This is a genomic window from Pseudonocardia sp. TRM90224, assembly GCF_021245725.1.
Taxonomy (GTDB): Bacteria; Actinomycetota; Actinomycetes; order Mycobacteriales; family Pseudonocardiaceae; genus Pseudonocardia.
In genome coordinates this window covers 56,518-112,809 of record NZ_JAJGSX010000003.1, presented here as the reverse complement: position 1 = coordinate 112,809, position 56,292 = coordinate 56,518, and the positions used below count along the sequence as shown (strand labels likewise).

The window sequence follows — 56,292 nt, the reverse complement described above, 5'->3', positions numbered from 1 at the left end:
CCGAGCGAGTACACGTCGCCGGCCGGCCCTGCCTCACCGCCGCTCGCCTGCTCGGGCGCGATGTAGTGGGCGGTGCCCATCACCATGCCGGAGCGGGTGACGGGCACGGCGTCGGCGGCCTTGGCGATGCCGAAGTCGGTGAGCTTCACAACACCGTCGGTGCGGATCAGGATGTTGCCCGGCTTGACGTCGCGGTGCACGAAACCGCGCTCGTGCGCTGCCTGCAGCGCCCACGCGGCGTCCTCGACGATCCGCATCGTCTCGTCGGTGTCGATCGGCCCGCGGGAGATCAATGTCGAGAGCGGGTCGCCGCGGACCAGCTCCATCACCAGGTAGGCGGTGGCTCGGCCGGACGATCCCTCGTCCTCGCCGTAGTCGTGCACGGCCGCGATCCCGGGGTTGTCCAGCGACGCGACGGTGCGCGCCTCGATGCGGAAGCGGTGCAGGAACTCGGGGTCGTCCGAGAGCTCAGGGCGCAGCACCTTTACCGCGACGCTGCGGCCGAGACGGGTGTCGACGGCCTCCCACACCTCGCCCATCCCGCCGACGGCGATTCGTCGGTCGAGCTGGTAGCGATCGGCTATCGACTGGCCGGCAGCGAGGACGTTCATGTCAGCGGTCCGCCTTACCGAGGCCTGCAGCGATCACGGCTCGCCCGATCGGAGCGGCCACCGCACCGCCGGTCGCCGCGAGGTCGGAGCGGTCGCCGCCGGACTCGACGACGACCGCCACCGCGATCTGTGGGTTGTCCGCCGGTGCGAAGGCCACGTACCAGACGTGCGGCGGCGTGGCCTTCGGGTTGGCGCCGTGCTCCGCCGTACCGGTCTTCGCGGCGATCTGCACATCGCTGAGCTTGCCGGCACCGCGGTACGAGTTCTCGTTGTTGACCATCAGCTCGGTCATCGTGCGCGCAACACCGGCGTCGATGGCCCGGCCGACGCGGTCCGGGTTCGTCGTCTCGACGGTCTCCAGCTCCTGGCTCTGGATCGACTTGATCAGGTACGGCTTCATGACGGTCCCACCGTTGGCGATCGCCGCGACGATCATCGCGTTCTGCAGCGGGGTGAGCGCGACATCGCGCTGCCCGATGCTGGACTGCTGCAGCGCCGTGGTGTCCTCGATGTCGCCGATCGTCGAGGTCGCGACGTTCATCGGGATCGAGAGGTCGGTCGTCCCGATGCCGAACGCCGCCGCCTGGTCGCGGATCGCCTGCTCGCCGAGCTCGGCGGCGAGCTGGGCGAACGCCGTGTTGCAGGAGCGCTGCAGCGCATCGCGCAGCGACGCGGTGGCGCTGGTCCCGCACGAGTTGCCGTTGTAGTTCTCCAGGTCGGTGCGGCCGTTGGCGAGTTTCAGGTTCGCGATGGCGGTGAGCTGGCTGTCAGGGGTGTACTTCCCGCTGCTGAGGGCCGCCGCGACATCGATCAGCTTGAACGTGGAGCCGGGCGGGTAGATCTCCGAGATCGCCCGGTTGGTCAGCACCGACGGCTCTTCGGCGTTGACCTGCGCGAAGGCCTCGTTCTCCTCCGCGGCGCTGTGGGTGGCCAGCGGATTCGGGTCGTACGACGGCGTCGACGCCATCGCGAGGATCTCCCCGGTCTGCGGCCTCAGCGCGACGACGGCACCGGTGTAGTTGCGGCTCGACAGCTGGTCGTACGCCGCTTTCTGCATGTCGGGGTCGATCGTCAGCACGACGTTGCCGCCGCTGGGGTCGCGGCCCGTGATGAGGTCGGAGAGCCTGCGCCCGAACAGCCGGTCGTCGCTGCCGTTGAGGATCTCGTCGGCGGCCCGCTCGATCCCGGTCGCGCCGTGGTTCACCGAGTAGTAGCCGGTGACCGGCGCGAACACCGGCCCGTCGGGGTAGTTGCGCTGGTAGCGCAGCCGCCCGCCGGTCTCCGTGCTCGCGGCGAGCATCTGGCCGGCCGCGCTGATCTGGCCGCGCTTGCGCGCGTACTCCGCGAGCAGCACACGCTTGTTGCGCGGGTCGTTGCGGTAGTCGCTCGCCTTGACGACCTGCACGTACGTCAGGTTGGCCAGGAGCAACAGGATCATCGCCATCACGGCGATCGCCACGCGGCGGACCGGGGTGTTCACTTCGGTCGCTCCACGAGCTCGGTGCCGGCCTCGGCGATCGGCACCTGCGCGACCGGCCGGCGCGGCAGCGGCGCCCTCGCCGCGTTCGACACCCGCAGGAGCATCGCGACCAGCGCGTAGTTCGCGACGAGCGACGAGCCGCCGTACGACAGGAACGGCAGCGTCAGCCCGGTGAGCGGGATCAGCTTCGACGCGCCGCCGATGACGATGAACACCTGCAGGGCCAGCGTGAACGCGAAGCCCGTCGCCAGCAGCTTGCCGAAGCTGTCGCGCACGGCGAGCGCGCTGCGCAGGCCGCGGGTGATCAGCACCAGGTAGACGATGAGGACGGCCGCGAGGCCGATCAGGCCGAGCTCCTCGCCGAGCGAGGACAGCATGAAGTCGCTCTCGGCGAACGGCACGAGGTCGGGCCGCCCCGCGCCGAGGCCGGTGCCGCCCACCCCGCCGGTGCCGAGCCCGAAGAGCGCCTGCCCGATCTGGAAGCCGGTGCGCTCGAAGTCGGCGAACGGGTCGATCCAGCCCTGCACCCTGACCCGGACGTGGCTGAACAGCTGGTAGGCGATCACGCAGCCGCCGATGAAGAACGTCAGGCCGATGACCATCCACGAGATGCGCTCGGTGGCGACGTAGAGCAGCACCAGCACGATGCCGAAGAACAGCAGCGACGTGCCGAGGTCGCGCTCGAGCACGAGCACCCCGACCGAGAGCCCCCACGCGACGAGCAGCGGGGCGAGGTCGCGGGCACGCGGCAGCTCCATGCCGAGGAACCGGCGGCCCGCCGTCGTGAACAGCTCACGCTTCTGCACCAGGAACGCGGCGAAGAACACGATCAGCAGGATCTTCGCGAACTCGCCGGGCTGGATGCCGACCGGACCGACCCTGATCCACAGCTTCGCGCCGTTGACCTCGGAGATCGCCGACGGCAGCAACCCCGGCAGAGCGAGCAGGATGATGCCCGCGAAACCCGCGGTGTAGCCGTAGCGGGCGAGCGTGCGGTGATCCTTGACGAGCGCGAGCACGCCGATGAACAGCGCGAGCCCGACCGTCGTCCAGATGATCTGACGGCCGATCAGCTCGACGGCCGGATCCGCACCGCGCACCGCCGCCTTGTCGGCGTTGGCGAGGTCGAGCCGATGGATCATCACGAGACCGAGGCCGTTGAGCAGCGCGACGCACGGCAGGATCAGCGGATCCGCATAGGGCGCGAACCGCCGCACCGCGAAGTGCGCCGCGGTGAAGATCGCGAGGAACGCAGCGCCGACGAACAGCAGCTGCGTGGTCAGCTCCTGCTTCTGGTTGGCCTCGACGAGCGCGAGCGCGCCCGTCACCAGCACCGCGGCGAACGCCAATAGCACCAGCTCGATGCCGCGGCCGGTCGGCAACGGTGCAGGCGTCGCCTGCGCTGGGTTCGGCGGAAGGCCGGTGCTGGGCGCCGCCATCAGCTCTCCGGCCGGCAGTCCAAGCCTGGCCTCTGCGCCGGGGGCTGGAGCGTTGTGACGTTGGGATCGGCGGTCGGCGCGGCCGCCCCGCCGGGAACGGCGGGGTCGTTCGACGGCGGTGTGGCCGTCGCACCAGCGGTCGGCGGGGTGCTCGTCGCGGGCGGGGTCGTCGCGGGCGGCGCCGGAGGCAGGCAGGGCTCGAGCCGCATCGCCCGCAACCGGACGACGAGGCCGTGCGCGCCGCGCAGCCCGTCCGAGGCGATGATCCCCTCGCGGACCGAGCTCTGCTCGGTCTCCGGGAGGTCGTTCAGCCGGATGTCGGTGCGCTCCTGGACCTCGTGCAACGACAGCCCGAGCAGCTCGCCCCGCACGCCCTTGAAGATCGCGACCTGCTCGCCGTCGGCCCCGACGTAGTACTGCTGCATGACCCAGATCCTGGCGAGCGCACCTGCCCCGACGACCACCGCGAGCACCGCGATGACGACCAGCGCGACACGCAGCGGCCTGCGCTTGCGCACCGGCGCCGGCGCGCTGGCGACCACCCGCTGCGGAGCGGTGCGCGTCATGGTCGTGGCGGACGCGCGCGCCGCCGCCGAATCCGGCGGCGTGTCCTCGCTGCCGTCACCGACCGCGCCGCCGACGATCGGGGCGTCCTCACCGAAGTCGATGTCGACGACATCGGCCACGATGCAGGTGATGTTGTCGGGCCCACCGCCGCGCAGTGCCAGCTCGATCATGCGGTCGGCGCACTCACGCGGGTCGCGGTAGGCCGCGAGCGTGTCGGCGAGCGTTTCGTCGCTCACCACGCCGGACAGACCGTCGGAGCACAGCAGGTAGCGGTCGCCCGCCCTGGCTTCGCGGATCGTCAGCGAAGGGTCGACGTCCTGGCCGGTGATGGCGCGCAGCAGCAGCGAACGCTGCGGATGCGTGTGCGCCTCCTCCTCCGTGATCCGCCCCTCGTCGATCAACGACTGGACGAACGTGTCGTCCTTCGTGATCTGGCTGAACATGCCCTCACGCAGCTGGTAGGCGCGCGAATCCCCGATGTGCACCAGCCCGAGCCGGGACCCCGCGAACAGGATCGCGGTCAGCGTCGTGCCCATGCCCTCGAGATCGGGCGCCTCCGCGACGTGCCGGGTGATCGCGGCGTTGCCCTCGATCGTCGCGTCGCGGAGCTCGGCGAGCAGGTCGTCACCGGGATCGTCCTCATCCAGCGGGGCCAACGCCGAGATCACGAGCGAGGACGCCACCTCACCGGCGGCGTGCCCGCCCATACCGTCGGCCAGCGCCAGCAGTCGAGGACCGGCATACACCGCGTCCTGGTTGTTCTGCCGGACGAGCCCGCGGTCGCTGCGGGCGGAGTAGCGCAGGACCAGCGTCATCGTGCGACTCCGCGATTTCGATCGGGGGCAAAGCGGTCGACCCGACCAGGCGCTCGCGCCGGGCCCGGAAGCCCGACGCACTGACGGCGCCTCATGATCGGAGCTCGATCACCGTCTTGCCGATGCGGACAGGAACCCCCAGGGGTACCCGGGTGGGTCCGGTGACCTTAGCCCGATCAAGGTACGTGCCGTTGGTCGACCCGAGATCCTCGACGTACCACTCCTCGCCCTGCAGCGAGATCCGCGCATGCCGGGTCGATGCGTAGTCGTCGTCGAGCACCAACGTCGAGTCGTCGGCCCGGCCGATCAAGATCGGCCTGGCGTCGAGCGAAACACGCGTGCCCGCCAGAGCGCCCTGCGTCACGAGCAGCTGGCGGGCCGTGCGTCCCCTACTGGTGCGCGGAGCGGTCCGACCACCGGGAACGAGCGCCCGCAACCCGGACGCCGCATACAGATCGGAGCGCACCACCCGCAGAGCGACCAGCACGAACAACCAGAGCAAGGCCAGGAAGCCCGCCCTGGTCAGCTGTAGTACCAACTCCGGCACTCGCGGCGAACCCCGTTCTCTCCTCGACGTCCGGTCGACTACTGGGTGCGGAAGATCAGACTCGAGTGACCGACCCTGATGACGTCGCCGTCGTTCAGCTGCCAGGTCTGCACCGGGTTGCCGTTGACCGTGGTCCCGTTGGTGGAACCCAAGTCCGACAGTGTGGCGGACTGCCCGTCCCAGCTGATCTCCAGGTGCCTGCGCGACACACCGGTGTCCGGCAGACGGAACGCGGAATCCTGCCCACGACCGATCACGTGGCTGCCCTGGGTGAGCTCGTACGTGCGACCGGACCCGTCGTCGAGGCTCAGCGAGGCCGCGACGCCCTGGTAGCCGCCCTGCTGGTAGCCGCCCTGCTGGTAGCCACCCTGCTGGTAGCCCTGGTCGTAGCCACCCTGCTGGTAGCCGCCGCCCTGGTCGTACCCGCCCTGCTGGTAGCCGCCGCCCTGGTCGTAACCACCCTGCTGGTAGCCGCCCTGCTGGTAGCCGCCCTGCTCGTAGCCGCCGCCCTGCTGGTAGCCGCCCTGCTCGTAGCCACCCTGCTGGTAGCCCTGGTCGTAGCCGCCGCCCTGCTGCGGGTAGCCGCCGCTCTGCTGAGGCGGGTAGCCGCCGCCCTGCTGGCCGCCGTACCCGCCGCCCTGAGGCGGGTAGCCGCCCTGCTGGGCCTGCTCGTCATACCCCCCTTGGCGCTGGTCGTAGGCAGGCGGGGCATACGTCTGCTGCTGCCCGTATCCGCCGGGGGCACCACGGTCGTATCCGTACTGCCCGTTCTCCTCGGGGTGGCCCGGTTGCTGGCTCATGGGTGCTTCTCCTGCGTCGCGTGCTCGGATGGCGTCCCGGCGGGAAGCGTCGGGGTCCACGGACGAGCGGGTGCGGAACTGTCCCGTGTGCAGCGCATCGGAGCGCTCCAGAAAGACTACGACCTCGCCGTAGGTGTCCCATCCCTGGTCGGCGAGTTGTTCGGTGACGTAGGTGGAGAGCGACTCGACGATCTGCCCCCAGTCACCGGCCATGCGTTCGAGATCGGAGGGGCTGAGCAGCACCGTATAACGGTTGGGCGCAAGCAAACGCCCACCCGCGAGCTCCTCGATGTGGTCCTCGGCTTCCCTGAGCAGTGCTTGGGCCACCTCTTGCGGAACCACGCTGCCACCGAAGACCCGCGCGAATGCGTCGCCCACCATCCCTTGCAGACGGCGTTCGAACCTCCCCACGCGGCCCAACCGATCTTCCTCCGTTCGCATCGGCGTGTTGCATGCAGTACCGATCGTATCTGTGCTAGCTGGCAGCGTGGAGCGGTACCGTCACCATGAGGTAGACCCCGGTGAAACCTCCGGTCCAGCCGTGCTACTTTTTCTCTCGTCAGCGCGAGTGGCGGAATGGCAGACGCGCACGGTTCAGGTCCGTGTGTCCGTAAGGACGTGAGGGTTCAACTCCCTCCTCGCGCACGATGAATCGGTGAACCCTGCTCGCGCTTTGCGCTTCGCTGCGGTCATCGTGCCGTCCTTCCTGGGGGTGCAACCCCCAGACCCCGCCCGGCGGGGCTTCGCCCCCCGGACCCCCTCCCTGGCTCGCTCGCCTTCGGCTCGCTTCGCCTCTCGGGCCGCTCGCTCGCTTCGCTCGCATTGCTTCCAGGGCTCGCTTCGCTTTGCCCTGTTGCTCGCTCGCTTCGCTCGCGTTGCCTGTGGGGCTCGCTTCGCTTCGCCTTGGTCGGCTTGCGTTGCTGGCCCTGTTCGGCTTGCCGTGTGGCTTGCTTGCCTTGCTCGTCCGCTGCGCTCGCTTTGCCTTGAGGGCTTGCTTCACTCGTCCCTCACGGGTCTGTCGCTCGCTCCGCTCGCATCGTTTCCTTCAGGCTCGCTGTGCTGCCTTGAGGATCTTGTCGGGCCTTGCTGGTGAGGGTTGCCTCAGAGCCTGGCCTGATGTCGATCATGATGCTGGTGGGTGCGGGTTCGCAGGTAGGTGGGGTCCTGGATCGATCCCCGGGCTGCTGCTCGCTTGGCTTCCCCCGATCTTGGTGCCGGCCGATGTGGTCTGGAGCCAAGGTACCGGTAGGGGCAATCGCCCGCCCGTGTCAGCGGCGGACGGCAGGTCGGTTCGGATGATCGGCAAGGACGACCAGATCGGCATGGCCTTCGGGTCCCGTTCGGCCGCGTAGCGGGCAAAAGCAGGCAACATCCAGCGCCGATCGGCAGGGAAGCTGCGCCGCATTGCAGCCTCACCCATCCGTAGGTGCACCGCCACATCGAGTGGCAGACCCCGGCCGAGCAACATCGATCCGGTGATCAAGACCACGCCGTCGGGTGGTAGTGACACGTAGTTCGTATCGCGGAACGCTCTGTCCACCGACGCATCCCACAGCCGCGGCAGCACCCGACCCGAACCGTCGACGCCGGCCGGATCGAGCACCTCCCTGCGCAACGCGCCCGCGTCCAGCCAGCCGTCGAGCAGCTCGTCGGGGTCCTCGCGGCCGAACTCCAGCCGGACCGAAGCCGGCCGTAGGTAGTCCCACGCCGACACCAGCACCGTCGCCCGGCCCAGCTCGCGCAGCCGCCCGGCCACACCGGCGCCCAACTCGGCGGTACCGGCCTCGTCCGGGCCGTCCACCACCGCCCGCACCCGCCCCGCCCGGCCCGCGACCAGCTCCGCGACCAGCTCGACGAGCACCTCGGGCCGCACCGGCGTCACCTGCACGACACCGATGCTGCCAGCACCGCCTACTGCTGGTAGCCCTCCACCACGTTCGCGGCCCGTTCCTGCGCGGCGTCCGGGTCCTGGCCGGCCCTGCGTCGCGCGTCGCGCTGGCGCAGCAGATCCCAGTACCGGTCCAGCTGGACGCTCAGATCGCCGAGCCTGCGCTGCTCGTCCTCGGTCAACCCGCGGCCCGCGTGGCCGCGCTCCAGGTGGTGCTCCTCGGCGACCAGCTCGTCGATCCGCTTGTGCAGTTGCGCGTCGTCCATCGTTTGCACCACTTTCCCGTCCGATCGGTCAGCTGCGTCACGTCCCCGCGTACCCAACACTGGAGCCGTGGCACCGGAGCGTACGTCCGGTTCCTCGATCACCAGAGCCTTGCGGGTGATCGAGGCGGTCGCGGCCGCAGGGGACGGCGTGACCGCCAAGGCGATCGCCCGGCGGCTCGGCTGCCCGCTCCCCACGGTCTACCGCGCGCTCGGCACGCTCGTCGACGAGGGCTACCTCGTGCGGCTGCAAGGCGTGCGCGGCTACGGGCTCGGCTACCGCGTCGGCGAGCTGCACCGCAGCCTCACCGCGCAGGTCCGCCCGTCCGACGAGGTGGTGGCGGCGCTCCGGCAGCTGCACACGAGCATCGGCGCCGGCTGCTACCTCACCGTCTTCCGCGACGAGGAGGTCGTCGTCGCGCACGTCGACGACTGCGCCGAGCACCCGTGCCCCGGCGTGCTGCGCGTCGGCGAGCCCACCGCGCCGCACGCCACCGCGGCCGGCAAGGTCATGCTCGCCGGCCTGCGCCCCGGCCGGCTCGTCGACGTGCTCTCCCGCAGCGGGCTGCCGAAGCTCGCCCCGCACACCGTGCCCGACCGCAGGGCGCTCGACCGCGAGCTCATGCGGGTGCGCTCCGACGGCGCCGCCGTCGAGGTCGAGGAGTTCCTCCCCGGTCGCGCCGGCGTCGCCGCACCCGTGCACGGCACGGACGGCGAGGTCACCGGCGCGCTCGGGGTGTCGGTGACCCACGCCGACTTCACCGCGCGGCGGTGGGAGCTGGAACGCGCCGTCCGGGCCGTGGCCGACGGGCTGTGAGCCTCAAGAACGCAGCCCTGCCCAGGCGTCGAGCAGCGAAAGCGCGTCGGGCCGGTCCGGGAGCTCGAAGAGCACCCTGTCGACGCCGGCCTCTTCGTACGCGGCGATCGCCGCGGGCTCCGGGACGGCGCCGTAGATCGTGACGTCGACCGGCCCCCGCCCCAGGTCGGCCGCGCGGCTGCGCAGCTCCACGATGCGTTCCGCGTACTCCGGCAGCGTCTCGAGCGTGACGCGCAGCGGGATCCAGCCGTCGCCGTACTCGAGCACCCTGTCCAGCACGGTCGGCCCGCCGCCACCGATCAGCACGGGCGGACGGCGGGTGGGTTTCGGCCACGACCAGATCGGGTCGAAGTCCACGTACGTGCCGTGGAACTCCGGCTCGTCCGCGCTCCATATCGCCTGCATCGCCAGCACGTGCTCGCGCATGCGCGCGGTCGGCCGCTTCGGGTCGACGCCGTGGTTGGCCATCTCCTCCTTGTTCCAGCCCGGTCCGACGCCGAGCTCGAAGCGTCCGCCGGAGATCCGGTCGACGCTCGCGACCGTCTTCGCGAGCGAGATCGGGTCGTGCTGCGCGACGAGCGAGACCCCCGTGCCCAGCGCGATCCGCTTCGTCGCGACGGCCATCGCGGATAGCGCGACGAAGGGGTCGAACGTGTGCGAGTACCGCGGCGGCAGCTCGGCCCCGCCTGGCCACGGCGACTTCCGGCTGGTCGGGATGTGCGTGTGCTCGGTGAGGAACAGCGCGTCGAACCCGTGCTCCTCTACGGAACGGGCGAGCGTCAGCGGCTCGATGCCGTAGTCGGTCAGGAACGTCACTACTCCGTGATCCACGGCGTCCAGCTTCACACAGCGCTACCGTGGCCGGTATGCAGAGCAACGACGCTCCGTTCCGGGCCGACCACGTCGGCAGCCTGCTCCGCCCGCCGGAGTTGCTCGACGCCCGGGCCCGCCACGCCGCGGGCGAACTCGACGCCGAGGGGCTGCGGGCCGCGGAGGACGCCGCCATCACCGACGTCGTCGCGGCGCAGGAGGAGGTCGGGCTGCAGTCGGTGACGGACGGCGAGTTCCGCCGCACGTCGTGGCACATGGACTTCATCTACCAGCTCGGCGGCATCAGGAAGACCGACGAGCAGATCCGCGTGAAGATGCGCAACGCGGCCGGCGAGGGCGAGTTCACCTCGGCGGGTCTTGCGATCGCCGAGCGGGTCCGGCTGGCCGAGCCGATCTTCGCCGACCACTTCCGGTTCCTCGCGGGCAAGGCGACCACCGCGCTGCCCAAGCTGACGATCCCGTCGCCGAGCATGGTCCACTACCGCGGCGGGACGGCCGCCGTCGATCGTTCCGTCTACCCGGACATCGAGCAGTTCTGGAGCGACCTCTCCGCCGCGTACGCCGACCAGGTGCGCGCGATGTACGACATCGGCTGCCGCTACCTGCAGCTCGACGACACCTCGCTGGCCTACCTGAACGACCCCGCGCAGCGCGCCGAGCTGACGGCGAAGGGCGACGACGCCGAGCACCAGCACCTGCGCTACATCCGACAGATCAACGCCGCCATCGCGGACCGGCCGGCTGACATGCGTGTGACGACGCACATGTGCCGCGGCAACTTCCGTTCGTCGTGGGCCGCGGAGGGCGGGTACGACTTCGTCGCGGAGGCGTTGTTCGGCGAGCTGGCCGTCGACGGGTTCTTCTGCGAGTTCGACGACGAGCGCTCCGGCGGGTTCGCGCCGCTGCGGTTCGTGCCGGAGGGCAAGAAGGTTGTGCTCGGGCTGGTCACGACCAAACGCGGCGAGCTGGAGAGCGCCGACGCGCTCAAGCGGCGGATCGACGAGGCGGCGCGCTACGTGCCGCTCGACCAGCTGTGCCTCTCGCCGCAGTGCGGCTTCTCCTCGACCGTCGACGGCAACGAGCTGACCCGCGAGCAGCAGTTCGCGAAGCTCCGCCTGATCGTCGAGGTCGCGCAGGACGTCTGGGGCTGAGATGGAGGGCGGCGCCGCGCTCTACGACGCCGTGCTCGACCGCGCGGGCATCGGATCGGGGACGACCGTGCTCGACCTCGGCTGCGGCTCGGGCGCCTTCGCCGCGGCCGCGGTCGCGAGCGGCGCTGTCGTCACCGGGATCGACGTCGACCGCTCCGCCGTCGCGGCGGCCGCCGAGCTCGTGCCGTCGGCGACGTTCCGGGTCGGCGACGCGCACGACCCACCGCCCGGTCCGTTCGAGGTCGTCACGGCGGTGCAGCTGCTCGCGCACGTGACGAACCCGGTCCTCGTGCTGCGTCGGGCCGCCGCGGTCGGCGGGCTCGTGGTCGCGACGGTGTGGGGGCGCGAATCGGAGTCCGACGTGCGCGCGTTCGGGGAGGCACTGGCGCCGTGGGTGCCGCCCGCGCGCTCGGCAGGCGGCCCACCACCGGTGACCGAGCCGGCCCGCCTGGTCAAGCTGGCCGGGCTGGCCGGCCTCGTGGACGCCACGATCGACGAGGTGCCGTGCCCGTTCACCTACCCCGACGCGGACGCGCTGCTCGCCGACGCGCTGGCGTCGGGCATCGGCCGGCGCGCGGTGGCGGCCGCCGGCGCGAAGGCCGTCCGCAACGCCGTGCTGACGCGGCTGGAAGGCAACCGCACGCCGGCAGGGGCGTACCAGCTGGCGAACCTCTTCCGCGTACTGGTCGCGCGTGGCCGGCCGTGAGGTCAGCAAAGCCACCTTCACGCAAGATGGTCCCGCGAAGGCGGGATGGGTGCGGGACACACCTACGTTGCCAGGAAAGCCACTTTCCTGGCGCCAGAGGACAGGAAAGCCACTTTCCTGGCACATCCCAGCCAGCCCTGGCCGTGCACCCGAGTCGCTACGCGGGATGGGTGCGGGTCGCACATATTGCCGGGAAAGCCACATTCCCGGCCTCACACGCCGGGAAAGCCACTTTCCCGGCACCCCTCCCGGCCCGCCCGCCCGAGGGGCGTCGTGTTCCTGCCTGCCGCAGTCGCCGGGCCGGGAGGCCTGAACGAACGGCACGTTCGTCCAATAGGTTTGGACGAAAGTGCCGTTCGTTCAACACGTGTCTGCGGCTGGACTTTCCTGACCTCCCCCTACCCGCGCCCGGCCGCGGCTCCTGCCGGGTAGCGGGTCTGCAGAAGGCTCTTGCAGTACTCCCCGTTCGTCTCGATCCCGATCCGTTGCAGGCGGGCCCGCCGCAGGTGCAGTGGCACCTGTTCCGACGTGATCCGCCGCCCGTCGCCGTCGATCAGCAACGGGGCGTCGTCGCCGTGCGGGAGGCCGAGGGCCGCCCGGCGCTTGCGCATCCTGGCCAGCTCCGGGGTGTCGAGCAGCTCGCCGAGCGACATGCCCGCGAGCTCCTCGGGCCCGATGCCGGCGTCGACCAGCGGTCGGGCCACCCGGTCCTGCCCGGCGAGCGCCGCCTTGCGGAAGAACTGCGCACGCAGCTCGTCCAGCTCGGCGACGGCCTCATCGCCGAAGGTCCCGACGAACCCGGCCTGCGCCGCGACCCCACCGTTGATCTCGGCGGCGGCGTGGTGGTCGGCCAGGCTGACGTCGGCCCTGGTCACGCCGTCGAGCGCGGACACCGCGTCGTAGGCGTCGGCGACCATCAGGAACGAGAAGTTCGGCGCGCAGAAGAACGTCGGCAGCCGCAGCACGACCGTGGCCACGCCGTCGTCGGCGACGGTGCACGACTCGACGAAGTCGAGATCCGTGATCGGCTCGTCCAGCTCGGGATCGAGCACCGTCGTCAACGCGTCCCACACGCGGGCGCGCAGGTTCACGCCTGCGCACCAGCCGTGTTGTCCACCAGCTCCTCGCCGGGCTGCATCGACTCGTCGGCCGTGGTCGGCAGCTGCAGCTCGGCCGGCACGGGGATGTCGTACAGCTTGGCCGCGTTCAGCCCGAGGATCTTCTTCTTGGTGGTGGTCGTGAGCTTGGCGTAATCGGTGAACGCCTCGTCGTCGGGCATCTGCCAGTCGACGAATCCCTCGACCTGCCACTTCGGCACCCAGATGTTGTAGTCGCCGCCGAAGAGCATCTTGTCCTCGCCGACCCAGAACATCAGCTCGCCGATGACCTTCGCGAAGAACTTCGGCCTGGCGTGCATCAGGCCGCCGATCACGACGGAGAGCCCGGCGTAGACGTTGGGCTCCTGCACCGCCATGAAGCAGAAGTCCTCGATGCGCGGCAGCCCGACGTGCTCGACGATGAAGTTGAGGCCCTGGAAGTCGGTCGCGGCATGATCGACGTCGGCGACGTCGAACGCGTCCTTGTCCAACGGCCAGATCGTCGGGCCCTTGTGCACGTGGATGTTCTTGATCCCGAGGTCCTGCGCCGCCTGCAGGAACCGGTATGCCTCCGGATCGGTCAGCTTGTAGCCGCGGGAGTCGCCGTTCCATTCCGCGGTGTAGAGCTTCACGCCCTTGTGGTGGTACTTCGCGCAGTCGGCTTCGAGCTGCTTGAGCCCCTCGTCGCCCTCGCGCGGGTCGAACCGCCCGTTGACGATGAGCCGGTCGCCCCACTTCTCCAGCAGCTGCGCGTTCTGGTCGGCGGTGTTGAAGCCGGTGGTGTACCACTCCTTGAGGTACGTCGACTGGAAGATCGCGTAGTCGACGTGGCCCTCCTGGAACATGTCCTTCTCGAAGTCCTCGGGAGAGACCTTCAGGTAGTGCTCGTAGTCCCAGTGGGTCTCCGGCGGGCCGAGCTGGTGGTAGCCGTAGAAGCAGTCGATCCAGCCCTTCGCGAACTGCTCCGCGCCCGGCTTCCAGTTCTCCCGGCTCGCGTCCCAGAAGTGGCTGTGTGAGTCGACGATGAAGTACTTCTCGCCATCTTTCTCGTACATGTGGTGGGGCCTCTCGCGTCAGGGAACCAGAATTGCGCGGCCGCGTACCCGACCGGCGTCGAGATCGTGGAGCGCATCGAGCGCCGCATCGAGCGGGTACTGCTTCGTGTGCAAGGTGACCTTGCCGGCCTGGGCGAGCACCATGAGCTCTGCGAGGTCGTTGTAGGTGCCCACGATGTTGCCGATGACGTTCTTCTCGCCGCCCACGAAATCGAGGGTGGGAATGCGCAGCTCACCGCCGTAGCCGATGATGAACTGGGATCCGGCCGGCGCCGTCATCTGCCATGCGTCGTTCTCGGCGCCCTGCTCCGCGACGAAGTCGAAGACGACGTTGGCGCCCGCGCCGTTGGTGAGTTCCTTCACGGCGTCGATGTGGGTGCCGTCGGCGAGCACGGTCTCGTCGGCGCCGATCTGCTTGGCGAGAGCGAGCGCGTCGGGGTTCCGGTCGACGACGATGATCTTCGTGGCGGTCAGCGCCGCGAGGCACTGGATGCCGATGTGGCCGAGCCCGCCCGCGCCCTGCACGACGGCGGCGGTGCCCGGGTAGAGGTTCGGCACGGCCTTGCGGACCGCGTGGTACGCCGTGATGCCCGCATCGGCGAGCGCGGCGACGTCGGCCGGGTTGGTGTCGGGATTGAGCTTCACGCACGCCCGGGCCGTCGTGCGCAGGTACTCGGCCATGCCGCCGTCGTTGTTCGAGAGTCCCGGGAAGAAGGCGTTCTCGCATTGCATGTCGCGGCCCGAGCGGCAGGCGAGGCAGAGCCCGCAGCTCGGCTGCGGGTGCAGGATCACCGTGTCGCCGACGGCGACGTTGGTGACGCCCTCCCCGATCTCGTGCACCCAACCCGCGTTCTCGTGGCCGATGACGTAGGGCAGCTCAGGACCCATCGCCTCGGCCCATTGGCCTTCCAGAATGTGCAGATCGGTCCGGCAGACCCCCGCCCCGCCGATCTTGACGATCACGTCGAGCGGCCCCGCGAGCTTCGGTTCGGGGATGTCGTCGATCTTCGGATCGTCGTGGTACGCGTGTACGCGGACGGCTCTCACCGGCCCACCTCCTGCGACGTCGATGTCGCTTCCGATTTCAGGACGAGGGCCATCGAGCCACAACCGCCCCTATTCCACGGAGCGATAAAAGGGACGAATCGGGCGAGAGGTGCGAGTGTTGTCGTCGAGGCTACTCGTGAGTAACGTCGGTCCGGTGACGGACACGAGCTGGGTCGGCGCAGCGATGGCGCAGACGGTGCCATGGGTCAAGACGGTCGGGATCACCTTCGACGAGACGACGCCGGAGCGTGCCGTGGTGCACCTCCCCGACAACGCCGACCTGCACAACCACGTCGCCGGCCCGCACGCCGCGATGATCTTCGGGTTGGGCGAGACCGCGTCGGGGGCGGTCGGGCTCGCCGCGTTCAGCGGGGTGATGGACCGCGCCACCCCGCTGGTGGTCCGGTCGGAGATCCACTACACCCGGCTGGCGAAGGGCCCGCTCACCGCGGTGGCCGAGATGGGCCGTCCGGCCGGAGAGGTGATCGCCGAGCTCGACGCGGGCGAGCGGCCGGAGTTCACCGTCTCGGTGCGGATCACCGACGCCGACGACCGCGAGACCACCCGTCTGACAGTGGTGTGGACGCTGCGGCCCAACAGGTAGCACGGGTACCGTCCGCCGCGTGCATGTGGTGATCGCGGGTGGACACGGGAAGATCGGGCTGCGGCTGACCGCGCTGCTGGCGGGGCGGGGTGACGTCGTCACCGGCGTGATCCGCAACCCTGACCATCGCGCCGACGTCGAGCGGGCGGGCGCGACGGCGGCGGTCGTCGACCTCGAACAGGCCGTCTCGGCCGACCTCGCCGAGCACCTCAGAGGCGCCGACGCCGTCGTCTTCGCGGCCGGGGCGGGTCCGGGCAGCGGGGCGGAGCGCAAGGACAGCGTCGACCGCGCGGCCGCGGTGCTGCTCGCCGACGCCGCCTCCATCGCGGGCGTGCGGCGGTACCTGCTGGTCTCGTCGCCGAACGTCGATGCGGAGCCCGACCCCGCCGCCGACGAGGTCTGGGCCGCCTACCTCCGTGCGAAGAAGGCAGCGGAGGACGCGATCGTGGCTACGGACCTCGAGTGGACGATCCTGCGGCCCGGCAGCCTCACGGACGATCCCGGGATCGGGAAGGTGCTGCTCACCGAGCCGCCGACCGGCTCGGGCCCGGTGACCCGGGACGACACCGCCGCCGTGCTGGCCGCGCTGCTCGACGCTCCCGGTACCGCCGGCAAGATCCTCGAACTGCGCGAGGGCGAGACCGACGTCGTCGCGGCCGTCACGGAGTACACGTCATGACCACCGAGTTCGACGTGATCGTCATCGGCGGCGGGGCGGTCGGCGAGAACGCTGCCGACTACGCCGTGCGGGCCGGGCTCACCGCCGCGATCGTGGAGGCCGAGCTGCTCGGCGGGGAGTGCTCCTACTGGGCGTGCATGCCGTCGAAGGCGCTGCTGCGCACCGGCCACGCCGTCGCCGCCGTGCGCAGGCTGGCCGGCGCGACCGCCGATCTCGACCCCGCAGCCGTCTTCGCGCGGCGCGACTCGTTCACCCACGACTGGAACGACGCCAGCCAGGCCGAATGGGCGGAAGGCGCAGGGATCACCCTGGTCAGGGGGCACGCGCGGCTCACCGGCGAGCGGAGCGTCAGCGTCGACGGCGGGCCCGACCTCACCGCACGACACGCGGTAGTGCTGTGCACGGGCAGCGTCCAGGTGGCACCGCCCGTTCGCGGGCTCGACGGCGTGCGGACGTGGGGCTCGCGGGAGGCGACCTCCGCGAAGTCGGCGCCGCCGCGGCTGGGTGTGCTCGGCGGTGGTGTGGTCGGGTGCGAGCTCGCCCAGGCGTTCCAGCGGCTGGGGTCGCAGGTCGTGCTCCTGCAGCGCGGCCCGCGGCTGCTCGCGGCGATGGAACCGTTCGCGGGCGACCGGGTCGCCGCCGCGCTGCGTGAGGAAGGCATCGACGTCCGGCTCGACGCGGAGCTCGACTCCGTGCGCGCCGAGGGCGACACCATCGTGCTGCAGCTCGGCGACGAGACGATCACCGTCGACGAGCTGCTCGTCGCCACCGGGCGCCGTCCCAACACCGACGACGCCGGGGTCGAGGCGGTCGGGCTGGAGCCCGGCAAGCGGATCACGGTCGACGACTCCGGGCTCGTGCAGGGCGTCGAGGGCGAGTGGCTGTACGCGGCGGGCGACGTCACCGGCCGCGCGCCGCTCACCCACCAGGGCAAGTACGCCGCCCGCATCGTCGGAGCCGCGATCGCCGCGCGGGTGAACGGCGGGCTCGACACGTCGCCGTGGGGCCCGCACGCGGCGACGGCCGACCACACCGCCGTGCCGCAGGTCGTCTTCACCGACCCCGAGGTGTCCTCCGTCGGCCGCACCGAGGAGCAGGCGCGCGCGGCCGGCCTGGACGTCAGGGTCGTCGACCTCCCGATCGCGGTCGCCGGCTCGTCGCTGCAGGCCGACGGGTACGACGGGGCGGCGCGGATGATCGTCGACGAGTCGCGCGGAGTTCTCGTCGGTGTGACGTTCGTGGGCCAGGACGTCGCCGAGCTGATCCACGCGGCAACCGTCGCCGTGGTCGGCGAGGTGCCGCTCGACCGGCTCTGGCACGCCGTGCCCGCCTACCCGACGATGAGCGAGATCTGGCTCAGGCTCCTGGAGGCCTACCGAACGTGACCACCCCGCCCGCCCGACTGGGCCGGGGGGAGTTCAGGAAAGCCACTTTCCTGTCCTGTGGGGACAGGAAAGTGGCTTTCCTGGCAACACGTGCGGGACGCATGCGTTGGATTGGTGACGGTGCGTTACGTGCCCGTCTGGGTCAGGGCCGCGGCCAGGCCCAGCGCCGCCGCCATCAGCCCCGTCTCGAAGAGGGCCCAGCGCAGCACGGGGAGCCGGCCGTCGCGCAGCCGGCTCCTGGCCAGCCAGCCCAGCCACGCGACGAGCCCCAGCAGGACGCCCTTGGCGACGACGATCCACCCGTAACCAGTGGTCAGCAGCGCGTCCCAGGTGGTGAGCCGGACCTGCGCGTTCAGCACGCCCGTCAGCCCGACGAACACCAGGCACAGCGCGGCCAGCCTGGAGAAGCGGGGGAGCGCGGCGGCTAGCAGTTCGCGCGTGCGCGCGACGAAGACGACCAGCGCGGCGAGCCCGCCGACCCACACCGACGCCGCCGCGACGTGCAGCGCCACGGTGATGACGGCGAGCTGGTGGTCCGGTGCCGAGCCGGAGTGCCCGGTGACGGCCGGCGTCAGAACGCCGAGCAGCGCCGCGACCAGCGGAATCCGGATCTGCACTCGCTCGGGGTCCCAGAGCCGGACCACCGCGCACACCAGCACTACGGCCGCGCATCCCGCGGTGAGCACCATGCCGCGGCCGGCCGACAGCAGGGTCGCCCAGCGCACCATCTGGTCGACGCCCAGTTCGAGCACCGTGCGGCCGAACGCGTCGGCGGTGCGGACCGCGGTGCCGAACACCACCAGCAGCAGCCAGGCCGCCGCGGCGACGACGAGGCCGCGGTCGGCCGCCGTGTGCATGCCGGCCAGCGCCCGCACGTGCGCCCGCTCGACGTTCTCGCTCGGGAGCAGCACCCCGACCAGCGCCAAGCCGACACACGCGACACCGGCGACATCCATCCCGACCCTGGCCAGCGTCGATGCGACGAGCACCGGTGCCGACATCCCCGCGAGCCCGCCGGCGGCGAGCGCCGCGGCGACGGCGGCGCCGGCCGCGAGCACGGCCCACGCGACCGGCGCCAGCCGGTCGGCGATGCGCGCACCCGCGGCCGGACGGGTCACCGGCTCAGCTCCGCCCGAGCCGCAGCGCCGCGAAGACGCCCGCCGCCACGGCGACGACCGCGCCGACGATCCACGGCCACACGGGCGCGCCGCCGTCGCCCCCGCCGCTGGCGGAGGGAGCGGCCTCCGTCCTCGGGGCTGCCGTCGTCTGTGCTGCCGTCGTCGGGGCCGCGGTGGGCGCGGCCGTGGTGGCCGGCGCCGCGCTGGAGGTGGCGGTCCCCGCCGTGGTCAGCGTGAACGCGACCTTCCCCGTGACGGGGTGCCCGTCCTCGGAGATCACGCGGTAGCCGATCTCGTAGGTGCCGGCCGGGCCGAGCGGCTTCACCGCGACCGCGACGGTGCCGCCTTGCGCGGTGACCTCGCCCGACTCGTATCGACCGCCGTCCGGACCGACGACGGTGACCGTCGAGAACCCGGGCTGCATCGTCTCGTTGAAGGTCAGCGAGACGCGTGCGGGCGCGGCCGCGAGGCTCGTGCCGTCGGCCGGGTCGCTGCTGATCAGCCGGGTGTGCGCGAACGCGCTGCCGGCGCCGGCGACCAGCGCGATCGTGCAGAGCAGCGTGAGTGCCGCCCCGCGCAGTGCGCCGCGGTTCATCCGCCGCTCCCCGCGTTCGACTTCCGGCTGCGCAGCACCGCACCGCCGCCGACCCCGACGCCGAGCGCGCCGACGAGGAGGCCGGCGCCGCCGAGCCAGCGAGCGGTGGTGTCGGTCGCCGCCGAGGCGCTCTGCTCCGTCGCCGACGGCGCGTGGTGGCCGCCCTCACCGGTCGCGGGGGTCAGCGTCAGAACCGGCGCGGGACGCTCCGGCTCCGAGCCGTCCGCCGGGCTGGGCTGGTCCCACGCGACGACCTCGCCGTCGTCGTAGGTCTGGATGGCGGGCAGTTCCAGCTTCGTCACGTCGGACGGCAGCGGGCCGAGCGAGAGCGGGAACTCCAGGTACTCCCCGGGCCCGATGCGGGTGCCGGGGTTCGCCGTCCACGTCACGGTGGAGACGGCCTCGGTGATCGTGCGCCCGTGGCTCTGGATGGGCGTGGCCAGCGGCGCCTTGACCATCTGCGCGGTCCACCCCGCCACGGGTGTGGTGCGCACGGAGGTGATCGGGTGGTCGGCCGGCAGCCGGACCTCCAGCTTGATGGTGCCTGCGGTGTCGGACTCGTTGGGCACGCGCATGTTCACGACGCTGTAGCCGCCCTGCTCGGCCTCGCCGGGCTGGGCGGTGACGTGCGCGAACGCGGGGACCGCCCCGATGAGGGCGGCGGCCGTGGCGACGGTCAGTACGGTGCCGGCGCGCAGTGCGGACCGGCGTGGGGATGAAGGCATGGTTGTTCTCCGGTGATGTCCCTGGAGGGGCGGGTGAGGGGAGGGGTCAGCACCCCACCGGAGGGCCGCGGCGCGCCACGGCTGTCGCCATCGTGCGCGCGAGCAGCAACGGGATCTCGGCTGCCGGAACGGCGAGCGTGATCAGGGGCCGGGAGACCGGCGGGCGCGCCCAGCGGCGCGGGAGCACCCGGCGCACGGCGGCGCGGACGGCGGCAACCGCGGCGTCGGCGTAGCGGAGCGCGACCGCCATCACGAGCGTGACCAGCGCGTGCATCGTGACCATCTGCGCCGGGTCGAACGCCGCCGCGGCCGTGACGTGCGCCGGGTGCAGCAGCTCCATCAGGTGGTGCAGCGCCAGCTGGCCGGCGCCCAGCGTCGCGACCGTGCCCGTCGCGCTGCGGCAGCGCCGGGCGAACGAGCTGAAGACGGCCGCGAGCATCGGCAGCAGGACGACCAGGATGCCCAGCTCGGGAAGGGTGCCGCCACCGGCGACGTGCCCGACCGAGGTGGCCAGCGCGCACAGGCAGGCGAGCACGACCGAGCGCGCAGTGCCACCGCCCACCCGCACGCCCTCCACGGACGAGGACGCTAGCCGCAGTCACCGGGACGAGCGACCACCGGCCCGGTGAGCGAGCAGGAGTACGGGCCCGGCGGGGAGGGCAGGAAAGCCACTTTCCGGCCCTCACAGGGCAGGAAAGTGGCTTTCCTGCCCTCGGCCGGAGGCCGCCGCGAGACCACGGGGCCCACGGCGCAGCGCTACGTCGGGATGCCCAGGTGCTTGAGCAGCGCCACCTCGACGTTGTCGAGCTCCCGGCCGATGGCCCGGTACGCCGTGCGGCGGCGGGTCGCCGGCATCTGCTCGGCGGCGCGCACGGCGATGGCGAGGTCGGTGATGCGAGGGCGGGTCTCCTCGGCGAACTTGCGGGCCGCGCCGGTCGCATGGCCCTCCGCGCCGGAGTCGAGCTCGTTGAGCGCGATGGCGACGCGGGAGATGCGGGCGTGCAGGGAGCCGCCAGCGCCGGAGTAGGCGCCGAGCTCGTCGGGCGCGACGCCGAGGCGCCCGGCGCGGTAGTTGTCCCAGGTGGCGCGGGCGAGCCCGGCCGCGGCGATCGCGTACGGCGCGAGCAGCGGGGCGACGACCTTGCCCACCCCGATCAGCCTCTTGGCCCGCGCCGCGGTCAGCGGCTGCCGCGCGGAAACGTCCGCAGCGGTCTTGCCGGACCGTCGCAGGAGTGCCATCGGCTCACCCTTCCTCGATCCCGACGGAGGTGATCAGTCGAGATTCGACAGCTTAGGCGGACACGCTGGGCGTCGCGCGACGCACTGCGTGTCGTGGCGCTCGCTCGGAGTGTCGGGGTCGGTCACTACCCTCAACGTCGTGACGGCAATCGAGAACCGGGCGCCCGGTATGGCCCCGCACCGCTCCGACGGGGTGGTGCTCGATGCTGCGGCCCTCACCCGCTGCCGTCGCCGGATCCACCTCGACCACGATCCCGGTGCCGCGGCCGCGCCGCGCGCGCTGCCCGATCCGGCGTTGGAGCAGCGCCGGGCCGATGCTGCCGACCACCGGATCCGCATCGGCGAGCAGCTGGCCGAGGCGTGCGGCGAGGGCTGGGCCGCGGTCCCGGCCGGGCTCACGTCCCGCGAGCGGGTCGCGGCCACCGCGGCGGCCGTCGCGGATGGCGCCGCGATGATCTGGAACGCCGTGCTCCCGTCGCGGTCCGGCCGGCGCGGCGGCGCCGAGCTGCTGGTGAGGATGCCGGGCGGCGGGTACGTCCCGGTCATCGTCGTGCGCCACCGGATCACCGATCCCGGCGAGGGCGCGCTCACTTCCCCGGTGCTGCAGCCGTGGCCGCGGCGGGCGCAGCTCGACGCCGAGCGCAGGGTGCGCTCGCAGCCGCGCGATCTGCTTCGCCTCGCTCACCTGCACCGCATGCTCGAGGCCGAGGGCTGGGCGCCGCTGCCGGAGACCGTGCATTCCGAGTACGGCGGAGTGATCGGTATGGACGCCGACGTCGTCGTGTGGCACGACCTGCGGGCCGGCCACTGGCCCGGCGCTCGCTCCACCATGTCGGAGTACGACGACCGCTTCGCCGACCGCACCGCCGTCGCCACCGCCGCCGCGACGGGCGAGCCCGCGCTGGCGGAGCCGTCGCGGATCACCGAGTGCCGGCGTTGTCCCTGGTGGCCGACGTGCGAGGCCGCGCTGGCCGGCGTGCAGGACGTCAGCCTCGTCGTGCGCGGTGAGGTCGCCGGGATGCTCAGGGGGGTCGGGGTCTCGACGGTCGCGGCGCTGGCCGCGCTCGACCCGTCGGCCGAGACGATCGTGCCGGGCGTCCCGCTCGACGACATGATCGCGTTGGCCAGGGCGTGGCAGCGCGACCTCTCCGTGGTCCGCAAGGTGCCCGCGGTGCACGTGCGCAGGGCCGACATCGAGATCGACGTCGACATGGAGAGCTTCGGCGAGGCCGGCGCCTACATGTGGGGTGTGCTGCTCAGCTACCCGGGCGGGGCCCGGCCCGGCGACGAGCCGGCGGGTTACCGCGCGTTCGCGACCTGGGACCCGGTGCCGACCGTCGACGAGGCGCGCTCGTTCGCCGAGTTCTGGGAGTGGCTCTCGCGGATGCGCGCCACCGCCGCGGCGTCGGGCCGCACGATCGCCGCCTACTGCTACAACGAGCAGGCCGAGAACCGCTGGCTGATCGCGTCGGCGGAGCGGTTCGCCGGCATGCCGGGCATCCCGCCGCTGGCCGAGGTCGAGGCGTTCATCGCCGAGCCGAACTGGGTCGACGTCTTCGCGATCGTCGACGAGTGGTTCCTCTGCGCCCACGGCAAGGGCCTCAAGCGCATCGCGCCGGCAGCCGGTTTCGCCTGGCAGGACGCCGAGGCGAGCGGGGAGAACTCGATGCGCTGGTACCGCGATGCCGTCGGGATGGACGGCGCGCCGCCCGACATGGTCCAGCGCGAGCGGCTCGTCGCCTACAACGCCGACGACGTCGCCGCCACCCGCGCGGTCAGGGAGTGGATGACGTCCCCCGCGATCGACGAGGTACCGCTCGCAGCCGACCTGTGATCGCCATGTAGTGGCTTCCGCGCATCCAACGTCCCGTCACCCGGGTGGCGGAGCATCGCGGCATGTTCGCCCGTCGCATCGCCGTGATCGGATCCGGGTACGTCGGCCTCACCACGGGGGCGTGCCTCGCGTCGCTGGGGCATCGGGTCGTGTGCGCCGACATCGACGCCGCCAAGATCGCCCGGTTGCGCCGGGGTGAGGTCGACATCCTCGAACCGGGGCTGCCCGAGCTGGTCGTCGAGAACCAGGTCGCCGGCCGGCTCGAGTTCGTCGTCGGTGCCCGGGAGGCGATCTCTCGCCCCGACGGACAGCCCGTAGAGGTGGTGTTCCTCTGCGTCCCGACGCCGATGGGCGAGGGTGGCGCCGCCGACCTGCGTGCCGTCCAGGCGGTCGCGGCGGAGATCCGGCACCTGCTGCCGAGCGGGTGCGTCGTCGTCAACAAGTCGACGGTGCCGGTCGGCACGGCCGATGCCACATTGCGGCTGCTCAACCGGCGTGACGTCGCCGTGGTCAGCAACCCGGAGTTCCTCCGCGAAGGCACCGCGGTGCACGACTTCCTGCACCCCGACCGGATCGTCGTCGGCTGCGACGCGCAGGACGCCGCGGAACGGGTGGCCGCGCTCTACTCCAAGCTCGGCGCGCCGACCGTGCTCACCGACGCCGCGAGCGCGGAGATGGTCAAGTACGCCGCCAACTGCTTCCTCGCGATGAAGCTCTCGTACGTGAACGCGCTCGCCGAGCTGTGCGACCTGCTCGGTGCCGACGTCGGCGATGTGACCGAGGGGATGGGGTACGACAAGCGGATCGGCCAGTCGTTCCTCAAGCCCGGGCCCGGCTGGGGCGGCTCGTGCCTGCCGAAGGACACCAACGCGCTCGTGCAGGTCGCCGCCGCGGCCGGCCGGGAGCTGCCGCTGGTCAGCGCCAGCATCGCGACCAACGAGCGGCAGCGTGCGCTGATGGTCGACAAGATCCGCGACGCCGTCGGCGGCGACCTCGCCGGCCGGCGCATCGGCCTGCTCGGGCTCACGTTCAAGGCCGGCACGGACGACCTGCGTGACTCGCCCGCGCTCGGGGTGGCGGCGCTGCTCGTCGCGGAGGGCGCCGAACTGAGCGGCTACGACCCCGGCTGTCCGGCGGCGGTGCCTGGGGTGACCGACGACGTCAGGGTCGTCGACGAGCCGATGCTCGCGGCGAAGGACGCCGCGGCGCTCGTCGTGCTGACCGAGTGGCCCGAGTTCCGCTCCCTCGACTGGTCGGCCATCGGCGGTGTGATGGACAACCGGACCGTCGTGGACACCCGCAACCTGCTCGATCCCGACATCCTGCGCCGGGCCGGCATCTCATGGGTGGGCGTCGGCCGCCGCTGATCTCGATTCGAGGATCCGGTCGAGCAGGTCACGCGCTGTCTGCAGCTCGGTGATGGCGTCGGAGATGCGGGTGCGCTCGTCGGCGAGGTAGACGGCGAGGTCGTCGGGGCAGGTCGAGGCCACGTCCTCGTCGCTGACCTCGACGATGCACGGCAGGACCTCCGCGATCGTGCGGGTGGGCAGGCCCGCGGCGAGCAGGGTCCGGATCCGCCGGACGGCCCCGACGGCGTCCTCGCCGTACTCGCGGTACCCGCTCTCGCGGCGGTGCGGCGCGAGCATGCCCTGCTGCTCGTAGTACCGCAGCGCGCGCTGGCTCACCCCGGTCCGCCGGGAGAGCTCGCCGATCTTCATGTGACGCCCCTCACGTCCGGTGGACTCTGACACTGACGTCAGACTTTAGCGTTCGACCCATGGCACCCGAACCCACCCTTCCGCCGGTCACCGTGATCGGCCTCGGCCCCATGGGCCACGCGCTCGCCGCCGCTTTCCTCGCCGCCGGCCACCCCACGACCGTTTGGAACCGGACGCCCGGCAAGGGTGCCGACCTGGAGGGCGCGCTGCACGCGGCGACCGCCGAGGACGCCGTCCGCGCCTCCGACGTGGTTGTCGTCTGCGTGCGTGACGACGCCGCCTTGCACCAGGTGCTCGATCCGGCCGCCGTGGCACTCGCCGGCCGCACGCTCGTCAACTTCACGACGTCGACGCCACGGGAGGCCCGCAACACGGCGGCGTGGGCCGTGGCGAACGGCGCCCGCGCGCTCGACGGCGTGATCTTCGCTCGGACCGTCGACATCGGTACGGCGAGCGCTTCGGTCCTGTACGCGGGCGACGAGCAGGTCTTCGCCGACCGTCGACCGACGCTGGCCGTACTGGGCGGCGCCGACCACGTCGGCACCGACGCCGGCTCCGCGGCGGTCTACGACACCGTCCTGCACGACAGCTTCTGGACGTCCGTGAGCGGCCTGCTGCACTCGTTCGCGCTCGCCAAGGCGAGCGGGATCAGCGGTGCGGCCGTGGCGCCGTTCCTCCGCTCCAGCGCCACCATGCTCGACGGGATGATCGACGCCATGGCGGCCGAGCTCGACGCCGGGCGGTACTCCGCGGAGGAGGTCGACGTTGCCGGCGCCGGCGTGGTCGTCCGCCGGGTGCTCGACGTCGTCGAGGAGACCGGGTTGGACGCGCCGGCGCTGCGGTCGTTCGCCGAACTGCTCGAGCGGGCGGTCGACGCCGGGCACGGGCGCGCCGGGCTCGTCCACCTGACCGAAGTGATCGGTCGCGAGCCGGCACCCCTCTGAGGAGTTCGCCACCTCGTGCGGCGAGCGGCCGCCAGGGCGGCCATGATCGGGCCATGGCGCCGACGAAGCACGAGCAGCGGGGCCCGCGTGGCGCGGCCTCCAGCACCCACTACCTCGGCACGTCCACCGCGATGGCGGTGCTCGCCCGCGGCGGCAACGCCTTCGACGCCGCCGTGGCCGCGGGGTTCGTCCTGCAGGTCGTGGAGCCGCACCTGTGTGGCCCCGGCGGTGAGGTGCCGGCGGTCTTCGTGACGGCGTCCGACCCGACCCCGCGGGTGCTCTGCGGCCAGGGTGTCGCACCGGCCGCCGCGACGACCGGGCTGCTGCGCGACGAACTGGGCCTCGAGATCGTGCCCGGCACCGGCCTGCTCCCGGCCACCGTCCCCGGCGCGTGGGACGGCTGGCTGACGCTCCTGCGCGACCATGGGACGCTGACGCTCGCCGAGGTGCTCGAACCGGCCATCGGCTACGCGGACGGCGGGTTTCCGCTGGTCCCACGCATCCCGCTGACCATCGACACCGTCCGCCAGCACTTCGAGACCCACTGGCCGAGCTCCGCGGAGACGTGGCTGTCCGGCGGGTCGGTGCCCAGCGGGGTGCACACCCTGCCGGTGCTCGCCGCGACCTGGCGAAAGCTCCTGGTCGCCGCCGCGGCGGCGGGCACCGACCGGGTCGCGCAGATCGACGCGGCGCGGGACGCCTGGTACCGCGGGTTCGTCGCCGAGGAGATCGAGGCGTTCTGCCGCACCCCCGTCCGCGACGAATCGGGCCGCGACCACGCCGGCCTGCTCACCGCTGACGACATGGCCGGCTGGTCGGCGACGTACGAGGACGCCGTGACCGTCGACGTCGGCGACGGGTGGTCGGTGGCGAAGGGCGGCGCTTGGTCGCAGGGCCCGGTCCTGCCGCAGGCCTTGCAGCTGCTGCGCGGCACCGAGCCGGCCTATCCCGACGGAATCGCGTCGGCCGCGACCGTGCACAACTCGGTGGAGGCGCTGAAGCTCGCCTTCGCCGACCGGGAGGCCTGGTACGGCGACAGTGCGCCGGTGCCGCTCGCGACGCTGGTCTCGGCCGCCTACGCGGATGAGCGCAGGGCGTTGATCGGCGAGTCGGCGTCGCTCGAGCTGCGGCCGGGCAGCCCGGACGGTCAGCGGCCGCGCCTCGCTGCGTACGCGGAACGGGCCGGCGCCGCGCGGGGTGACGGTGTGAGCGGCCCCGGTGCCGGTCTCGGCGAGCCGACCGTCAGCCGGTCCGGCGTGATGCGCGGCGACACCGTGCACGTCGACGTGGTCGACGCCGCCGGCAACATGATCTCGGCGACGCCGTCCGGTGGCTGGCTGCAGTCGTCCCCGACGATCCCGGCGCTGGGTTTCTGCCTCGGCACCCGCGGCCAGATGTTCTGGCTCGACGACGGGCTGCCGTCGTCGCTGGTGCCCGGGCGGCGGCCGCGCACGACTCTCTCGCCGTCGCTCGGTCTCCGCGACGGCGAGCCGTGGCTCGCGTTCGGGACGCCCGGCGGCGACCAGCAGGACCAGTGGCAGCTGTGCTTCTGGCTCGCGCACACCGTCGGCGGGCTCGACCTGCAGGCCGCGATCGACGCCCCCACGTGGCACTCGACCGCCTTCCCGTCTTCGTTCGCGCCGCGCGGGTGGGAGCCGGGCGGGCTGGTCGCGGAGTCGCGGCTCGGCGAGGCGACGTTCGCGGAGCTGCGCCGTCGCGGCCACGTCGTCGAGGACGCGGGGGAGTGGGTGCTCGGCAGGCTCTGCGCGGTCGGGCGGGGCGACGGCCCGCTGCTGCGCGCCGCGGCCGACACCCGGAGCGGCGTGGGCGCGGCAGCCGCGCTGTGACATCGATTTGGACGTCGACAACGACGAAATGGCTGTTTGTGAGCGCTAACATCAGCCATTACGTCGTTGTCGACGGTCCCCACCCCGGCCACGTCCGCGCGTAGCCTGTCCGGATGGGTCTGTTCCGGCGTGAACCGCCACAGATGATCACAGCTGACCGGGCGATCCCCGGTCGGTCGACGCCGCTGTCGGTGCCTACCGCGCACTTCGTCAACGGCCACCGCATCCAGCCACCCTTCCCGGAAGGCCTGGAGACGGCCGTCTTCGGCATGGGCTGCTTCTGGGGAGCCGAGCGCATGTTCTGGCAAACCGAGGGCGTCCACTCGACGGCCGTCGGCTACGCGGGCGGGTTCACCGAGAACCCGACGTACGAGGAGACGTGTTCCGGCCGCACCGGCCACACGGAGGTAGTGCTCGTGGTCTTCGACCCCGCCGAGGTGAGCTACGAGTCGCTCCTCACGACGTTCTGGGAAGGCCACGACCCCACGCAGGGCATGCGGCAGGGCAACGACCGCGGCACGCAGTACCGCTCCGCCCTCTACTACGGCAACGACGTCCAGCGCGAAGCCGCCGAGGCGAGCGCCGCCGCATACGGCCGGGCGCTCAAGGCGAGCCGGTACGGCGAGATCACCACCGAGATCGCCCCGCTCGCCCGGTTCTTCTACGCCGAGGAGTACCACCAGCAGTACCTCGCCAAGGTGCCGAACGGCTACTGCGGGATCGGTGGCACCGGTGTGGCGTGCCCGACCGGCGTCGCGGTGGAGGCGGACCGGTAGGCCGCCGCTCACACCTCGCCGACGAAGATCGCCGGGTCGCCGAGGAAGGTGGGTGCGACCTCCACCTGCAGCTCACCCGTCGGCCCGCCGAGTGACAGCGCCACCGAGAAGGTCATCGACTTGCCGGGCAGCACCGTGCCCTGCGGGTTCTCGCTGCCGCGCTCGGCGTCGAAGACCTTCGAGACCGGTCGGCCGCCGTGGGTCGCCCTGACCTGCGTCAGCACGGCGTCGAACGGTTTGTCGGAATCGTTGGACACGGTGACGTCGAACGTGACGGCGCGATCGCCGTCGTGCCCGGCGGCGAACCGGCCCGGTCGATACGCCTTAGGCTCGGTGATCTGGACGGCCAGCCCGTTGTCGAAGGCGACCCGCTCACCGAACGCAGCGGTGCCCGCTCCGGTGGTCGGTTGCTGCAGGGGCGCCGATCCCGGTACCGCAGGAGCGCCTACGGGCGCCGGGCCGGCGAGGTCGTTCGCAAGCTTGTCCACCGCCCCGAACACGATGGTGATCCCCCAGATCCCGAGCGCGAGCGCCGCGACGGCCAGCACGAGACCGGTGATCGTGGTCCCGCCGTTGGTTGCGTGGCCCTTGCGGACGCGCGACCGGCCGGCGAGGGCGAGCGGGATGGCGATGAGCGCGCAAACGACCGCGATGAACCCGGTGAGCGGGATGAGCCCGAACAGGATCCCGACGGGGGCGACGATCACGGCGGCGAGCCCGAGGCCGTTGCGCGGCGGCGTGCGCGTCGGCGCCGGGAGGGGATGGCGCGGGAGCCCGTACGGGTCGGTGGCGAGGCGACCGCGAGCATCGGCCTCGGCGACGTCGCGCTCAGCGCGCATCCGGGCGACCGCGGCGTCGGCGACGGCCCGCTCCTCCGCGGTTAGGCCATCCGGCCGGTGGTGCTGGGCGTGCCGAGCTGGTTGGTTCGGGTGGGACATGGGGAGCTGTCTCCTCGATCATTCGGCCCCGACGCCATCACAACCCTCGGCGAGGGACGAGACGCCGTTACCTTCCGCAGCTGACTGGCTACGCGGAGCGGCGTCGTAGGGTCGGCGCAGCAGCCGCCGACCGGCAGCGCGGGGAGGGATCCCGACCGCCTGACCGATGATGAGCCGCAGGCGCATGCCACGCGCGGGGGCGCGAAATCGTGGTGCGGATGCGCGCAGGGACAACGATTCCGGGGGAAGAATGTACGAGTTCGCGGCCTGGCCGGCCGTTGTGGCCGTGTGGGGTTTCCTGGTCGAGAACGGTATGGGTTTGATCGTCCTGACCCTCGCCGGCACCGGCGGGTGCTGGGCCGGGATCCACCTGGCCGACCGGGTCAACCAGCAGTTCCTCGACAAGCACGGCGTGTATCCGATCGAGTACGCCAGGACCAGGATCTGGGGAAACAGGAGGAAATGAAGGCAAAGGGAAGGCGTTAGTTACCTCTGTCACCCGATTGTAGAGTGACTCGACCGCTCGGTTTCACAGGTCGAGGAGTGCTTTCAATGGACGACCACCCCGCCGATTTACGTTTCGACGTTCCGCATTCCGCACGGATCTGGAACCACTGGTTGGGCGGGACGGACAACTTCGCCGCCGACCGGGCGGCCGGTGATGCGGTGGTCGAGCAGTACCCGCAGGTCCGCCTGCTCGCGCGGGAGTCGCGGCAGTTCCTCGTCCGCGCCGTCCGGTTCCTGGCGGGCGCGGCAGGTGTCGACCAGTTCTTGGACATCGGGGCCGGGTTGCCGACGATGGAGAACACGCACCAGGTCGCCCAAGGCATCAACCCCGCATCCCGTGTCGTCTACGTCGACAACGATCCGCTTGTCCTCGTGCACGCGCGTGCTCTCCTGGCTGATTCGACGCCGGAGGGCGCGACCACCTATATCCGTGCCGACGTACGCGAGCCCGGGTCGCTCATCGAGCAGGCCCGTCGGCACCTGGACTTCGATCGGCCGGTCGCGGTCATGCTGCTCGGGGTGATGGGCGACGCGACACCGGATCCCGACGACATGAAGGCCGTGGTCCGCACGTTGATGGCGGCAGTTCCGCCGGGCAGCCATCTCGCGCTCGGCGACGGCGCCGCAACCCGGGCGGGCCGGCAGCCCGAGCAGATCGCCGAGTGCTTCGCCGGGTTGAAGCTCGTCGAGCCGGGAGTCGTCTCGGTGACGCGATGGCGTCCCGACGCGGAGTCCGCCGTCCTGGAGGACCTCCCCGCGGTGGCCGGGGTGGCGCGCAAGCCGTGAGTCAGAGCGAGTCGACGAACCGGCGCGCGACGTCCTGCATCGCGCGAGCTCCTTCGTCGTCGACCTCCGCCGTGTAGAACTCGCCGCTGCCGTAGGCCATGAACACCATCAGCCCGACCCGCGTGACGACGATCCGCGCGCCGAACCTCGATTCGTCCACCTTCCCGACTGTCGTCGCCGCGACGAACGCCTCGTCGCCGAGGCCGTTCACGTCCCTCGTCGCCCACTTCCAGTCGGCGCCGTCGGCGGTGCGTCCGGTTGCGCAGGCGGAGATCGCCCTGCGGAAGCCCGCGAGCACGTCCGCGGCGACGTCGGCGGTCGGGTACGTGCCGAGCTGGCGCGCGCTGTGGTACTCGGGGCCGGTCCGGGAGACCGTGCGGAAGCTGACGCGCTGCCGGTCGGTCGGGTAGGCGGTCGGGCCGCACGGGTCGAGCAGCCACTTCTGGCCCGGCGACCGGTCGGTGGTCCAGTCCGTCGCCTCCTGCGGAGAGGCGCTGCGCTGACCTTCGTCGGGCAGCAGCGGCTCGGGCGGCGGCGTTGCCGCGGGCTGGGTGATAGCCGCGGTCGGATCCGGCTGGGCGCAGGCGGTGGGCGCGAGCGCGGTCAACGTGATCAGCGCGATCGCGGCTGCGTGCCGTCCTGAGCGACCCATGCGACTCCCTCTCCCGCGGATGCCAGATCGTTGCACGGCGCGACCGAGCAATCACGTACTGCATCAGCCTGATACTGGAAGATGATCGTGTAATGCAATACTGGCACGCCATGGTGTAATGACGTTCCAGTGAACGAGGGGAGAGCACGTGCCCAGGTCGACGGCCAACGCCCAACGCGCCGAGGCGACCCGCCGGCGCATCGTGGCCGCGGCGGGTCCGCTCTTCGCGGAGCAGGGCTACCTGGAGACGACGATGGCTGCGCTCGCGCGTGCGGCCGGGGTCGCGGTTCAGACGCTCTACCTCTCCTTCGGCAGCAAGTCGGCCGTCCTGGAGGCCGCGCTGGCCGCGGCGGCCGAGGATCAGCCGTCCGGGTGGGTGCAGCGGCTGCGCGACGAACCCGATGGCCTCGCCGCGCTGCGCGAGCACATCACCACCACGACCGTCCTGCTGGAACGTCGCCACCCCCTGCTGACGGTGCTCCGCTCGGCCGCGGCCGACCCGGAGCCCGCCGCGGTGCTGGAGAGAGCAGGAGCGGCGGCCTTCGCCTTCCACGCGGCGGCCGTCGACGAGCTGGCGGAGAAGGACGGCTTCACCGACCGCATCTCGCTGCAGCGCGCCACGGAGATCGTCGCCGCGACGCTGTCCCCCGACCTGTACGGGCACCTCGTCGTCCACCACGGGTGGCCGAGCGGCGACTGGACGGGCTGGACGGCCCGGCACCTGGGCGCCGACCTCTTCCCGAAGCTGGACGCCGAGGGAACGGGCTGGTCCAGCCTTAGCTCGTGATCTCCCGGGGCGGTCGATCAGGTGGGTCGGGTGCTCCGGTCGAGCATCGCCTCTGCCTCCGCCAGCGCAGCGGCCGACCAGCGGTAGCCGTCCCGGAGCGGGTGTCCGATCGCGGGCCCCGGTTGGTCGGCGACCTTGCGGAGGCGGCGGGAAATGCGGCGCCAGACGGACAGGTAGTGGGGGTAGGTGACGAGGTCACCCTCGGTCGTGTAGACGGCATCGACCACGCAGACGTCGCGGGCCGTGGGCCCGGCGGAGGGGCGCCAGATGGTCGTAGTGGCGGACTGGACGAGCAGGAAGCCGTTGTAGGAGCACCGCTTTTCGTACGTCGCGCCGTCCGTCAGCAGGGGATGCGATCGCGTCAGGGTGGACGACCAGATCCACATGTTGGCTCGGTGACCGGACCGGGTGCGGCCGTGGTGCTCGATACGCACATCGTCTTCGGCCCAGGCGTGCGACTCGCGACTCCCGTCGGGGGCGGCGCGCGGATCGACACCGGTCAGGTGCCACGGTCCCAGTTCGTCGGGCAAGCCTGCACGAACCGCGGCGCCGAACTCCTCGGTGGTGACGTGCACGGTGCACCGCTGCCCACCTCGGCGGTACCAGCCGCCGAGCTCGAGCCTCACCTGAGCCGGCTCGTCCGGTGCCACCACTCGCCCACCCGCCACCGTCCCAGCCTAGGGCTCCGGCCGGAGGTCATCCCGGGTGTCGGGGAGGGCCGGAAAGCCACTTTCCTGCCCTGTGGGGGCCGGAAAGTGGCTTTCCTGCCCTTGCATGGACCGCGAGCTGCGAACTAGTCGCGCCGCGCGTGCAGCACCGCCGCCACGATCAGCCAGATGACGGCGGCCGGGAGGAGGAAGAAGAGGGTCGGTGCGCCGATGGTGAGGGCGAGCTCGCGAACCGTCGTCGGGCCGGTGTCCAGCACGAACGCGAGGACGATCAGCCCGGCGGCGATGGTCACGGCCGTCAGCGGCCACCGCACCGCCTTGAGCAACCCGGACATCCTGCCTCCTCGTGCCGCCCGTCGAGCATCTCACGCCAGGGAACTGTCGGAGCAGTCCTGTAAACAGTCTGTGTGGCATTCACCTGGAGTGTGATCCCCGCGCCGGCGCCGATCGGCGCGCTGACGATCGGGGTCACCGGGGCGGGGCTCGCGCTCGTCGCGTTCGGCGATGTGCCGGAGGCGGCCGCGCGGGCGGCCGAGCGCCTCGGGGAGCCGCTCGAACAGGGTCCGGCGACCGACGCCGCTGCCAGGGAGCTGCGCGAGTACCTCGCCGGCGAGCGCCGCACGTTCGAGGTGCCGATCGACTGGAGCCTCACGTCGGGCTCGCAGCGGCGGGTGCTCGAAGCGCTGTACGCCACGGTCCCGTTCGGAGCCACCGTCACCTACGGCGAGCTGGCCGTGCGCGGCGAGCTCGGCAGCGCGTACACCGCGGCCCGCGGGGTCGGAGCCATCATGGGCTCCAACCCCATCCCGGTCGTCGTCCCGTGCCACCGCGTGCTCGCCTCCGACGGGCTCGGCGGGTTCGGCGGTGGCAGGGCGACGAAGGAGTGGCTGCTCGCTCAAGAGGGAGTGCTGACGGGCACGCTCGACTTCGGCGTCTGAGGCGTCTGAGGCTCCGCCGGCCGCAGCTCGATCACCGCCGTGGCCTGCGCGCCCGCGGTCACCTCGACTAGCTGCTTGACCGGTGCGTATCCGCTCGCCACGAGCGTGTACGTGCCCGACGCGAGGTCGTGGAACGTGAACGCGCCGTCGGCGCCCGTCACCGCGGAGGCGACGACCGCGCCGTTGCGGTCGACCAGCGTCGCCACGGCCTCCTCGACGGCCTCCCCGCTGGTCGCGGCCGTGATCAGACCGGAGAGCCGGGAGCGGCCTGGCAGCTCCACGTTGCGTTCCGCGTCCTCGCCGGCCGCCAGCGTGATGCGGACGGCCACCGGGTGCTGCCCGGGGCACGCCGCGGTGAGCGTGTAGCTGCCCGCCGGCACCCCGAACAGGCGGAACCACCCGTGGTGGTCGCTCGTGCCGGCTGCCGCGACATCGCCGTGGACGTCGATGAGCGCGACCGTTGCGAGCGCGCCACCGGTCGGGTGCACCGTCCCGTGGACGCCGCTCGTGCCGGCGAGCACGAGGTCGTGCCGGGCGCCGCCCTCGGTCACGCTGACCATCGCGGCATGCGGCTGGTACGCCTCGGCCGTCGCGACCAGCAGGTAGATCCCGCTCGCCGGCACCGGCGCGACGTACCGGCCGTCGGGCCCGGTGCTGACCCGCGCCTGCTGGTGACCGGCCGTGTCCGCGACCGTCACGACGACCTGCGCCAGCGGCCGCCCGTCGGCGCGCAGCGCGATGCCGAGGATCGCCCGCTCGAACATCACCCCGGTGACGATCGGAACGGCCGGGACGGCCGGAGCCACCGGCACCATCGCGTGGCGCCCGTCGTTCACGTGCGCCGACGCGAGCTCGGCGTCGGCGGCCTCGGCCGAGAGCGTGGAGCCCGCGACAGCGGCTTCTGCGAGCGCCGCTTCCTCCGCCGCGGCGGCCTGCGCGCCCGACATCGTCCGCAGCGGCAGCTCCTTGACGAAGAGCACCACGAAGAACGCCAGCGCCAGCACGCACGCGACGATCAGGAAGGTGAGCGTCATCGAGTCGGTGAAGCCCGCGAGGAACGGCCTGGCCAGCCGCTCGTCGATGCGCTGGAGGAACGACGAGTCGGTCAGGACGCTCGATGCCGCGCCGTCGCCGCCGCCCGACAGGGCGGCGAGCACCGGCCGGTTGGCGGGATCGGCCCGCACGGCCGGGTCCGCGAGCGCGGCCTGGAACTGCGGCGATGCCGCGGCGGTGCGGAACTCGTCGCCGATGTTGCCGGTGACGGTGCTGAACACGATCGAGAGGAACACCGCGGTCCCCAGCGTGCCGCCGAGCTGCCGGAAGAACGTCGACGACGCCGTCGCAACACCCATGTCCCGCGCCGGGACGGCGTTCTGCACGGCCAGCACGAGGGTCTGCATGCACTGCCCGAGCCCCAGCCCGAACATCGCCATGTAGAGGTCCAGCTCCCAGAGCGGGATGTCGACGGTGATCCGGAAGTGCATGAGCAGCATCGCGCCGACCATCAGCGCGGTCCCGATCACCGGGAAGATCTTGTAACGGCCGGTGCGGGAGGTGATCTGGCCCGAGATGATCGAGGCCAGCATGATTCCCGCGACCAGCGGGAGCATAAGGAAGCCCGCCTCCGTCGGCGTCGCGCCGTGGACGATCTGCAGGAACTGCGGCAGCAGCGCCATCCCGCCGAACATGCCGGCGCCGATGATGACCCCGGCGAGGCTGGTGAGGGCGAAGACCCGGGTGCGGAACAGCCGCAGCGGGAGCAGCGCGTCGTCGCCGTAGGCGCGTTCGGCCAGCAGGAACAGCACGAGCCCCACCGCGCCGACGGCGTAGCAGATCAGCGCGTTGGCGGAGCTCCAGCCCCACTCGCGGCCCTGCTCGGCGACGATCAGCAGCGGCACCAGGAACACCGCGAGCGTGAGCGCGCCGGGCCAGTCGATGCGGTGCTTGCGCGGCATGTGCGGCACGTTCAGCACCCTGGCGACGACGGCCAGCGCGATGACCCCCAGCGGCACGTTGACCAGGAAGATCCAGCGCCAGCCGTCGATGCCGGCGATGGTGGCCTGCCCGGAGAAGAGCCCGCCGATCACCGGCCCCAGCACGCTGGACGTCCCGAAGACGGCCAGGATGTAGCCCTGGTAGCGGGCGCGCTGCCGCGGCGGGACGATGTCGCCGAGGATCGTGAGCGCGAGCGAGAACAGACCGCCCGCGCCGAGGCCCTGCACGGCGCGGAAGATCGCCAGCTCGTACATCGACTGCGCGAAGGTGCAGAGCACCGAGCCGATCACGAAGATCGTGATGGCGGTCAGGAAGAGCGGCTTGCGCCCGTAGATGTCGGAGAGCTTGCCGTAGAGCGGCGTGCTGATCGTGCCCGTGATCAGGAACGCCGTGGTCGCCCACGCCTGCAGGCTCAGCCCGCCGAGGTCGTCGGCGATCGTCCGGATGGCCGTCGAGACGACGGTCTGGTCCAGCGCGGCGAGGAACATCCCCAGCGCGAGCCCGGCGAGGATCGTGAGCACCTGCCGGTGGCTCAGCTCCCCCGACGGCTTCGCAACCGCCTGTTCCGGAGTGGCTTCGGTGGTCATGCGGAACTCCTGCGCTATCTTCTTTACCAACGCTTTGCTTGTAGCAAGCATCGACTTGCTTGTCTCAAGCATGCGCTCGGCGATCGATCAGCGGCAACCGGATCGGCCCGGGGAGTTCCGTGATCCCGAACACCGGGGTAGGAGTGAGCCGTGCCGAACGTCTTCGATCCCCGCGTCTTCGCCGCCGCCGTCCCGCACGACGCGCTTCGCGAGCTGCGCGACGACGCCCCCGTGAGCTGGCAGGACGAGCACGAGGTCGGGATCTGGCCGGCCGGGCCGGGCTTCTGGGCCGTCACCCGCTACGACGACGTGCGGCACGTACTGCGCTCGCCGGCCGACTTCTCCTCCTCGCTCGGTGCGACGCAGATCCGCGATCCCGATCCCGACGACCTGCCGTTCATCCGCCGGATGATCCTGAACATGGACCCGCCCGAGCAGGTGCGGCTGCGCACGCTGGTCACGGGCGCGTTCACGCGGCGCAGGCTGGAGAAGTTCGCCGAGACCGTCCAGGAACGGGCGGCGACGCTGCTCGCGGCGGCGGCCGGCGGGTGCGACCTGCCGAAGGACGTCACCGACGACCTGCCGCTGCAGAACCTCTCCGACCTGCTCGGCGTGCCGGCGGCCGACCGCGCGCTGCTGCTGGAGTGGACGAACAGGGTGATCGGCTACCAGGACCCCGAGCACGCCACGGTCGTCACCGGGGCGGACGGCCGCCCGGTCAACCCGCGCTCTCCCGCGATGCTCGCCGACATGTTCGGCTACGCCGAGTCGTTGGCCGAGCGCAAGCGCGCCGAGCCCGCCGACGACGTCATGACGGCGCTCGTGCAGGCCGAGGTCGACGGCGAGCGGCTCACCGGGGCCGAGCTGAAGATGTTCTTCTTCCTGCTGGTCGTCGCCGGCAACGACACGGTCCGCAGCGCGCTCCCCGGCGGGGTGCTGATGCTCTTGGAGAACCCGGACGCCTATCGCGAGCTGCGGGAACGTCCGGAGCTGCTGCCCTCGGCCGTCGAGGAGATGCTGCGCTTGCACCCTCCGGTGCTGACGTTCCGGCGCACCGCTACCCGCGACATGGAGCTGGCCGGCGCCCGGATCGCGCAGGGCGACAAGGTGGTCGTCTACCACGTCTCGGCCAACGTCGACGAGCGCCGGTTCGCCGACCCGTTCCGGTTCGATCTCCACCGGCAGCCGAACGAGCACCTCGCGTTCGGCCAGGGGCCGCACCTGTGCCTCGGCGCGGCGTTCGCGCGGCTGCAGATGCGGGCCTTCTTCACCGAGTTCCTCCGGCTGCCCGTCGCGCGGCTCGACGGGCCGCCGCGGCGGCTGACGTCGAACTTCATCAACGGGCTCACCAGCCTCCCCGTCCGCTGGTGAGCGATTCCTCCCCGTAGACCCCCACTTGTGGGAAAGTGGAGGGGCCCTCTTCTCCACCGGCACGAACGATCGGGCAGGAACGAATGCGGACCAAGACCGTCATCGGTGTCGACTCGCGTGAGTGGTCCGTGCGCCGCAACATCGAGTGGTCGCTGCCGGCCACGGGCGACGACTTCGAGCACGACGTCGACGGCGGCCGCGGAGCGGCGGTGCTCATCCTCTCGGCGCTCTTCCTGTTCTGGTTGATCATCGCGCTGTGGCGGCCCGCGCAGGTGCACATCCCGTGGTACCTGTGGGTCCTCGCCGCACTTGTGGTGCTGTTCTTCCCCGTGCGCTGGTGGCTGCGCCGGCCCTGGACGGTCGTCGCCGAGACGGCGGGCAGCTACGACCTGCCGGCCGAGCGCTGGACGGGGCTCGTGCGCGGCGGCTCCAAGGCGAAGGAGGAGCTGCGCATCGTCATCCGCAGGCTGCGCACCCAGGGCACCCCGGGCCACGCCGACAGCCCGCTCCAACCGGTCAACTAGACACCAGGTCCTGCCGTGCCAGAGCTCCCCGAGATCGAAGCGCTCGCCCACCACCTGCGCGAACACGCGCTCTACCGGCCGGTGGCGCGGATCGACCTGGCCTCGATGAGCGCGGTCAAGACGTTCGACCCGCCGGTGTCCGCGCTGGTGGGGCGGGTGGTCACGGGCGCGTCCCGCTACGGCAAGTTCCTCTCCGTCGAGTTCCAGGACAAGCCCGACGAGGGGCTGCACCTGATCACGCACCTGTCCAGGGCCGGCTGGCTGCGCTGGCACGAGACCGCCACGGCCACCCCGCCGAAGCCCGGTCGCGGCCCGTTGGAGCTGCGGGTGCACCTCGACCACGTCGGCGGCCCCGGGTTCGACCTCACCGAGGCCGGCACGCAGAAGCGGCTCGCCGTCTACCTCGTGCGCGACCCGCAGGAGGTGCCGGGCATCGCGCGGCTGGGGCCCGACGCGCTCGCGCTCTCCCGCGACGAGTTCGGCGAGCTGCTCGCCGGGCACACCGAGCGGATCAAGACCCTGCTCGTCGAGCAGACCGTCATGGCGGGCGTCGGCAACGCCTACAGCGACGAAATACTGCATACCGCGAAGCTCTCCCCGTACGCGGCCTCGGGAAAGCTGAAACCGGAGCAGGTGGACGAGCTCTACGCCGCTCTGCGGTCCGTTCTGACCGATGCGGTCGACCGTTCGGTAGGCCAAAAGGCGGCAGAGCTGAAAGGCGAGAAGCGGTCCGGCCTGCGGGTGCACGCGCGCACCGGCCTGCCCTGCCCTGTCTGCGGCGACACCGTACGGGAGGTGTCCTTCGCCAATAAGTCGTTCCAGTACTGTCCCGGCTGTCAGACCGGCGGCAAGCCGCTTGCCGATCGGCGGTTGTCCCGGCTGGTGAGGTAGATCGTGGACGAGTTTCTTCGCTCTCCCTTGTCGCTCGTTCTCGCGGCGCTCCTGCTGCTCTTCGTCGTTGTCACGATCTGGCTCTTCTTCCGGAACAAGAGGAACACGTTCGCGACGCCGCTGGAAAAGGCGACGTTCGGCACGCTGCACACGGTGGCGCTCGCGGCGCCCGCGCTGCGCGAGGGCCTCTCGTCGACGTCGGCGGGGTTCGCGCTCCCGTACCTGCGCACGCTGCTCGACACGTGCGCGCTGACGATGACCGACAACCGGTCGCACACCCTGGCCTGGGACGGCGACGCCGACCAGCACGAACCCGACGTCCGCTCGCTCGCCGAGCAGGTGATCCAGACCGGGCGCCAGCAGGTCGCGTCGCACACCTCGATCTCGTGCGACCACCCCAATTGCGAAGTGCGGGGAATCGTCGTCGTGCCGCTGGAGACCGACGGCAACATCGTCGGCACGCTCGCGGCGCTCACCACGTCCACCGCGGGGCCGGTGCTGCTGCGGGCCACCGCCGAGGTCGCCCGCTACGTTTCCAGCCAGCTGGAGCTCGCCGAGCTCGACGAGTCGCGCGCCCGGCTCAACCGCGCGGAGGTCCGTGCGCTGCGCGCGCAGATCTCGCCGCACTTCGTCTACAACGCGCTCACCACGATCGCCTCGTTCATCCGCACCGATCCGGTGCGGGCCCGCGAGCTGTTGATCGAGTTCGCCGACTTCACGCGTTACTCGTTCCGCACGGCGGGCGAGTACACGACGTTGCAGGACGAGCTGACGAACATCGAGCGGTACGTGCGCCTGGAGAAGGCGCGTTTCGGCAACCGGCTCAACATCAAGCTGCAGATCGCGCCGGAAGTGCTTTCGGTGGTGCTGCCGTTCCTCGCCTTGCAGCCGCTGGTCGAGAACGCCGTCCGGCACGGGCTGGCCAGCAAGCCGAACGGCGGCACGATCACCATCACCGCCGAGAACGCCGGCGCCGAGTGCGTGATCATCGTCGAGGACGACGGCATCGGCATGGACCCCTCGCGCCTCACCGACGACCTCGACGACGCCCACCAGTCCGGCGCGCACGTCGGGCTCGGCAACGTCGACGACCGCATGCGCTCGACCTTCGGCGACGACTTCGGTCTGGTCGTCGACACCGCGCCCGGCGCCGGGATGAAGATCACCTTGCGCGTCCCGAAGTTCCGCGCCGGGATTCGCGTGTAGGAGCTGGGTCGAAACGATCAGCCTGTGCGGACGGACCGGTACGCGTAACTTGGCGGCATGGACGCGCTACGCATCCCCGACCGGCTCGCCGCCCGCCTCCCCGGCCGGCTCGGCGAGCGATCCGACCGGTCCGTCGTCTCGCTGGTGCGGCTGCACGGCGTGATCACGGCCATGAGCGGGCCGGTGCCCCGATCGGTGATCAACGCGCAGGGTTTGGAGAAGACGCTGGAGCGGGCGTTCGCGCCCGAGGGTTTGGCGGCCGTCGCGCTGCTGGTCAACTCGCCGGGCGGGTCGCCGACCCAGTCGGCGCTGGTGGCCGACCGGATCCGTGGCCTCGCCGAGGAGAAGGGCGTGCCGGTCATCGCGTTCTGCGAGGACGTCGCCGCGTCCGGCGGCTACTGGCTCGCCTGCGCCGCCGACGAGATCTTCGCCCACTCGACGTCGCTGGTCGGCTCGATCGGCGTGATCAGCCAGGGCTTCGGCCTCGACGGGCTGATCGAGCGCTTCGGCGTGCAGCGGCGGCTCTACACGGCGGGCACGTCGAAGTCGCGGCTCGACCCGTTCCTGCCCGAGAAGGCCGAGGACGTGGCGTGGCTGCGCGGCCTGCAGGACCAGCTGCACGAGATGTTCCAGCAGTGGGTCGTCGCACGCCGGGGCGATCGGCTGCAGAGCGGCGCCGAGCTCTTCACGGGTGAGGTCTGGACCGGCGCCCGCGCGGTCGAGCTGGGCATCGTCGACGGCCTCGGCACCGCCCGCGGGGTGCTCACCGAACGCTTCCCCGACGCCGAACTGGTGCCCGTGGAGGGCCGCAAGCCCTTGCTCGCCCGATTGGGTCTGGGTGGAGTGCCCGCGGCCCGCGGGGCCGTCGGTACCGATCTTCTGCTGGGGATCGCGGAGGCGGCCGAGGTCAGAGCGATGTGGGCGCGGTACGGTTTGTAGCGGGGTGTGATCGGTTGAACCCGATTGGTGCTGTGCTCTGGCACTCACACGGATTGGCCGTCACCATAGTCGACGGAGCCGGGCGTGATCGTCCCGGCGCCGGCGCGAGCACCGGACACGCAGGATGAGGAGATCGTGGACAGCAACGACAGCTCCGGCGGCCTGGTCGTACTTGCGGTTGACGATGAGGAGCCCGCTCTCGAAGAACTGGCCTACCTGCTGAGCGAGGACCCACGGGTCGCGCTGGTGCTCAAGGCATCCGATGCCACCGACGCATTGCGGATCCTGAACAGCCGCCAGGGTGTGCGTGAGGCCGCGGCGGCCGCGCAGCCCGGCCGGGGCATGGCCAACCCGATGACCGGCACGAGGGTCGCGGAGCGCACCGACATCGAGGTCGTGTTCCTCGACATCCGCATGCCGGGTCTCGACGGTCTCGAGCTCGCACGGGTCTTCTCGTCGATGGCGGTTCCCCCCGCCGTCGTCTTCGTCACAGCGCACGACGACAGGGCCGTCGACGCCTACGAGGTCGGCGCGGTCGACTACCTGCTCAAGCCGCTGCGCGGCGAGCGGTTGGCCGCCTCGATCAGCAGGATCATCGACAGCCGCGCGGCGGGTGCCGCGGAGCCGGTGCGCGACGAGGGCGGCGAGGACGAGGTCATCCCCGTCGAGCTCGCCGGCACCACGAAGCTCGTGCCGCGCTCGGCCGTCCGGTACGTGGAGGCGCAGGGCGACTACGCGCGCCTGCACACCCACGAGGGCAGCCACCTGGTGCGCATCCCGCTCTCGGTGCTGGAGGACCGCTGGCGCGACGCCGGCTTCGTGCGGATCCACCGCTCGTTCCTCGTCTCGCTCCCGCTGGTCACGGAGCTGCGGCTCTCGGGCTCGGGGTACGTCGTCAGGGTCGGCAGCGGCCCCGACTGCGCCGAGCTGCCCGTAAGCCGCCGCCACACCCGCGAGCTGAAGGACCGGCTGGTCCGCGCGACGAAGCAGGCGTGGAGCCAGCGGTGATCCCTGGGGGCGGGCCCGGCGAGGGTGAGCGGTGAGCACGTTCACCGACGGCGCCCCGCCGTCGGTGGCGCCCGAGCCGGAAGACGGCCCGGGACCCGATCGCCGCTTTGCGGAGGGCGATGAGCAGCCGGGGGAGCAGGGCGATTCCGGCTCCCTCTGGCTCCGTGAGGAGATCCAGCGCCGGATAGCGGCCAAGAGCTCCGGCGGCACCAGCGGCCGGCACGCCCGCCGCGGCGGCTCCGGCATCTCCAGCACCACCGGCTACGTGCCACGGCACTCCGAGGCCACCCCGGGCCCCGGCGCGCCACCACCCGCGCCCGTCGGCGGCGGGATGACGGTCATGCCGCAACGTCCGGAGCCGCCTGCGGGCTTCAACGGGCAGGTGCCGCCACCACCGGGCTGGCCGGACCGACAACAGCGGGGTCGCGCGGCGATCGAGACGACCGCCCCGGTGTCGCCGGTCGGATGGTCGGGCCCGCCGCTGCGGGCCGAGCCGCCACCGGTTGTCCCGTCGCCGTTGCCGCCGCCCGCACCGCCCGGTCAGCAGCCCGCGGCCAACGGCCGACCACAACCCGCGCCACCCACGGGTGCCGCGGCGGCGCGGCTGCTCTCACCGCCGCCGTCGACGACCAACCCGCCGTCGACACCGATCCGCCCGCTCAGGCAGCTGCCTACGCCGACGACACCGCCACCGGGCGAGGAACCCGGAGCGTCCACCACACCGATGGTGGCGCACCCGCCGAAGGAGCGGGTGCTGTGGCGTGCGCGGATGACCTTGCCACAGGAGCAGACCGACGAGCCCGGCACCCCTCCCGAGAACGGCGAGGTCGTCTGGACCCCTCGCACGCCGCCGACCACCCGGCCGGCCCGGTTCGCGCTGCCCACGCAGCGCACCGGCGAGCTGGAGGTCGTCGAGCCGCAGCCGGTGGCCCCGATGGCCGCCGCTCCGGTCGCTCCGGTCGCTCCGGTCGCTCCGGTCGAGGAGGAGGACGACCCCGACGCCGAGCTGAGGGCGCGCCGGGTGCGTGTGGTGCTCGCCGAGCGCAAGGGTGTCGCGAAGCCGGTGCGCACCGTCGTCGACATCCAGGAGGGCACCGGCGTCGGCGAGCTGCTGCGCAGCAACCTCATCGGCTCCCAGCTGACGGTCGCGCTGCGGTTCGCGGTGGGTGTCGCGCTCACGCTCGGGCTGCTCCCGCTGATGTTCGCGCTCTTCCCCGAGCTGGGCCGCGTCGAGGTGATCGGGATCCGGCTGCCGTGGCTGCTGCTCGGGGTTGCGGTCTACCCGTTCCTGCTCGGGCTGGGCTGGTGGCACACGCGCACCGCTGAACGGGTCGAGCAGAACTTCGCTGATCACGTGCAGGACTGAGGTTGGAGACTCCTGCCCTCATCGCCCTCATCGCGATCGCGCTGGTCGGTGTCGTCTCGGCGGTCATCGGTTCGCTCGGCGTCCGGGTCGCGCGCAGCACGTCCGACTTCCTCGTCGCCTCGCGCACCGTCGGCCCCGTCGCGAACGCGAGCGCGATCTCGGGCGAGTACCTCTCCGCCGCGTCCTTCCTCGGCATCGCCGGGATCATCCTCAAGGAGGGCGCCGACGCGCTCTGGTACCCGGTCGCGTTCGTCGCCGGCTACCTCGCGCTGCTGCTGTTCGTCGCTGCGCCGCTGCGCCGCTCGGGCGCGTACACGGTGCCCGACTTCGCGGAGGCCCGGCTGCACTCGCCGGCGCTGCGCCGCGTCTCGACGGCGTTCGTGCTGGTCATCGGCTGGTTGTACCTGCTGCCGCAGCTCCAGGGAGCCGGGCTCGCGCTCACCACGATGACCGGGCTGCCCGCCTGGAGCGGCGTCGCGGCCGCGGGCGCTGTCGTGCTGCTGACGGTCGTCGGCGGCGGGATGCGCTCGATCACCTTCGTGCAGGCCTTCCAGTACTGGGTGAAGCTCATGGCGATCGCCGTGCCGGCGGTGATCGTGCTCGGCCTCTTCTCGTTCAGCTCCAGCTCGTTCGACAGGCCGAACGCGCCGCAGTTCGTGAACGACACGACGATCTCGGTGCGGACCGACGCGGTCGTCCAGGTCGTCGAGCCCGTCCAGTTCCGGGCGTACGGCATCATCGACGGGCGGGGCGTCGACGGGTTCGTCAGGTGGGAAGCGGGCGAGCACACCGCGCTGAAGGGCACCTCGATGCAGTTCAGCCGCGGCGCGCCCGTGCCCGTCGTGGTGGGGGCGCCGCCGACGGACCGCGAATGGCTCGAACCGATGACCGGCGAGTCGAGCACCCAGCTGCTGGAGATCTACTCGATCCTGCTGGCCGGCTTCCTGGGCACGATGGGGCTGCCGCACGTGCTGGTGCGCTTCTACACGAACGCCGACGGCCGGGCCGCGCGCTGGTCGACGGTGATCGTGCTGGCGATGATCGGCTTCTTCTACATCCTGATCACGCTGGTCGGCGCGCTCTCCAGGCTGTACGCGCCGCAGCTGCTGGTCACCGGCAACACCGACGCCGCCGTGCTGCTCGTCCCCACCGGCGCGTTCCCGAACGGCTGGCTGGGCTGGACGCTCGGCGGCCTGATCTCGGCGGGCGCCGCGGCGGCGTTCCTATCCACATCGTCAGGGCTGGTGGTGAGCCTCGCCGGGGTGCTCTTCACCGACATCCTGCGGGGGAAGCTGAAGGACTTCCGGCTCGCCGCGGTGATCGCCACGGCCGTCCCGCTCGGGATGGCGTTGGGTGTGAGCAGGCTCGACTTCGCCTTGACCGTGCCACTGGTGTTCGCGGTGGCGGCAGCGACGTTCTGCCCGCTGCTGGTGCTGGGGATCTGGTGGCGAGGGCTCACCGCGCCGGGCGCGGTGGCCGGCGTGCTCGTCGGCGGGATCCTCTCCGGGATCTCGACCGGCATCACGATGTTCGCCAGGCCGCCGGACAACCTGCTCGGGGTGCTGCTGGAGCGGCCGGCGGCCGTCGCGGTGCCGTTGGCGTTCCTCACGATGATCATCGTGAGCAAGCTGACCAAGGCGCAGATCCCGGACGGAGTTGACGGCGCCCTTTTGCGGTTGCACGCTCCTGAGCGGCTAGGACTTTCCCACGATCGGCTCGACCCGAGAAGGCCATGACCCGATCCGGCGCCGCGGAGAGGGGGCTTTGACAGAGTGGACGGCGTGACGACGACCGGCGTGTACGCGCTCGTGGCGATGGGGATCGTCGCGTTGCTCTCGGCGGTCATCGGCTCGCTGGGCGTGCGGGTCGCACGCAGCACGTCGGACTTCCTGGTCGCGTCCCGCACCGTCGGGCCGGCCGCCAACGCCGGTGCGATCTCCGGCGAGTACCTCTCGGCCGCGTCGTTCCTCGGGGTCGCCGGCCTGATCCTGCGCGACGGCGTCGACGCGCTCTGGTACCCGGTCGGCTACACGGCCGGCTACCTCGCGCTGGTCCTCTTCGTCGCTGCGCCGCTGCGCCGGTCGGGCGCCTACACCGTGCCCGACTTCGCGGAGGCCCGGCTGCGCTCCCCGGGCCTGCGCAAGGTCTGCACGCTCTTCGTCGTCGTGATCGGGTGGCTCTACCTGCTGCCGCAGCTGCAGGGCGCCGGCCTGACCGTCGCCACGGTCACGTCGCTACCGCCGTGGTCGGGCGCCGTCGGCGCGGCCGTCGTCGTCGTCGCGACGGTGGTGATGGGCGGGATGCGTTCGATCACCTTCGTGCAGGCGTTCCAGTACTGGCTCAAGTTCAGCGTGCTCGCGATCCCGGCGCTGTTCGCGGTGGTCTACTTCTTCAGCGGCGATCGCACGTTCGACCGGCCGGCGCCGCCGGAGTTCCCGGACCGCACGACGGTGCAGATCCGCACCGATGTCGTGCTGCAGGTCAAGGTGCCGGTCAACATCACGGTGACCGGTGTTGTCGACGGCGTCGCGCACTCGGGCGCGTCGGTCCGCTGGGAGACCGGGCGGCACACCGTGCTCGCCGACTCCGAGCTGCAGTTCGGGGCGGGCGCGCCGGTCCCGGTCGTCGAGGGTGCGCCGGTCACGGACGCCGACTGGCTCACACCGTTCCCGGAGGGCAGGGAGTTCGGGCTGCTCGGCACCTACTCCCTGATCATCGCGACGTTCCTCGGCACCATGGGCCTCCCGCACGTGCTCGTGCGCTTCTACACGAACCCCGACGGGCGCGCGGCCCGCCGCACCGCGGTGATCGTGCTCGCGCTGCTCGGCGCGTTCTACATGACCGTGACGTTGCTCGGCGCGCTCTCCCGGCTCTACGTGCCGCAGCTGCTGGTCAGCGGCGACACCGACGCCGCTGTGCTGCTGCTGCCCTCGGCGATCCTGGGCTCCGGATGGGTCGGCGCGCTGCTGGGCAGCATCGTCGCGGCCGGCGCGTGGGCCGCGTTCCTCTCGACGTCGTCGGGGCTGGTGGTGAGCATCGCCGGCGTGCTCTCGACCGACGTGATGGGCAGCGGCCGGGTCCGCGACTTCCGGATCTCGGCGGTCATCGCGGGCGCCGTCCCGCTTGCGCTCTCGCTCGGCGTCACCCGCCTCGACTTCTCCGAAGCGGTCGCGCTGGTCTTCGCGGTGGCGGCCTCGACGTTCTGCCCGCTGCTCGTGCTGGGGATCTGGTGGCGCGGCCTGACCGATGTGGGAGCCATCGCCGGTGTTCTCGTCGGGGGGTTCCTCTCGGCGGGCGCGGTTGCGCTGAGTCTCGCCGGGCTGGGCGGCACGGGCGCGCTCGGTGTGCTGCTCTACCGGCCCGCGCTCGTCTCCGTGCCCGCTGCCTTCCTCACGATGGCGATCATCAGCAAGCTCACGTCCCGCCGCCGACCAGCGGATGCCGAGCAGGTGCTGCTGCGGCTGCACGCCCCGGAACGGCTCGGGCTCAGCCGCGACCGGCTCGCCGAGCGGGTGCGGAAGGCGCCGACATGACCGTTCGGGTGGTCGACGAACGGGTGAACGCGGCCCGCATCTGAACGGGTGCTCCGTGTGACACGCGCGCACATACGGGTGGTTTTCACCCTGCTGGCCTATTCAGAGTCACTGCCGTGACTGCTCTATCGTTCGGTGTGTAGCGGTCCCTGTGCGGACCGTGATCATTTTGGGGGGCACTGATACGGAGAGGACCGGCGTGAGTACCACGAGCGAGCGCTCTACACGCACGATCTACGAACAAGTGCAGGAGTCCCCGGAGTTCACGCAGCTGCGTTCGCGCCTGCGCAGGTTCGTGTTCCCCATGAGTGCGGCCTTCCTGATCTGGTACCTGGCGTACGTGCTCATGGCGTCGTACCTGCCGGGGTTCATGGCGACCAAGGTCTTCGGGAACATCAACGTCGGGTTGCTGATCGGGTTGATGCAGTTCGTCACCACGTTCGCCATCACCACGATCTACGTCCGCTACGCGGACAAGCACCTCGACCCGGCTGCCGAGCGCATCCGCAAGCACATCGAGGGTGGCGCGTGAGTCTCATCGCACAGAGCCAGAGCGGTGCCAACGTGGGCAGCGTCTTGGTCAACATCGGCGTGTTCGTGGCCTTCGTGGCCGTCACGCTGATCTTCGTCTACCGCGCCAGCCGCACCAACCGCACGGCGTCGGACTACTACGCCGCGGGTCGAGCCTTCACCGGGCCGCAGAACGGCGTCGCCATCGCAGGCGACTACCTCTCCGCGGCGTCGTTCCTCGGCATCGCGGGCGCGATCGCGCTCGGCGGCTACGACGGGTTCCTGTACTCCATCGGCTTCCTGGTGGCGTGGCTCGTCGCATTGCTGCTGGTGGCGGAGCTGCTGCGGAACACGGGCAAGTTCACGATGGGTGACGTGCTCGCGTTCCGCATGCGGCAGCGTCCCGTGCGGGCCGCTGCGGCGACGTCCACGCTGGTGGTGTCGTTCTTCTACCTGCTCGCGCAGATGGCAGGCGCCGGCGGGCTGATCGCGTTGCTGCTGCAGATCCCCACGAGCAACCGGCTCGGGCAGGGCATCGTCATCGCCGTCGTCGGGCTCCTGATGATCGTGTACGTGTTGGTCGGTGGCATGAAGGGCACGACGTACGTCCAGATCATCAAGGCCGTCCTGCTGCTCATCGGCGCGGCCGTCATGACGACGTGGGTGCTCGGCATCGTCGGGTTCAACATCTCGGGGCTGCTCGGCGACGCCGTCGAGGCCAGCCCGAAGGGGGAGGCGCTGCTCGCGCCGGGCCTGATCTTCACGAACCCGGTCGACTTCGTCTCGCTCGGGCTCGCGCTCGTGCTGGGCACGGCGGGCCTGCCGCACATCCTGATGCGCTTCTACACCGTGCCCTCGGCGAAGGAAGCGCGCCGATCGGTGGTGTGGGCGATCTGGCTGATCGGCCTGTTCTACCTGTTCACGCTGGTGCTGGGCTACGGGGCGGCGGCGCTGCTCGAGCCGGGCACGATCACGACGGCCAACCAGAACAACGCGGCTCCCCTGCTGGCGTACGAGCTGGGCGGCGAGCTGCTGCTCGGGCTGATCTCCGCGATCGCGTTCGCGACGATCCTGGCGGTCGTGGCCGGTCTGACGATCACGGCGTCGGCGTCGTTCGCGCACGACGTCTACGCCAACGTGATCAAGCGCGGCACCGCGACCCCGGACGCCGAGGTGCGGGTCGCCCGGCTGACGGCGCTCATCGTGGGGCTGGTCGCGATCGCGGGCGGGATCATCGCGAACGGGCAGAACATCGCGTTCCTCGTCGCGCTCGCGTTCGCGGTGGCGGCCTCGGCCAACCTGCCGACGATCCTGTACTCGCTGTTCTGGAAGCGGTTCAACACCATGGGCGCGCTGTTCAGCATCTACGGCGGGCTCGTGATCAGCATCGTGCTGATCGTGTTCTCGCCCGCGGTGTCGGGCAAGCCGGTCAACGAGGCGACCGGGCGCAGCGGGTCGATGATCCAGGGCGTCGACTTCCACTGGTTCCCGCTGGACAACCCCGGGCTCATCTCGATCCCGGCGTCGTTCCTGCTCGGGATCATCGGCACCTACATCGGCGGCAAGCGCTCGGTCGAGCCGGGCAAGTTCGCCGAGATGGAGGTCCGCGCCCTCACCGGCGCGGGCGCCGAGAAGGCCGTCGCGCACTAGGTAGACCGTCGACAACGACGTTGTGGCTGTTCCGCGGGCCTCCGCGCAGCCACAACGTCGTTGTCGTCGTTCTGCTCACCGGGGTGTCACGGCCGTGCGTGGCAGGATTGGGGCCATGACTGGTCCAGCCGTCCCCAGCGTCTCCGTCGCGGAGCTCCCGGCCGACGCCGTGCTGCTCGACGTCCGCGAGGGCGACGAGTGGGCAGCCGGGCACGCGCCCGACGCGCAGCACATCCCGATGAGCGAGCTGACCGGACGCCTGCACGAGCTCCCCGAGGACGCCGACCCGCTCTACATCGTCTGCCGATCCGGTGGGCGCTCCGGTCGGGTCGTCGCGTTCCTCTCCCAGCAGGGCCACCCCGTCGTCAACGTCGACGGCGGCATGCAGGCGTGGGAGGCGATGGGCAAGCCGCTCGTCGGCGAGCGCGACGGCGTGCCGCCCGTCGTCATCTAGCCGCCGGTGGCTGCGCCCATGGCTCCCGTGCTGTGCCTCCGGTGCGGCCATCGGTCCGTGCTCTCCAGCGGGCCGTTCTGCCCGCACTGCGGCAACTACCTCGCGCCGCTGCGCTGGGTCGCCGAGCCGCCCGCGTCGGCGCTGCCGCCGCCCGAGATCCCGAAGCGTCGCGTGCCGTACACGGGCGCGCCCCGCTACCGGTTCATCCCGCGGTGGGGCTTCCCGCCGCTGCCGTGGCGACCTGAGCCGGAGGCCGGTGCTGCCGCCGTGCCGGGCAGCCTGCACAAGGCCCGCTCGGTAGTCGCGACGGCCGTGCCGCTGCTGTGGGCGACGGCGGCCGTGGCGCTGATCGCGGCGGGCGCCGAGATCTGGCGGTACGTCCTGCTGGTGCAGAGCCGCGAGGGCGCGCTCTCCGCGACGGCCGTTGCGGCTTCCGACGCGCTGGTGGCGGCCGCGGGGCGGGTCGCGCCGGTCCTCGCCGTGCTGTCCGGCGTGCTCGTCGTCTACTGGTCGGTGCAGGCGTCGGCGGCCGCCGCCGAGCAGGCGGGTGTCCTGCCCTCGCGGTCGATGCGGGCGATCGTGATCGGCTGGGTGGTGCCAGGGCTCAACCTCGTTGTTCCCGGCGCCGTGTTCGCCGAGATCGAGCACACCGCGCTGGCGCGCCCGCCCGACCTGCGCCCGCAGCCGTCCCGTCTGCTGCTGGTGTGGTGGGGCCTCTTCGCATTCGACGTGGTGCTCGCCGCGGTGGTCTACGCGTGGTCGTTCCGCACCGGCGTGCAGGCCATGGCCGACGGCGTCGTGCTGCACGCCCTGCTCGACATGATCGGCGCCGCGACCGCGGCCGTCACCGTGCTGGTGGTCGTCCACCTCACCCGCCTGCTCGGCCCGGTGCGGGCTCCGCAGCGCGAAGTGCTGGTGAGCACTAGGCCGTGAGGCGGAGCTCCGTCAGGCCGCGCATCACGAAGTCGGGGCGGCGCACCGGCTCGCCGGCCAGCCGCATCGTCGGGAGCGTGCGGCGCAGCGCGTCGAGGGTGGCGGCCACCTCGACGCGGGCGAGCGGAGCGCCGAGGCAGTAGTGCACGCCCGCGCCGAAGCCGAGGTGCGGGTTGCGCTGCCGTCCGACGTCGAGCTCGTCGGGGCGCTCGAACGCCGCGGGGTCGCGCGCGGCCGCGCCGAGGAGCGCCGCGATCTTCGTGCCGGCCGGCACCGGGTACCCGGCGACCGCGGTGTCGACGACCGCCGTGCGCTCGAAGAGCTGCAGCGGCGGGTCGTAGCGGATCAGCTCCTCGACGCACCGCGCGTCGAGGTCGGGGTCGGCGAGCAGGCGCTGCCACTGCTCCGGATGGCGCAGCAGCGCGAGCACACCGTTGCCGATCACGTTGACCGTCGCCTCGTGCCCTGCCATCAGCAGCAGCGCTGCCGTCCCGACGAGCTCGTCGACGTCGAGGTCGGCCGCGACGAGGTCGCTGATGAGGTCGTCGCCGGGCGAGCGCCGGCGCACCGCGGCGAGGCCGCGCAACGCCTCGACGAACTCCGCGGCGGCCTGCTCGGCGGCCCGGCGCCGGTGCTCGCCGGGGTCGGGCTCGTACATCGTCACGATCGCGTTCGACCAGCCGCGCATCGCCGAGCGCGCGGGCTCCGGCACGGCCAGCAGCTCCGCGATCACCTCGACGGGCAGCGCCGCCGCGACCGTCGACATGAGGTCGGCGCTGCCGTCGTCGGCGATGCGCGCGGCGAGCTCGCCGACCAGCCGGTCGGCGAGCTTCCTGATCGAGGGTTCGAGCCGTGCGGTGTGCCCGCGGTTGAACGCGCCGGCGACGAGTGTGCGCAGCCGGGCGTGCGACGGCCCCTCCCGCTCCAGCAGTGAGTTGCGGTGCAGCAGGTTGAACGCCGGGAAGGCGACGGCAGGCTCGGCGTCGACCCAGATCCGGCCCAGGTCACGACCGCGCAGCAGCTCGGAGCACGCCGCGTGCGACACCGCGACGGGCAGCCCGATCAGCGGGTGGGCGTGCACCGGCGCCCGCTCACGCAGCCGCGCGAACGTCGGGTACGGGTCGGCGAGGAACGTCGGGTCGCTCGGATCGAAGGGCATGGCCAGTACCTTTAGTGATCATTTCGTTACTATCTGTCAACAAGCTCGTTGTTCCAGCAGGTGGCCCCCATCCTGCAGGAGGTCGACGATGATGGTCGCGCTCACCCAGCAGGCACCTGCCGACGTTCTCGCGAACGTTGCCGCCATCGGGGCGTCCGCCGTGGTGATCCTCGTGGTCGTCCTGCGCTCGCGCCGACCGGAACGCGGCGCGGCGGAGTTCTTCACGGCCGGCCGCGGGTTCACCGCCACGCAGAACGGCATGGCGCTGACCGGCGGCTACCTGTCCGCCGCCACGTTCCTGGGCGTTGCCGGCGCGATCGCCGTCTACGGCTACGACGGCCTGCTGCTCGCCGTCGCGGCGCTCGTCGCGTGGCTGGTCGCGCTGCTGCTGGTGGGCGAGTGGACGCGGAACACGGGCCGGACCACGCTGGGCGACGTCATCGCGTTCCGGTTGCGCGACCGCGCGGTGCGCAAGGCGGTCGCCGCGGCGACGCTGCTGATCACGATCCTGCTGCTGGTCGTGCAGATCGCGGCGGTCGGCGGGATGGCGAGCCTGCTGCTCGGGATCGGCAGCGACAACCGGTTCCTGCAGAGCGTCGTCATCGCGTGCGTCGGCGCGGTTGTGATCGGCTGTGTGCTCGCGGGCGGGATGCGGGGCATCACGTGGGTGCAGATCCTCAAGGCGAACCTGCTGGTCGTCACCGGGGCGGTGCTGGCGGCGTGGGTGCTGGGCCGGTACGGGTTCGACGGCTCCGCGCTCCTCGGCGCCGCGGTGGCCAACAGCCCGCACGCGGGGGAACAGCTGCTCGCACCGGGCCTGCAGTTCGGCAGCGGGGCGCTCGCGAAGCTCGACTTCCTCTCGCTCGCGATCGCGGCCGTGCTCGGGCCCGCAAGCATGCCGCACGTCGTGATGCGCTTCTACACCGTGGCGGACGGGCCGACCGCGCGCCGTTCCGTCGCATGGGCGATCTGGCTGGTCGGGACGTTCCTGCTGCTCGTGATCGTGATCGGCTTCGGGGCCGCGGCGCTCGTGGGCGCGCAGACCGTGCTGGCCGCGCCCGGAGCGTCCAACTCCGCGGTGCCGCTGCTCGCGCACCGCCTCGGCGGCGCGCCGCTGCTCGGGCTGGTCGCCGCCGCGGTGTTCACGACCGTGCTCGGGGTGGCGACGGGGATGCTGATCGCCGCGGCCACGTCGTTCTCCCGCGATCTGTACGGGACCCGGCGCAACCACGCGGAGCTCGGGGTCGCGCGGGTTGCGGTGGTTGTGGTCGGCGTTGTGGCCACCGCCGGCGCGGTGCTCGTGAACGGGCAGAACGTCGCCGTGCTGCTTGCGCTCGCGCTGGCCGTCGCGGCCTCGGCGAACCTCCCGTCGCTGGTCTACGCGCTGTTCTGGCGCGAGTTCAACACCACCGGCGCGTTGTGCGGCATCTACGGCGGGACGGCGCTCTCGCTGCTGCTGGTGGTGTTCTCGCCGGCCGCCACGGGCACGCCGTCGTCGATGCTGCCCGGCCTCGACATCGCGGTGTTCCCGCTGGCCAACCCGGGGCTGGTGGCGATCCCGGCGGCGTTCCTGCTCGCCGCTGTCGGCACGTGGGTCGGGCAGCGCGACGACATGGCGAAGCGCCGGTTCGCGGAGATGGAAGTGCGGGCCGTCACCGGCGCCGAGCCGCCTGATGACGACGAGCCCGAACCCGACCGATAACGTCTGACGGACCATGGCGAAGAAGACACGCGCACGCGCGGAGGCGGCAGCGGGGGAGAACCCGCGCCGCCCGTGCCCGTGCGGATCAGGCAAGCGGTTCAAGGCCTGCCACGGCGCCGGCGACGACGTGATCGTCATCAGGCCGTTCGAGGGTCTCGCGGCGGAGTGCGACCTGGTGGCGATGCGGGAGTTCCTGCCGTCGGCCACGGCACCGCTCCCGCTGCGTGCGGCAGGGGACCGTCCGGTCACGATCGCGACGGTGCTGCCCGGCGCGGCGGCGGCGCTGGTCAGGGTCGACGGCGAGATCCTGATCGGGATGCAGGTGCAGACCCGTTCCGGCGACCTCTCCGCCGACCTCGCCCGGGCTCTGCGCTGGGCGCAGGACGCCGAGCCGGGCGATTCGCTGCAGGTCGTCGGCCCCGGCATCGGCGGATCCGAGCTGGTCAGGCTGCAGGACGTGATCGACGTCGACGCGCCGCTCGACCTCACCATGCACGCCGACTTCGGCTGGTGGATCCCACCGGCCGCCGACGGCTCCGAACCGGCGCCGGACGTCGCGGCCACGCTGGAGCGCGCGAACGCGATCATCATGCCGACCGAGCCGATCGCCGCGGCCGGCGTCCGCGCCGCGTACTGGGTCGACACCGGCTCGAAGGCGCACCTGCGCTGGGTCCGGCCGGAGCCGGAGGAGCAGCTGATGGCCGCGCTGGCCAGGCTGCAGGCCCGCGGCGAGCTCGGCCTCGGCGAGGGCACCAAGTACGCGGGCGCGTTCCGGGCGCACGGGCTGCTCGTCCCGGTGTGGGACCTCGACCGCGAGCTGCACGCCAAGGAGTGGTCGGAGCCCGTCGCCGCCTTCGCGTCGCGCCTCGACGCGGCGCTGGCGATCGACGAGCCGCTGACCGATGCCGAGCGCAGAGCCCGCGACGCGCTGGCGGGCAAGCAGGTCACCCTCCGCTGACCTGCGGAGCTTATGCTCCGACCCATGGGTCTACTGGACGGTAAGGTCGTGATCGTCACCGGTGCCGGTCGCGGCATCGGGCGCGGTGAGGCACTCGAATGCGCGGCGCAGGGCGCGGCCGTCGTGGTCGGCGAGTTCGACGCCGACGCCGGCGAGTCCGTCGCCAAGGAGATCACCGCGGCCGGCGGGCGAGCCGTCGCGGTGAGCGGCGACGTCGCCGAGGCGGCGACGGCCGATGCGCTGGTGAGCACCGCCGTCTCGACGTTCGGGCAGCTCGACGCGCTCGTGAACAACGCCGGCATCCTGCGCGACCGCACGCTCGCGAAGATGACCGACGACGACTGGGACGCCGTGGTCTGGGTGCACCTGCGCGGGCACTTCCTCCCGACCCGCGCCGCCGTCCGGCACTGGAAGGAGGCCAAGCGCGGCGGCCACCTCGTGCACACGGCGTCGACCTCGGGGCTGCTGGGCAACTTCGGGCAGGCGAACTACGGCGCCGCGAAGGCCGGCATCGCCGCGTTCTCGACGATCATGGCGATGGAAGGCGCGCGGAACGGGATCACGAGCAACGCGATCGCGCCCACGGCGCTGACCCGCATGACGCTCGACCTCATGCCCCAGGAGTTCCGCGACAAGCGCGACGAGTCGATCAAGCGGGGCGAGTTCGACTTCTTCGCGCCGGAGAACGTCGCGCCGCTCGTCGCGTTCCTGTGCTCGGACGCCTCCGACTACATCAGCGGCAAGGTGTTCGGCGTGCAGGGCGACAGCATCGAGATCTACCAGCCGTTCACCAGCGTCGCCGAGGTGACGAACGACGGGAAGCGCTGGGACCCGGAGGACATCCCCGGCCGCATCGACGAGCTGTTCGGCGACTCCGGCGTCCAGCCCGGCGCGGAGAACATGATGCTCAGGATGCGCCACCAGATCCTCGAAGAGCGCTGACCCGAACTTCCCCACCGTTTTGGGTGGATGCGCGCTCCACCGGCGCGCAAGTGCCCAAAACGATGGGGAAGTTACGGCAGCCAGCTCACCTTGCCGCCGATGAGCGCGTAGCCGGCGAAGGCGACGATGTCGATGAGGGCGTGCGCGCCGACCAGCACCCACAGCCGGTTGGTGCGCTGCCACACGCGCCCGAACACCAGCCCCATGACGATGTTGCCGACGAAGCCGCCAAGGCCTTGGTAGAGGTGGTAGCTGCCGCGGATCAGCGCCTGCACCAGCAACGACCGGTTCTCCGACCACCCCAGCTGGCGCAGGCGCGTCAGCAGGTAGCCGACCATCACGATCTCCTCGGCCCAGCTGTTCGCCCCCGCGGAGAGCAGCAGGACCGGGATCCGCCACCAGGTGTCGTCGAGCGTCGAGGGCTGGATCGTCACGCTCACGCCGATCGCGCGCGCGATCAGGTACAGGCCGAGCCCCGGGATCCCGATCAGCGCGGCGAGCCCGGCCGAGCCGAGCCCGTCACGCAGCGGTCGGCTCGCGTCGAGCCCGACGGACCGCAGCGCGAACCCTGCTCTGACCAGCAGGTACGCGCCGAGCGCTCCGTAGCCGACGAGCTGGAGCACCCAGGTGAGCTGGAAGGCGAGGTCGAGGAGGTCCTGCTGCGCGGCAGGTGCGTTGAGCGCCACCTGCTGCTCGTTCAGCGGCACCGG

56 protein-coding genes and 1 tRNA gene (2 of these 57 cut by a window edge) are annotated in these 56,292 nt (G+C 71.7%); 32 read left to right on the top strand and 25 right to left on the bottom strand.

Going from position 1 to position 56,292, the window contains the following annotated elements; all coding sequences use genetic code 11:
- From LL648_RS04720 to LL648_RS04695, 6 genes are all read right to left on the bottom strand, one after another.
- Window positions 1-611, bottom strand: partial view of a serine/threonine-protein kinase gene (locus tag LL648_RS04720; RefSeq protein WP_232661160.1) — the beginning only. 955 nt of this gene lie to the left of the window's left edge; only the first 611 of its 1,566 coding nucleotides appear in the window; its start codon is at window positions 609-611; the stop codon falls past the left edge of the window.
- A 1-nt stretch (window position 612) separates the two neighbouring features.
- Window positions 613-2,091, bottom strand: coding sequence for a peptidoglycan D,D-transpeptidase FtsI family protein (locus LL648_RS04715; protein WP_232661159.1), 1,479 nt, complete (start codon window positions 2,089-2,091; stop codon window positions 613-615).
- Window positions 2,088-3,530 carry an FtsW/RodA/SpoVE family cell cycle protein gene (locus tag LL648_RS04710; protein ID WP_232661158.1) on the bottom strand — a complete coding sequence of 481 codons (1,443 nt, stop codon included), beginning with the start codon at window positions 3,528-3,530 and terminating at the stop codon, window positions 2,088-2,090. Before LL648_RS04710 ends, LL648_RS04715 begins: the two co-directional genes overlap by 4 nt.
- A complete protein-coding gene (locus LL648_RS04705) occupies window positions 3,530-4,912 on the bottom strand; it encodes a PP2C family protein-serine/threonine phosphatase (protein WP_232661157.1) in 1,383 nt (460 codons plus the stop codon). The genes LL648_RS04710 and LL648_RS04705 overlap by 1 nt, the downstream gene beginning before the upstream one ends.
- A 91-nt stretch (window positions 4,913-5,003) precedes the next feature.
- Entirely contained in the window at window positions 5,004-5,459 is a 456-nt protein-coding gene (locus tag LL648_RS04700; RefSeq protein ID WP_232661156.1) for an FHA domain-containing protein FhaB/FipA, read from the bottom strand.
- Window positions 5,460-5,497: 38 nt separating this feature from the next.
- Entirely contained in the window at window positions 5,498-6,679 is a 1,182-nt protein-coding gene (locus LL648_RS04695) for a DUF3662 and FHA domain-containing protein (RefSeq protein WP_305080773.1), read from the bottom strand.
- 142 nt (window positions 6,680-6,821) lie between these two features.
- Between LL648_RS04695 and LL648_RS04690 the strand changes: the two genes are divergently transcribed.
- Window positions 6,822-6,904: transfer RNA gene (locus tag LL648_RS04690), tRNA-Leu, on the top strand.
- A gap of 478 nt (window positions 6,905-7,382) precedes the next feature.
- Here the strand turns inward: LL648_RS04690 and LL648_RS04685 are convergent.
- Window positions 7,383-8,147 (bottom strand): uridine kinase, encoded by a 765-nt coding sequence (locus LL648_RS04685; RefSeq protein WP_232661154.1) that lies wholly within the window; start codon window positions 8,145-8,147, stop codon window positions 7,383-7,385.
- Window positions 8,148-8,170: 23 nt separating this feature from the next.
- Window positions 8,171-8,413 (bottom strand): DUF2630 family protein, encoded by a 243-nt coding sequence (locus LL648_RS04680; protein ID WP_232661153.1) that lies wholly within the window; start codon window positions 8,411-8,413, stop codon window positions 8,171-8,173.
- 67 nt (window positions 8,414-8,480) lie between these two features.
- Here LL648_RS04680 and LL648_RS04675 point away from each other — a divergent pair, with 67 nt between their 5' ends.
- Window positions 8,481-9,227: an IclR family transcriptional regulator gene (locus LL648_RS04675; RefSeq protein ID WP_232661152.1), complete on the top strand. Its 747-nt coding sequence runs from the start codon at window positions 8,481-8,483 to the stop codon at window positions 9,225-9,227.
- A 3-nt stretch (window positions 9,228-9,230) separates the two neighbouring features.
- Here LL648_RS04675 and LL648_RS04670 read toward each other — a convergent pair whose 3' ends face one another.
- Complete coding sequence (locus LL648_RS04670) at window positions 9,231-10,058, bottom strand: LLM class F420-dependent oxidoreductase (protein WP_232661151.1); 828 nt, start codon at window positions 10,056-10,058, stop codon at window positions 9,231-9,233.
- Window positions 10,059-10,093: 35 nt separating this feature from the next.
- On the opposite strand from LL648_RS04670, the gene LL648_RS04665 reads away from it, so the two are divergent.
- Window positions 10,094-11,209 carry a 5-methyltetrahydropteroyltriglutamate--homocysteine S-methyltransferase gene (locus LL648_RS04665; protein ID WP_232661150.1) on the top strand — a complete coding sequence of 372 codons (1,116 nt, stop codon included), beginning with the start codon at window positions 10,094-10,096 and terminating at the stop codon, window positions 11,207-11,209.
- Window position 11,210: 1 nt separating this feature from the next.
- On the top strand, window positions 11,211-11,915 hold the full coding sequence (locus LL648_RS04660; protein WP_232661149.1) for a class I SAM-dependent methyltransferase: 705 nt from the start codon (window positions 11,211-11,213) through the stop codon (window positions 11,913-11,915).
- Between the two features lie 398 nt (window positions 11,916-12,313).
- Here the strand turns inward: LL648_RS04660 and LL648_RS04655 are convergent, their stop codons facing one another.
- From LL648_RS04655 to LL648_RS04645, 3 genes are read right to left on the bottom strand one after another with little or no spacing between them, the layout of a single operon-like run.
- On the bottom strand, window positions 12,314-13,006 hold the full coding sequence (locus LL648_RS04655; protein WP_232661148.1) for a metal-sulfur cluster assembly factor: 693 nt from the start codon (window positions 13,004-13,006) through the stop codon (window positions 12,314-12,316).
- Window positions 13,003-14,067 (bottom strand): amidohydrolase family protein, encoded by a 1,065-nt coding sequence (locus LL648_RS04650; protein ID WP_232661147.1) that lies wholly within the window; start codon window positions 14,065-14,067, stop codon window positions 13,003-13,005. Before LL648_RS04650 ends, LL648_RS04655 begins: the two co-directional genes overlap by 4 nt.
- Window positions 14,068-14,085: 18 nt before the next feature.
- Window positions 14,086-15,114: an NAD(P)-dependent alcohol dehydrogenase gene (locus LL648_RS04645; RefSeq protein ID WP_232661146.1), complete on the bottom strand. Its 1,029-nt coding sequence runs from the start codon at window positions 15,112-15,114 to the stop codon at window positions 14,086-14,088.
- Window positions 15,115-15,268: 154 nt separating this feature from the next.
- On the opposite strand from LL648_RS04645, the gene LL648_RS04640 reads away from it, so the two are divergent.
- From LL648_RS04640 to LL648_RS04630, 3 genes are read left to right on the top strand one after another with little or no spacing between them, the layout of a single operon-like run.
- Window positions 15,269-15,718 carry a DUF4442 domain-containing protein gene (locus tag LL648_RS04640; protein ID WP_232661145.1) on the top strand — a complete coding sequence of 150 codons (450 nt, stop codon included), beginning with the start codon at window positions 15,269-15,271 and terminating at the stop codon, window positions 15,716-15,718.
- A gap of 19 nt (window positions 15,719-15,737) precedes the next feature.
- A complete protein-coding gene (locus LL648_RS04635; RefSeq protein ID WP_232661144.1) occupies window positions 15,738-16,397 on the top strand; it encodes an NAD(P)-binding oxidoreductase in 660 nt (219 codons plus the stop codon).
- Entirely contained in the window at window positions 16,394-17,782 is a 1,389-nt protein-coding gene (locus LL648_RS04630; protein WP_232661143.1) for a dihydrolipoyl dehydrogenase family protein, read from the top strand. The genes LL648_RS04635 and LL648_RS04630 overlap by 4 nt, the downstream gene beginning before the upstream one ends.
- Before the next feature lie 125 nt (window positions 17,783-17,907).
- Here the strand turns inward: LL648_RS04630 and LL648_RS44995 are convergent, their stop codons facing one another.
- The 5 genes from LL648_RS44995 to LL648_RS04605 all read right to left on the bottom strand — a co-directional run bounded on the left by LL648_RS44995 (window position 17,908) and on the right by LL648_RS04605 (window position 21,459).
- Window positions 17,908-18,900, bottom strand: a complete 993-nt coding sequence (locus LL648_RS44995; protein WP_232661142.1) for a copper resistance D family protein — start codon at window positions 18,898-18,900, stop codon at window positions 17,908-17,910.
- Between the two features lie 4 nt (window positions 18,901-18,904).
- The gene (locus tag LL648_RS04620; RefSeq protein WP_232661141.1) at window positions 18,905-19,495 is read right to left on the bottom strand and encodes a copper resistance CopC family protein; all 591 of its coding nucleotides are present in this window, start codon (window positions 19,493-19,495) and stop codon (window positions 18,905-18,907) included.
- Window positions 19,492-20,220: a YcnI family copper-binding membrane protein gene (locus tag LL648_RS04615; RefSeq protein WP_232661140.1), complete on the bottom strand. Its 729-nt coding sequence runs from the start codon at window positions 20,218-20,220 to the stop codon at window positions 19,492-19,494. The genes LL648_RS04620 and LL648_RS04615 overlap by 4 nt, the downstream gene beginning before the upstream one ends.
- 46 nt (window positions 20,221-20,266) lie before the next feature.
- Window positions 20,267-20,797 carry a hypothetical protein gene (locus LL648_RS04610; RefSeq protein WP_232661139.1) on the bottom strand — a complete coding sequence of 177 codons (531 nt, stop codon included), beginning with the start codon at window positions 20,795-20,797 and terminating at the stop codon, window positions 20,267-20,269.
- Window positions 20,798-20,976: 179 nt separating this feature from the next.
- Window positions 20,977-21,459, bottom strand: coding sequence for a DUF6474 family protein (locus LL648_RS04605; protein ID WP_232661138.1), 483 nt, complete (start codon window positions 21,457-21,459; stop codon window positions 20,977-20,979).
- Between the two features lie 169 nt (window positions 21,460-21,628).
- Here LL648_RS04605 and LL648_RS04600 point away from each other — a divergent pair, with 169 nt between their 5' ends.
- Window positions 21,629-23,293 (top strand): TM0106 family RecB-like putative nuclease, encoded by a 1,665-nt coding sequence (locus LL648_RS04600; protein ID WP_232661837.1) that lies wholly within the window; start codon window positions 21,629-21,631, stop codon window positions 23,291-23,293.
- 62 nt (window positions 23,294-23,355) lie between these two features.
- Window positions 23,356-24,660: a UDP-glucose dehydrogenase family protein gene (locus LL648_RS04595; protein ID WP_232661137.1), complete on the top strand. Its 1,305-nt coding sequence runs from the start codon at window positions 23,356-23,358 to the stop codon at window positions 24,658-24,660.
- Here the strand turns inward: LL648_RS04595 and LL648_RS04590 are convergent.
- A complete protein-coding gene (locus LL648_RS04590) occupies window positions 24,634-25,011 on the bottom strand; it encodes a MerR family transcriptional regulator (protein ID WP_232661136.1) in 378 nt (125 codons plus the stop codon). The genes LL648_RS04595 and LL648_RS04590 overlap by 27 nt on opposite strands.
- Window positions 25,012-25,070: 59 nt before the next feature.
- Between LL648_RS04590 and LL648_RS04585 the strand changes: the two genes are divergently transcribed.
- The 3 genes from LL648_RS04585 to msrA all read left to right on the top strand — a co-directional run bounded on the left by LL648_RS04585 (window position 25,071) and on the right by msrA (window position 28,578).
- Entirely contained in the window at window positions 25,071-25,955 is an 885-nt protein-coding gene (locus LL648_RS04585) for an NAD(P)-dependent oxidoreductase (RefSeq protein ID WP_232661135.1), read from the top strand.
- Window positions 25,956-26,008: 53 nt separating this feature from the next.
- Entirely contained in the window at window positions 26,009-27,802 is a 1,794-nt protein-coding gene (locus LL648_RS04580) for a gamma-glutamyltransferase family protein (RefSeq protein WP_232661134.1), read from the top strand.
- Window positions 27,803-27,915: 113 nt separating this feature from the next.
- A complete protein-coding gene (gene msrA, locus LL648_RS04575) occupies window positions 27,916-28,578 on the top strand; it encodes a peptide-methionine (S)-S-oxide reductase MsrA (RefSeq protein WP_232661133.1) in 663 nt (220 codons plus the stop codon).
- 8 nt (window positions 28,579-28,586) lie between these two features.
- Here msrA and LL648_RS04570 read toward each other — a convergent pair whose 3' ends face one another.
- The gene (locus LL648_RS04570) at window positions 28,587-29,516 is read right to left on the bottom strand and encodes a hypothetical protein (RefSeq protein WP_232661132.1); all 930 of its coding nucleotides are present in this window, start codon (window positions 29,514-29,516) and stop codon (window positions 28,587-28,589) included.
- Window positions 29,517-29,766: 250 nt separating this feature from the next.
- Here LL648_RS04570 and LL648_RS04565 point away from each other — a divergent pair, with 250 nt between their 5' ends.
- Window positions 29,767-29,982 carry a hypothetical protein gene (locus tag LL648_RS04565; RefSeq protein ID WP_232661131.1) on the top strand — a complete coding sequence of 72 codons (216 nt, stop codon included), beginning with the start codon at window positions 29,767-29,769 and terminating at the stop codon, window positions 29,980-29,982.
- An 86-nt stretch (window positions 29,983-30,068) separates the two neighbouring features.
- Window positions 30,069-30,809 carry an SAM-dependent methyltransferase gene (locus tag LL648_RS04560; RefSeq protein ID WP_232661130.1) on the top strand — a complete coding sequence of 247 codons (741 nt, stop codon included), beginning with the start codon at window positions 30,069-30,071 and terminating at the stop codon, window positions 30,807-30,809.
- Between the two features lies 1 nt (window position 30,810).
- Here LL648_RS04560 and LL648_RS04555 read toward each other — a convergent pair whose 3' ends face one another.
- Entirely contained in the window at window positions 30,811-31,461 is a 651-nt protein-coding gene (locus LL648_RS04555) for a hypothetical protein (protein ID WP_232661129.1), read from the bottom strand.
- Window positions 31,462-31,609: 148 nt separating this feature from the next.
- On the opposite strand from LL648_RS04555, the gene LL648_RS04550 reads away from it, so the two are divergent.
- Window positions 31,610-32,248, top strand: a complete 639-nt coding sequence (locus LL648_RS04550) for a TetR/AcrR family transcriptional regulator (protein ID WP_232661128.1) — start codon at window positions 31,610-31,612, stop codon at window positions 32,246-32,248.
- Window positions 32,249-32,265: 17 nt separating this feature from the next.
- Here the strand turns inward: LL648_RS04550 and LL648_RS04545 are convergent, their stop codons facing one another.
- On the bottom strand, window positions 32,266-32,823 hold the full coding sequence (locus LL648_RS04545) for a hypothetical protein (RefSeq protein WP_232661127.1): 558 nt from the start codon (window positions 32,821-32,823) through the stop codon (window positions 32,266-32,268).
- Window positions 32,824-33,041: 218 nt separating this feature from the next.
- Window positions 33,042-33,251: a hypothetical protein gene (locus LL648_RS04540; protein WP_232661126.1), complete on the bottom strand. Its 210-nt coding sequence runs from the start codon at window positions 33,249-33,251 to the stop codon at window positions 33,042-33,044.
- Window positions 33,252-33,323: 72 nt separating this feature from the next.
- On the opposite strand from LL648_RS04540, the gene LL648_RS44990 reads away from it, so the two are divergent.
- Window positions 33,324-33,854, top strand: coding sequence for a methylated-DNA--[protein]-cysteine S-methyltransferase (locus LL648_RS44990; RefSeq protein ID WP_232661125.1), 531 nt, complete (start codon window positions 33,324-33,326; stop codon window positions 33,852-33,854).
- Here the strand turns inward: LL648_RS44990 and LL648_RS04530 are convergent.
- The gene (locus LL648_RS04530) at window positions 33,812-36,436 is read right to left on the bottom strand and encodes an MFS transporter (RefSeq protein ID WP_232661124.1); all 2,625 of its coding nucleotides are present in this window, start codon (window positions 36,434-36,436) and stop codon (window positions 33,812-33,814) included. The genes LL648_RS44990 and LL648_RS04530 overlap by 43 nt on opposite strands.
- A gap of 150 nt (window positions 36,437-36,586) precedes the next feature.
- On the opposite strand from LL648_RS04530, the gene LL648_RS04525 reads away from it, so the two are divergent.
- From LL648_RS04525 to LL648_RS04465, 13 genes are all read left to right on the top strand, one after another.
- Window positions 36,587-37,807 (top strand): cytochrome P450, encoded by a 1,221-nt coding sequence (locus LL648_RS04525; protein WP_232661123.1) that lies wholly within the window; start codon window positions 36,587-36,589, stop codon window positions 37,805-37,807.
- Window positions 37,808-37,890: 83 nt separating this feature from the next.
- Window positions 37,891-38,331 (top strand): hypothetical protein, encoded by a 441-nt coding sequence (locus LL648_RS04520; protein ID WP_232661122.1) that lies wholly within the window; start codon window positions 37,891-37,893, stop codon window positions 38,329-38,331.
- 15 nt (window positions 38,332-38,346) lie between these two features.
- Window positions 38,347-39,222: an Fpg/Nei family DNA glycosylase gene (locus LL648_RS04515; protein WP_232661121.1), complete on the top strand. Its 876-nt coding sequence runs from the start codon at window positions 38,347-38,349 to the stop codon at window positions 39,220-39,222.
- Between the two features lie 27 nt (window positions 39,223-39,249).
- Window positions 39,250-40,428, top strand: a complete 1,179-nt coding sequence (locus LL648_RS04510) for a sensor histidine kinase (protein WP_232661120.1) — start codon at window positions 39,250-39,252, stop codon at window positions 40,426-40,428.
- Window positions 40,429-40,485: 57 nt separating this feature from the next.
- Window positions 40,486-41,367: a S49 family peptidase gene (locus LL648_RS04505; protein WP_232661119.1), complete on the top strand. Its 882-nt coding sequence runs from the start codon at window positions 40,486-40,488 to the stop codon at window positions 41,365-41,367.
- A gap of 135 nt (window positions 41,368-41,502) precedes the next feature.
- Complete coding sequence (locus tag LL648_RS04500; RefSeq protein WP_232661836.1) at window positions 41,503-42,375, top strand: LytR/AlgR family response regulator transcription factor; 873 nt, start codon at window positions 41,503-41,505, stop codon at window positions 42,373-42,375.
- Between the two features lie 31 nt (window positions 42,376-42,406).
- Complete coding sequence (locus LL648_RS04495) at window positions 42,407-43,741, top strand: hypothetical protein (protein WP_232661118.1); 1,335 nt, start codon at window positions 42,407-42,409, stop codon at window positions 43,739-43,741.
- Between the two features lie 2 nt (window positions 43,742-43,743).
- Window positions 43,744-45,477 (top strand): sodium/solute symporter, encoded by a 1,734-nt coding sequence (locus tag LL648_RS04490; RefSeq protein WP_232661117.1) that lies wholly within the window; start codon window positions 43,744-43,746, stop codon window positions 45,475-45,477.
- A gap of 78 nt (window positions 45,478-45,555) precedes the next feature.
- Window positions 45,556-47,274, top strand: a complete 1,719-nt coding sequence (locus tag LL648_RS04485) for a sodium/solute symporter (protein ID WP_255684605.1) — start codon at window positions 45,556-45,558, stop codon at window positions 47,272-47,274.
- Between the two features lie 199 nt (window positions 47,275-47,473).
- Complete coding sequence (locus LL648_RS04480) at window positions 47,474-47,806, top strand: DUF485 domain-containing protein (RefSeq protein ID WP_232661115.1); 333 nt, start codon at window positions 47,474-47,476, stop codon at window positions 47,804-47,806.
- Complete coding sequence (locus tag LL648_RS04475; protein ID WP_374111984.1) at window positions 47,803-49,434, top strand: solute symporter family protein; 1,632 nt, start codon at window positions 47,803-47,805, stop codon at window positions 49,432-49,434. The genes LL648_RS04480 and LL648_RS04475 overlap by 4 nt, the downstream gene beginning before the upstream one ends.
- Window positions 49,435-49,549: 115 nt before the next feature.
- Window positions 49,550-49,888 carry a rhodanese-like domain-containing protein gene (locus LL648_RS04470; RefSeq protein ID WP_232661113.1) on the top strand — a complete coding sequence of 113 codons (339 nt, stop codon included), beginning with the start codon at window positions 49,550-49,552 and terminating at the stop codon, window positions 49,886-49,888.
- 18 nt (window positions 49,889-49,906) lie between these two features.
- A complete protein-coding gene (locus LL648_RS04465; RefSeq protein ID WP_232661112.1) occupies window positions 49,907-50,821 on the top strand; it encodes a DUF4328 domain-containing protein in 915 nt (304 codons plus the stop codon).
- Here LL648_RS04465 and LL648_RS04460 read toward each other — a convergent pair.
- Window positions 50,811-51,980: a cytochrome P450 gene (locus LL648_RS04460; RefSeq protein WP_232661111.1), complete on the bottom strand. Its 1,170-nt coding sequence runs from the start codon at window positions 51,978-51,980 to the stop codon at window positions 50,811-50,813. The two genes, LL648_RS04465 and LL648_RS04460, sit on opposite strands and share 11 nt — an antisense overlap.
- A gap of 88 nt (window positions 51,981-52,068) precedes the next feature.
- Between LL648_RS04460 and LL648_RS04455 the strand changes: the two genes are divergently transcribed.
- From LL648_RS04455 to LL648_RS04445, 3 genes are read left to right on the top strand one after another with little or no spacing between them, the layout of a single operon-like run.
- Entirely contained in the window at window positions 52,069-53,682 is a 1,614-nt protein-coding gene (locus LL648_RS04455) for a solute symporter family protein (protein ID WP_232661110.1), read from the top strand.
- 13 nt (window positions 53,683-53,695) lie between these two features.
- Complete coding sequence (locus tag LL648_RS04450; RefSeq protein WP_232661109.1) at window positions 53,696-54,640, top strand: DUF5926 family protein; 945 nt, start codon at window positions 53,696-53,698, stop codon at window positions 54,638-54,640.
- Between the two features lie 24 nt (window positions 54,641-54,664).
- Window positions 54,665-55,582 carry an SDR family NAD(P)-dependent oxidoreductase gene (locus LL648_RS04445; protein WP_232661108.1) on the top strand — a complete coding sequence of 306 codons (918 nt, stop codon included), beginning with the start codon at window positions 54,665-54,667 and terminating at the stop codon, window positions 55,580-55,582.
- A gap of 71 nt (window positions 55,583-55,653) precedes the next feature.
- On the opposite strand, the gene LL648_RS04440 is transcribed toward LL648_RS04445, so the two are convergent.
- On the bottom strand, window positions 55,654-56,292 hold the 3' portion of the coding sequence (locus tag LL648_RS04440; RefSeq protein ID WP_232661107.1) for a CPBP family intramembrane glutamic endopeptidase. The gene runs 159 nt beyond the window's last position; the window shows 639 of its 798 coding nt (coding positions 160-798); its start codon lies off the right edge, out of view — the gene reads right to left on this strand; the stop codon is at window positions 55,654-55,656.

Excerpts from the sequence above, each read along its gene's own strand:
- LL648_RS04710 (WP_232661158.1), bottom strand. The coding sequence starts at position 3,530 with ATGGCGGCGCCCAGCACCGGCCTTCCGCCGAACCCAGCGCAGGCGACG.
- LL648_RS04705 (WP_232661157.1), bottom strand. The coding sequence starts at position 4,912 with ATGACGCTGGTCCTGCGCTACTCCGCCCGCAGCGACCGCGGGCTCGTC.
- LL648_RS04680 (WP_232661153.1), bottom strand. The coding sequence starts at position 8,413 with ATGGACGACGCGCAACTGCACAAGCGGATCGACGAGCTGGTCGCCGAG.
- LL648_RS04665 (WP_232661150.1), top strand. The coding sequence starts at position 10,094 with ATGCAGAGCAACGACGCTCCGTTCCGGGCCGACCACGTCGGCAGCCTG.
- LL648_RS04660 (WP_232661149.1), top strand. The coding sequence starts at position 11,211 with ATGGAGGGCGGCGCCGCGCTCTACGACGCCGTGCTCGACCGCGCGGGC.
- LL648_RS04650 (WP_232661147.1), bottom strand. The coding sequence starts at position 14,067 with ATGTACGAGAAAGATGGCGAGAAGTACTTCATCGTCGACTCACACAGC.
- LL648_RS04630 (WP_232661143.1), top strand. The coding sequence starts at position 16,394 with ATGACCACCGAGTTCGACGTGATCGTCATCGGCGGCGGGGCGGTCGGC.
- LL648_RS04620 (WP_232661141.1), bottom strand. The coding sequence starts at position 19,495 with ATGAACCGCGGCGCACTGCGCGGGGCGGCACTCACGCTGCTCTGCACG.
- LL648_RS04615 (WP_232661140.1), bottom strand. The coding sequence starts at position 20,220 with ATGCCTTCATCCCCACGCCGGTCCGCACTGCGCGCCGGCACCGTACTG.
- LL648_RS04605 (WP_232661138.1), bottom strand. The coding sequence starts at position 21,459 with ATGGCACTCCTGCGACGGTCCGGCAAGACCGCTGCGGACGTTTCCGCG.
- LL648_RS04600 (WP_232661837.1), top strand. The coding sequence starts at position 21,629 with ATGGCCCCGCACCGCTCCGACGGGGTGGTGCTCGATGCTGCGGCCCTC.
- LL648_RS04595 (WP_232661137.1), top strand. The coding sequence starts at position 23,356 with ATGTTCGCCCGTCGCATCGCCGTGATCGGATCCGGGTACGTCGGCCTC.
- LL648_RS04590 (WP_232661136.1), bottom strand. The coding sequence starts at position 25,011 with ATGAAGATCGGCGAGCTCTCCCGGCGGACCGGGGTGAGCCAGCGCGCG.
- LL648_RS04585 (WP_232661135.1), top strand. The coding sequence starts at position 25,071 with ATGGCACCCGAACCCACCCTTCCGCCGGTCACCGTGATCGGCCTCGGC.
- LL648_RS04580 (WP_232661134.1), top strand. The coding sequence starts at position 26,009 with ATGGCGCCGACGAAGCACGAGCAGCGGGGCCCGCGTGGCGCGGCCTCC.
- msrA (WP_232661133.1), top strand. The coding sequence starts at position 27,916 with ATGGGTCTGTTCCGGCGTGAACCGCCACAGATGATCACAGCTGACCGG.
- LL648_RS04570 (WP_232661132.1), bottom strand. The coding sequence starts at position 29,516 with ATGTCCCACCCGAACCAACCAGCTCGGCACGCCCAGCACCACCGGCCG.
- LL648_RS04565 (WP_232661131.1), top strand. The coding sequence starts at position 29,767 with ATGTACGAGTTCGCGGCCTGGCCGGCCGTTGTGGCCGTGTGGGGTTTC.
- LL648_RS04560 (WP_232661130.1), top strand. The coding sequence starts at position 30,069 with ATGGACGACCACCCCGCCGATTTACGTTTCGACGTTCCGCATTCCGCA.
- LL648_RS04555 (WP_232661129.1), bottom strand. The coding sequence starts at position 31,461 with ATGGGTCGCTCAGGACGGCACGCAGCCGCGATCGCGCTGATCACGTTG.
- LL648_RS04540 (WP_232661126.1), bottom strand. The coding sequence starts at position 33,251 with ATGTCCGGGTTGCTCAAGGCGGTGCGGTGGCCGCTGACGGCCGTGACC.
- LL648_RS04530 (WP_232661124.1), bottom strand. The coding sequence starts at position 36,436 with ATGACCACCGAAGCCACTCCGGAACAGGCGGTTGCGAAGCCGTCGGGG.
- LL648_RS04520 (WP_232661122.1), top strand. The coding sequence starts at position 37,891 with ATGCGGACCAAGACCGTCATCGGTGTCGACTCGCGTGAGTGGTCCGTG.
- LL648_RS04505 (WP_232661119.1), top strand. The coding sequence starts at position 40,486 with ATGGACGCGCTACGCATCCCCGACCGGCTCGCCGCCCGCCTCCCCGGC.
- LL648_RS04485 (WP_255684605.1), top strand. The coding sequence starts at position 45,556 with ATGGGGATCGTCGCGTTGCTCTCGGCGGTCATCGGCTCGCTGGGCGTG.
- LL648_RS04470 (WP_232661113.1), top strand. The coding sequence starts at position 49,550 with ATGACTGGTCCAGCCGTCCCCAGCGTCTCCGTCGCGGAGCTCCCGGCC.
- LL648_RS04465 (WP_232661112.1), top strand. The coding sequence starts at position 49,907 with ATGGCTCCCGTGCTGTGCCTCCGGTGCGGCCATCGGTCCGTGCTCTCC.
- LL648_RS04460 (WP_232661111.1), bottom strand. The coding sequence starts at position 51,980 with ATGCCCTTCGATCCGAGCGACCCGACGTTCCTCGCCGACCCGTACCCG.
- LL648_RS04455 (WP_232661110.1), top strand. The coding sequence starts at position 52,069 with ATGATGGTCGCGCTCACCCAGCAGGCACCTGCCGACGTTCTCGCGAAC.
- LL648_RS04450 (WP_232661109.1), top strand. The coding sequence starts at position 53,696 with ATGGCGAAGAAGACACGCGCACGCGCGGAGGCGGCAGCGGGGGAGAAC.
- LL648_RS04445 (WP_232661108.1), top strand. The coding sequence starts at position 54,665 with ATGGGTCTACTGGACGGTAAGGTCGTGATCGTCACCGGTGCCGGTCGC.